This window comes from Nocardiopsis alborubida (genome assembly GCF_012396365.1).
In the GTDB taxonomy this organism is placed as follows: Bacteria; Actinomycetota; Actinomycetes; order Streptosporangiales; family Streptosporangiaceae; genus Nocardiopsis; species Nocardiopsis alborubida.
Genome location: NZ_JAAXPG010000004.1, coordinates 57,672 through 114,872, shown reverse-complemented (window position 1 = coordinate 114,872; position 57,201 = coordinate 57,672). Strand labels below are relative to the sequence as shown.

49 protein-coding genes and 1 tRNA gene (1 of these 50 cut by a window edge) are annotated in these 57,201 nt (G+C 71.8%); 25 read left to right on the top strand and 25 right to left on the bottom strand.

The annotated features are described in order from the left end of the window. Positions 1-103: 103 nt before the first annotated feature. On the bottom strand, positions 104-418 hold the full coding sequence (locus HGB44_RS05610) for an ArsR/SmtB family transcription factor (RefSeq protein ID WP_061080830.1): 315 nt from the start codon (positions 416-418) through the stop codon (positions 104-106). A 139-nt stretch (positions 419-557) separates the two neighbouring features. On the opposite strand from HGB44_RS05610, the gene HGB44_RS05605 reads away from it, so the two are divergent. The 4 genes from HGB44_RS05605 to HGB44_RS05590 all read left to right on the top strand — a co-directional run bounded on the left by HGB44_RS05605 (position 558) and on the right by HGB44_RS05590 (position 5,372). Further along, positions 558-1,487: an alpha/beta fold hydrolase gene (locus HGB44_RS05605; RefSeq protein WP_061080829.1), complete on the top strand. Its 930-nt coding sequence runs from the start codon at positions 558-560 to the stop codon at positions 1,485-1,487. 167 nt (positions 1,488-1,654) lie between these two features. After that, positions 1,655-3,664, top strand: coding sequence for an NADPH-dependent 2,4-dienoyl-CoA reductase (locus HGB44_RS05600; RefSeq protein WP_061080828.1), 2,010 nt, complete (start codon positions 1,655-1,657; stop codon positions 3,662-3,664). 110 nt (positions 3,665-3,774) lie between these two features. Then, on the top strand, positions 3,775-4,632 hold the full coding sequence (locus HGB44_RS05595; RefSeq protein ID WP_061080827.1) for a Rieske 2Fe-2S domain-containing protein: 858 nt from the start codon (positions 3,775-3,777) through the stop codon (positions 4,630-4,632). A 185-nt stretch (positions 4,633-4,817) separates the two neighbouring features. Continuing rightward, complete coding sequence (locus tag HGB44_RS05590) at positions 4,818-5,372, top strand: PadR family transcriptional regulator (protein ID WP_061080826.1); 555 nt, start codon at positions 4,818-4,820, stop codon at positions 5,370-5,372. Positions 5,373-5,435: 63 nt separating this feature from the next. Here the strand turns inward: HGB44_RS05590 and HGB44_RS05585 are convergent, their stop codons facing one another. Beyond that, positions 5,436-6,737: an ROK family transcriptional regulator gene (locus tag HGB44_RS05585; RefSeq protein ID WP_231972446.1), complete on the bottom strand. Its 1,302-nt coding sequence runs from the start codon at positions 6,735-6,737 to the stop codon at positions 5,436-5,438. 280 nt (positions 6,738-7,017) lie between these two features. After that, positions 7,018-9,201, bottom strand: coding sequence for an alpha-galactosidase (locus tag HGB44_RS05580; RefSeq protein ID WP_082768384.1), 2,184 nt, complete (start codon positions 9,199-9,201; stop codon positions 7,018-7,020). A gap of 175 nt (positions 9,202-9,376) precedes the next feature. Here HGB44_RS05580 and HGB44_RS05575 point away from each other — a divergent pair, with 175 nt between their 5' ends. Both HGB44_RS05575 and HGB44_RS05570 read left to right on the top strand, forming a co-directional pair. Continuing rightward, positions 9,377-11,851 carry a glycoside hydrolase family 2 protein gene (locus tag HGB44_RS05575; RefSeq protein ID WP_061080825.1) on the top strand — a complete coding sequence of 825 codons (2,475 nt, stop codon included), beginning with the start codon at positions 9,377-9,379 and terminating at the stop codon, positions 11,849-11,851. Next, positions 11,851-12,711, top strand: coding sequence for a LacI family DNA-binding transcriptional regulator (locus HGB44_RS05570; protein WP_061080824.1), 861 nt, complete (start codon positions 11,851-11,853; stop codon positions 12,709-12,711). Before HGB44_RS05575 ends, HGB44_RS05570 begins: the two co-directional genes overlap by 1 nt. Positions 12,712-12,990: 279 nt before the next feature. On the opposite strand, the gene HGB44_RS05565 is transcribed toward HGB44_RS05570, so the two are convergent. The 4 genes from HGB44_RS05565 to HGB44_RS05550 form a co-directional block, all read right to left on the bottom strand. Next, positions 12,991-13,075: transfer RNA gene (locus HGB44_RS05565), tRNA-Ser, on the bottom strand. A 10-nt stretch (positions 13,076-13,085) separates the two neighbouring features. After that, on the bottom strand, positions 13,086-13,568 hold the full coding sequence (locus tag HGB44_RS05560; RefSeq protein WP_061080823.1) for a nucleoside deaminase: 483 nt from the start codon (positions 13,566-13,568) through the stop codon (positions 13,086-13,088). Next, positions 13,565-14,053, bottom strand: coding sequence for a tRNA adenosine deaminase-associated protein (locus tag HGB44_RS05555; protein WP_061080822.1), 489 nt, complete (start codon positions 14,051-14,053; stop codon positions 13,565-13,567). Before HGB44_RS05555 ends, HGB44_RS05560 begins: the two co-directional genes overlap by 4 nt. 44 nt (positions 14,054-14,097) lie before the next feature. Then, positions 14,098-14,598, bottom strand: a complete 501-nt coding sequence (locus tag HGB44_RS05550; protein WP_061080821.1) for a tRNA adenosine deaminase-associated protein — start codon at positions 14,596-14,598, stop codon at positions 14,098-14,100. Positions 14,599-14,921: 323 nt separating this feature from the next. On the opposite strand from HGB44_RS05550, the gene upp reads away from it, so the two are divergent. The 6 genes from upp to HGB44_RS05520 all read left to right on the top strand — a co-directional run bounded on the left by upp (position 14,922) and on the right by HGB44_RS05520 (position 20,159). Continuing rightward, positions 14,922-15,575: a uracil phosphoribosyltransferase gene (gene upp / locus HGB44_RS05545; protein WP_061080819.1), complete on the top strand. Its 654-nt coding sequence runs from the start codon at positions 14,922-14,924 to the stop codon at positions 15,573-15,575. A gap of 409 nt (positions 15,576-15,984) precedes the next feature. Continuing rightward, on the top strand, positions 15,985-16,218 hold the full coding sequence (locus tag HGB44_RS05540) for a hypothetical protein (RefSeq protein WP_061080818.1): 234 nt from the start codon (positions 15,985-15,987) through the stop codon (positions 16,216-16,218). A gap of 308 nt (positions 16,219-16,526) precedes the next feature. Further along, a complete protein-coding gene (locus HGB44_RS05535; RefSeq protein WP_013155824.1) occupies positions 16,527-16,688 on the top strand; it encodes a hypothetical protein in 162 nt (53 codons plus the stop codon). A gap of 18 nt (positions 16,689-16,706) precedes the next feature. Further along, positions 16,707-17,216: a PH domain-containing protein gene (locus tag HGB44_RS05530; protein WP_061080817.1), complete on the top strand. Its 510-nt coding sequence runs from the start codon at positions 16,707-16,709 to the stop codon at positions 17,214-17,216. A 476-nt stretch (positions 17,217-17,692) separates the two neighbouring features. Further along, on the top strand, positions 17,693-17,923 hold the full coding sequence (locus HGB44_RS05525; protein ID WP_017562893.1) for a hypothetical protein: 231 nt from the start codon (positions 17,693-17,695) through the stop codon (positions 17,921-17,923). Positions 17,924-18,503: 580 nt separating this feature from the next. Next, on the top strand, positions 18,504-20,159 hold the full coding sequence (locus HGB44_RS05520; RefSeq protein ID WP_061080816.1) for a TlrC/CarA/OleB/SrmB family ABC-F type ribosomal protection protein: 1,656 nt from the start codon (positions 18,504-18,506) through the stop codon (positions 20,157-20,159). A 285-nt stretch (positions 20,160-20,444) separates the two neighbouring features. On the opposite strand, the gene dnaB is transcribed toward HGB44_RS05520, so the two are convergent. Then, positions 20,445-22,883, bottom strand: coding sequence for a replicative DNA helicase (gene dnaB / locus HGB44_RS05515; protein ID WP_061080815.1), 2,439 nt, complete (start codon positions 22,881-22,883; stop codon positions 20,445-20,447). A gap of 347 nt (positions 22,884-23,230) precedes the next feature. Here dnaB and HGB44_RS05510 point away from each other — a divergent pair, with 347 nt between their 5' ends. Then, positions 23,231-24,580, top strand: a complete 1,350-nt coding sequence (locus tag HGB44_RS05510; protein ID WP_061080843.1) for an MATE family efflux transporter — start codon at positions 23,231-23,233, stop codon at positions 24,578-24,580. 67 nt (positions 24,581-24,647) lie between these two features. Here the strand turns inward: HGB44_RS05510 and HGB44_RS05505 are convergent, their stop codons facing one another. From HGB44_RS05505 to HGB44_RS05480, 6 genes are all read right to left on the bottom strand, one after another. Continuing rightward, on the bottom strand, positions 24,648-25,481 hold the full coding sequence (locus HGB44_RS05505; protein ID WP_061080814.1) for a peptidoglycan recognition protein family protein: 834 nt from the start codon (positions 25,479-25,481) through the stop codon (positions 24,648-24,650). A 230-nt stretch (positions 25,482-25,711) separates the two neighbouring features. After that, positions 25,712-26,158 carry a 50S ribosomal protein L9 gene (rplI, locus tag HGB44_RS05500; RefSeq protein WP_013155831.1) on the bottom strand — a complete coding sequence of 149 codons (447 nt, stop codon included), beginning with the start codon at positions 26,156-26,158 and terminating at the stop codon, positions 25,712-25,714. Positions 26,159-26,185: 27 nt separating this feature from the next. Next, positions 26,186-26,422 carry a 30S ribosomal protein S18 gene (rpsR, locus tag HGB44_RS05495; protein WP_013155832.1) on the bottom strand — a complete coding sequence of 79 codons (237 nt, stop codon included), beginning with the start codon at positions 26,420-26,422 and terminating at the stop codon, positions 26,186-26,188. Between the two features lie 99 nt (positions 26,423-26,521). Continuing rightward, positions 26,522-27,115: a single-stranded DNA-binding protein gene (locus tag HGB44_RS05490; RefSeq protein WP_061080813.1), complete on the bottom strand. Its 594-nt coding sequence runs from the start codon at positions 27,113-27,115 to the stop codon at positions 26,522-26,524. Between the two features lie 130 nt (positions 27,116-27,245). Beyond that, positions 27,246-27,536, bottom strand: coding sequence for a 30S ribosomal protein S6 (gene rpsF, locus HGB44_RS05485; protein WP_013155834.1), 291 nt, complete (start codon positions 27,534-27,536; stop codon positions 27,246-27,248). 239 nt (positions 27,537-27,775) lie between these two features. Further along, entirely contained in the window at positions 27,776-30,595 is a 2,820-nt protein-coding gene (locus tag HGB44_RS05480; protein WP_168443961.1) for a transglycosylase domain-containing protein, read from the bottom strand. 954 nt (positions 30,596-31,549) lie between these two features. Between HGB44_RS05480 and HGB44_RS05475 the strand changes: the two genes are divergently transcribed. From HGB44_RS05475 to HGB44_RS05465, 3 genes are all read left to right on the top strand, one after another. Next, positions 31,550-32,638, top strand: coding sequence for an inositol-3-phosphate synthase (locus HGB44_RS05475; RefSeq protein WP_061080811.1), 1,089 nt, complete (start codon positions 31,550-31,552; stop codon positions 32,636-32,638). A 106-nt stretch (positions 32,639-32,744) separates the two neighbouring features. Then, the gene (locus HGB44_RS05470) at positions 32,745-34,040 is read left to right on the top strand and encodes an MFS transporter (protein ID WP_061080810.1); all 1,296 of its coding nucleotides are present in this window, start codon (positions 32,745-32,747) and stop codon (positions 34,038-34,040) included. A 95-nt stretch (positions 34,041-34,135) separates the two neighbouring features. Beyond that, entirely contained in the window at positions 34,136-34,861 is a 726-nt protein-coding gene (locus tag HGB44_RS05465) for a class I SAM-dependent methyltransferase (RefSeq protein ID WP_061080809.1), read from the top strand. A 3-nt stretch (positions 34,862-34,864) separates the two neighbouring features. Here the strand turns inward: HGB44_RS05465 and HGB44_RS05460 are convergent, their stop codons facing one another. Beyond that, positions 34,865-36,364, bottom strand: a complete 1,500-nt coding sequence (locus tag HGB44_RS05460; protein ID WP_061080808.1) for a CCA tRNA nucleotidyltransferase — start codon at positions 36,362-36,364, stop codon at positions 34,865-34,867. Between the two features lie 358 nt (positions 36,365-36,722). On the opposite strand from HGB44_RS05460, the gene HGB44_RS05455 reads away from it, so the two are divergent. The 6 genes from HGB44_RS05455 (at position 36,723) to HGB44_RS05430 (ending at position 46,748) form a co-directional block, all read left to right on the top strand. Further along, the gene (locus HGB44_RS05455; RefSeq protein ID WP_061080807.1) at positions 36,723-39,302 is read left to right on the top strand and encodes a DUF6049 family protein; all 2,580 of its coding nucleotides are present in this window, start codon (positions 36,723-36,725) and stop codon (positions 39,300-39,302) included. A gap of 177 nt (positions 39,303-39,479) precedes the next feature. Further along, positions 39,480-41,318, top strand: a complete 1,839-nt coding sequence (gene murJ / locus HGB44_RS05450) for a murein biosynthesis integral membrane protein MurJ (RefSeq protein ID WP_061080806.1) — start codon at positions 39,480-39,482, stop codon at positions 41,316-41,318. Between the two features lie 159 nt (positions 41,319-41,477). Continuing rightward, positions 41,478-43,262 (top strand): murein biosynthesis integral membrane protein MurJ, encoded by a 1,785-nt coding sequence (gene murJ / locus HGB44_RS05445; RefSeq protein WP_061080842.1) that lies wholly within the window; start codon positions 41,478-41,480, stop codon positions 43,260-43,262. Between the two features lie 279 nt (positions 43,263-43,541). Further along, the gene (locus tag HGB44_RS05440) at positions 43,542-45,182 is read left to right on the top strand and encodes a protein kinase family protein (RefSeq protein ID WP_061080805.1); all 1,641 of its coding nucleotides are present in this window, start codon (positions 43,542-43,544) and stop codon (positions 45,180-45,182) included. A 22-nt stretch (positions 45,183-45,204) separates the two neighbouring features. After that, positions 45,205-45,831: an RNA polymerase sigma factor SigM gene (gene sigM, locus HGB44_RS05435; RefSeq protein WP_061080804.1), complete on the top strand. Its 627-nt coding sequence runs from the start codon at positions 45,205-45,207 to the stop codon at positions 45,829-45,831. Next, positions 45,828-46,748 (top strand): hypothetical protein, encoded by a 921-nt coding sequence (locus HGB44_RS05430; RefSeq protein ID WP_231972445.1) that lies wholly within the window; start codon positions 45,828-45,830, stop codon positions 46,746-46,748. Before sigM ends, HGB44_RS05430 begins: the two co-directional genes overlap by 4 nt. 118 nt (positions 46,749-46,866) lie before the next feature. On the opposite strand, the gene HGB44_RS05425 is transcribed toward HGB44_RS05430, so the two are convergent. Then, positions 46,867-47,580, bottom strand: coding sequence for a response regulator (locus HGB44_RS05425; protein ID WP_061080802.1), 714 nt, complete (start codon positions 47,578-47,580; stop codon positions 46,867-46,869). After that, positions 47,577-48,725, bottom strand: a complete 1,149-nt coding sequence (locus tag HGB44_RS05420) for a sensor histidine kinase (RefSeq protein ID WP_061080801.1) — start codon at positions 48,723-48,725, stop codon at positions 47,577-47,579. Before HGB44_RS05420 ends, HGB44_RS05425 begins: the two co-directional genes overlap by 4 nt. Before the next feature lie 486 nt (positions 48,726-49,211). On the opposite strand from HGB44_RS05420, the gene trxB reads away from it, so the two are divergent. Then, positions 49,212-50,144 (top strand): thioredoxin-disulfide reductase, encoded by a 933-nt coding sequence (trxB, locus tag HGB44_RS05415; RefSeq protein WP_061080800.1) that lies wholly within the window; start codon positions 49,212-49,214, stop codon positions 50,142-50,144. A gap of 98 nt (positions 50,145-50,242) precedes the next feature. Continuing rightward, complete coding sequence (gene trxA / locus HGB44_RS05410; protein WP_061080799.1) at positions 50,243-50,566, top strand: thioredoxin; 324 nt, start codon at positions 50,243-50,245, stop codon at positions 50,564-50,566. 135 nt (positions 50,567-50,701) lie between these two features. On the opposite strand, the gene HGB44_RS05405 is transcribed toward trxA, so the two are convergent. The 8 genes from HGB44_RS05405 to rpmH form a co-directional block, all read right to left on the bottom strand. Further along, positions 50,702-51,637 carry a ParB/RepB/Spo0J family partition protein gene (locus HGB44_RS05405; protein ID WP_061080841.1) on the bottom strand — a complete coding sequence of 312 codons (936 nt, stop codon included), beginning with the start codon at positions 51,635-51,637 and terminating at the stop codon, positions 50,702-50,704. A 28-nt stretch (positions 51,638-51,665) separates the two neighbouring features. Next, positions 51,666-52,481, bottom strand: coding sequence for a ParA family protein (locus HGB44_RS05400; protein ID WP_061080798.1), 816 nt, complete (start codon positions 52,479-52,481; stop codon positions 51,666-51,668). Positions 52,482-52,615: 134 nt separating this feature from the next. Then, positions 52,616-53,326, bottom strand: a complete 711-nt coding sequence (gene rsmG / locus HGB44_RS05395) for a 16S rRNA (guanine(527)-N(7))-methyltransferase RsmG (protein ID WP_061080797.1) — start codon at positions 53,324-53,326, stop codon at positions 52,616-52,618. A gap of 326 nt (positions 53,327-53,652) precedes the next feature. After that, a complete protein-coding gene (locus HGB44_RS05390; RefSeq protein ID WP_061080796.1) occupies positions 53,653-54,141 on the bottom strand; it encodes a Jag family protein in 489 nt (162 codons plus the stop codon). A gap of 137 nt (positions 54,142-54,278) precedes the next feature. Then, positions 54,279-55,223, bottom strand: coding sequence for a membrane protein insertase YidC (yidC, locus tag HGB44_RS05385; RefSeq protein ID WP_061080795.1), 945 nt, complete (start codon positions 55,221-55,223; stop codon positions 54,279-54,281). 28 nt (positions 55,224-55,251) lie between these two features. After that, the gene (gene yidD, locus HGB44_RS05380) at positions 55,252-55,566 is read right to left on the bottom strand and encodes a membrane protein insertion efficiency factor YidD (RefSeq protein ID WP_061080794.1); all 315 of its coding nucleotides are present in this window, start codon (positions 55,564-55,566) and stop codon (positions 55,252-55,254) included. Beyond that, the gene (rnpA, locus tag HGB44_RS05375; RefSeq protein ID WP_082768380.1) at positions 55,563-56,036 is read right to left on the bottom strand and encodes a ribonuclease P protein component; all 474 of its coding nucleotides are present in this window, start codon (positions 56,034-56,036) and stop codon (positions 55,563-55,565) included. Before rnpA ends, yidD begins: the two co-directional genes overlap by 4 nt. Before the next feature lie 94 nt (positions 56,037-56,130). Continuing rightward, the gene (gene rpmH, locus HGB44_RS05370; RefSeq protein ID WP_013155858.1) at positions 56,131-56,274 is read right to left on the bottom strand and encodes a 50S ribosomal protein L34; all 144 of its coding nucleotides are present in this window, start codon (positions 56,272-56,274) and stop codon (positions 56,131-56,133) included. Between the two features lie 700 nt (positions 56,275-56,974). On the opposite strand from rpmH, the gene dnaA reads away from it, so the two are divergent. Further along, a protein-coding gene (gene dnaA / locus HGB44_RS05365; RefSeq protein ID WP_394354062.1) for a chromosomal replication initiator protein DnaA crosses the window boundary here: on the top strand, positions 56,975-57,201 show its 5' portion. 1,978 nt of this gene lie beyond the right edge of the window; 227 of the gene's 2,205 nt are visible here — the first part of the coding sequence; its start codon is at positions 56,975-56,977; its stop codon lies off the right edge, out of view.

The window sequence follows — 57,201 nt, the reverse complement described above, 5'->3', positions numbered from 1 at the left end:
CGGCCCGCCGCGCCGGCCGGGCCCGGTACCTGCTGGAGTCGACGGCGCACCCGGCGGCCCCGGGGCGACACGGACGGGGTCCGGCTCGCCCGACGCGCGCCGGTCAGGGCGCGGTCGAAACGCCGTCCGAGAGGACCAGGTCCAGCAGCCCCGGGAAGCGGGTGTCGAGCTCGGCGCGGCGCAGCGTGATGTAGAGCCTGCGCCCGGCGCGGCGCTGGCGGATGACCCCGCTCTCACGGAGGACCCTCCAGTGGTGGGTCATGCTCGACTTCGGGATGCCGGAGAGGACCTCCCCGCAGAACATCTCCTCGCCGCCGGCCAGCGCACGCACGACGTCCAGTCGGACCGGGTGTCCCAGGGCGGCCAGCACGTCGACGAGCTCGATCTCCGAGGTGTCGGGGTGGTGCAGTACGACCATGGCGCCACTGTACGCGGGTTTCGTATCGGCCAGGGAGCACAGGGCTTGACACCCACTGTTCGTTAGTACGATTATCTCGTATATTCGAACTTCAAGCGCCGCCGATACCGGACGGCGCCCGGATCAGGAGGAGCCCCCCATGTCCGCACCCCAGGCCGACCCGCTGGACGACGTCGAACTCGCGCGTTCGCTCGACGGCGGTTTCTCCAGCCGCCACGCCGACGTCAACGGAGTCCGCCTGCACTACGTCGAGGGCGGCTCCGGGACCCCGCTGCTGCTGCTGGGCGGCTGGCCGCAGACCTGGTGGCAGTGGCACCGGGTCATGCCCGCACTGGCGCGCCGCCACCGGGTGATCGCCGTGGACCTGCGCGGCATGGGCGGTTCCTCCAAGCCCGCCGGCGGCTACGACAAGAAGACGATGGCGCGCGACGTCCGCGAGCTCGTCCGGCACCTGGGCCTGGAGTCCGTGGACGTCGTCGGCCACGACATCGGCGCGATGGTCGCCTACGCGTACGCGGCCAACCACCCCGAGGCGACGCGGAGGATCTGCATGCTGGACGTCGCGCACCCGGACGACGGGTGGTCGGAGTTCCGGCTGCTTCCCGAGCCCGGCCAGCCGGTGAACACTCCGGTGGGGGACGGCGGAAACCCCCTCCTGTGGTGGTTCGCCTTCAACCAGGTCCTGGGACTGCCGGAGGAGCTGCTGGAGGGGCGCACCCGTGTACTCGTCGACTGGCTCGCCGAACACGTCACCAAGGACCCCGGATCCATCGACGAACGGTCCCGCGAGGTCTACGCCCGCGCCCTCTCCAGCGCCGACGCCGTCCGTGCGGGCAACGCCTGGTACCGGGCGTTCAACACCGACATCGCCGACGAGCGGACCTACGCGCCCGTGTCGGCGCCGATCCTCGTGCTCGGCGGCGAGCTGAGCAACCACGCCTCGCTCCGCGAGGTGATGCCCGCCAAGGGCACCGACGTGCGGGTGGTCAGGGTCGACGACAGCGGCCACTACGTCCCCGAGGAACAGCCCGGGGCGGTCATCGACGCACTGGAGTCCTTCCTCGCCTGACGCTCCGCCTCCGGCACGGCGCCCCCGCCGTGCGCGGGCCCTGCGGGGCACCCGCGCACGGCGGGCCGGGGTGGCCGAGGGCACTCGCGACCGATTTTGCAACTTGTTGCATAATAAGTGCGGGCTGACCGGACACCAGCCCGCGAGGCACCGCGCGAGGAGACGACATGGGCGACTACCCCCACCTGCTGGAACCGCTGGACCTGGGCTTCACCACCCTGGCCAACCGCGTGGTCATGGGCTCCATGCACCTGGGCCTGGAGGAGGCTCCGGGCGGCTTCGAGCGGATGGCCGCCTTCTACGCCGAGCGCGCCCGGGGCGGCGTCGGCCTCATCGTCACCGGCGGCATCGCCCCCAACCCCGAGGGCGCCACCTACAAGGGCGCCGCGAAGATGACCACCGAGGCGGAGGCCGAGGAGCACCGCGTGGTCACCGGGGCCGTGCACCGCGAGGGCGGGCGCATCGCCATGCAGATCCTGCACACCGGCCGCTACGCCTTCAACGAGGACGCGGTCGCGCCGAGCGCGATCCAGGCCCCCATCAGCGCCTTCACGCCCCGGGCGCTCACCGGTGACGAGGTCGAGCGCACCATCGAGGACTTCGCCCGCGCCGCCGAACTGGCCAGGCACGCCGGATACGACGGCGTGGAGATCATGGGATCCGAGGGGTACCTGATCAACCAGTTCATCGCCCAGGCCACCAACAGGCGCGAGGACGGCTGGGGCGGCTCCTTCGAGAACCGCATGCGCTTCCCCGTGGAGATCGTGCGGCGCGTGCGCGAGCGCGTCGGCGCCGACTTCATCGTGGTCTACCGGCTGTCCATGCTCGACCTGGTGCCCGGCGGTTCCACGTTCGACGAGGTGGTCCGGCTGGCGAAGGCCGTGGAGGGGGCCGGAGCGACCATCATCAACACCGGCATCGGCTGGCACGAGGCGCGCATCCCCACCATCGCCACGTCCGTGCCGCGCGGCGCCTACAGCTGGGTGACCCGCAGGCTCCGCGGCGAGGTGTCCGTGCCGCTCGTCGCGGTCAACCGCATCAACACCCCCGAGGTCGCCGAGGCGGTCCTGGCCGGGGGTGACGCCGACATGGTCTCCCTGGCACGCCCCTTCCTGGCCGACCCCGACTTCGTCGCCAAGGCCGCGGCGGGCACCCCCGAGCAGATCAACACCTGCATCGGCTGCAACCAGGCCTGCCTGGACCACACGTTCAGCCTGAGGACCAGCTCCTGCCTGGTGAACCCGCGCGCCTGCCACGAGACCGAACTCGTGCTCTCCCCCACCCGCCTGCGCAGGAGGGTGGCCGTCGTGGGCGCCGGACCCGCCGGGCTCGCCTTCTCCGTGTCCGCCGCCGAGCGCGGGCACGGGGTCACGCTGTTCGACGCGGCCGGGGAGATCGGCGGCCAGCTGAACCTGGCCCGCCGCGTGCCCGGCAAGCAGGAGTTCGACGAGACCCTGCGCTACTACCGCGTCCAGCTCGACAGGCACGGGGTGGACGTGCGGCTGGGCACCCGGGTGGGAGCCGCCGACCTGGAGGGCTACGACGAGGTGGTGCTCGCCACGGGCGTCACTCCGCGCGTGCCGGGGATCCCGGGCGTGGACCACCCCAAGGTGGTGGGCTACGCGGACGTCCTGCGCGGAGACGCCGAGGTCGGTGAGCGCGTGGCGGTCATCGGCGCGGGAGGCATCGGCTTCGACGTGGCCGCCTTCCTCACCGACGGCGGTGGCGTCGTCGACACCGGGGAGTTCCTGCGCAGGTGGGGCGTGGACACCGACCCCGCCTCCCGCGGCGGCCTCGGCGAACCCGAGCGCCCCGCGTCACCGCGCACCGTGCACCTGGTCCAGCGCAGGACCGGCAAGGTCGGCGCGGGCCTGGGGAAGACCACGGGGTGGATCCACCGGCTGGAGCTGCGCCACCGCGGCGTGGAGACGGTCGCGGGTGCCGAGTACGACCGGATCGACGACGAGGGCCTGCACCTGACCGTCGACGGGGAGAAGCGCGTGCTCGACGTGGACACCGTCGTGGTGTGCGCGGGTCAGGAGCCGCGCCGGGACCTCGCCGACGAGCTGACCGCCGCGGGCCGCGCGGTCCACCTGATCGGCGGCGCCGACGAGGCGGCCGAGCTCGACGCCAAGCGGGCGATCGACCAGGGCACCCGCCTGGCCGCCGCGCTGTGATCCCTGCCCCGGCCCTCCCACCCGGAAGGCCGGGGAAAGCCGGGTTCAAGGATCCGCGCGACTCCGTGCCCCGTGAGTGACACGCGCGTACCCCGGGTAGCCGCACCACCATGAGAATCGGTGAACGCATCCGCCGGATCGAACGCGAGGAGCAGCTCGACCCGGCGGTCTCCGGCATGAAGAGCCTGGCCGAACGGATCCCGTCCGGCACCGTCCGCGACATGCTGCACGGGGTGCAGCTCGGGCACCCCGTCCATCCGATCCTGGTGCAGCTTCCCATCGGCACGTGGATGGCGGCCGTCCTGCTGGACTCGCTGCCCGGAGACCACCGCCGCAGCGCGCACGCGCTGGTCAACGCCGGACTGGTCGCGACCCTGCCCGCGGTGGTGAGCGGCCTGGCGGACTGGTCGCAGCAGCACGAACGCCAGCAGCGCGTGGGCGTGGTGCACGCGGCGACCAACGGCGTCGGCGCGCTGCTGTTCGGCGCCTCCTCGCTGGCCCGGGCCCGCGGCCGCCAGGGCTGGGGGAGGTTCCTGGCCCTGGCCGGCGTGGGCGTGGTCGGCCTGAGCGGTTCCCTGGGCGGGCACATGGCCTACTACCGTTCGGCGGGCGCCAACAGCGCCGACCACCTGGTCGACCTGCTGCCCGGGGGCTGGCACGACCTCGGCCCGCTGGACGGGTTCGACGACGGCGGACTCGGCGGGGGCGACGCGGCGGGCGTCCCGGTCCTGGTGGCGCGGACGGGCGGCTCCGTGACCGCGATGCTGGGCACGTGCCCCCACATGGGCGCGCCCCTGGCCGAGGGCGAGCGGGTGGACGGGTGCGTGCGCTGTCCCTGGCACGGCAGCGAGTTCCGCCTGGACGACGGGACGGTGGTCCACGGACCCGCGACCGCCCCGCCGCAGGTCCTGGAGGCGTCGGTCGTGGAGGGCAGGGTGATGGTCCGCCTGCCCGAGTCCGCTCCGTGATGGGGCGCGGATCTTTTTTCTGAGCCTGCTACAGGGGGGTCTTCGGGCGTCCACGGGGTTCTGGAGGTGACGGAGGCGGGACTGCAAGCAGGACTGCGCCGTAGGCGTCGGTTGAGGGTGGTGGCGGGCGACGGGTGGGACGAAGCGAAGCGGAGGCCCCGAGGAACACTGCCTAGAATGCGCCCATGTCCCTGCCCCACGCCATCCTGACCGCCCTGTTGGAGAAGCCCTCGTCCGGCCTGGAGCTGGCCCGGCGCTTCGACCGCTCGATCGGGTACTTCTGGTCGGCCACCCACCAGCAGATCTACCGGGAGCTGGGCAAGCTGGAGCGGGCGGCGCTGATCCGGGCGCTGACGGCGGACGGGCCGACCCGCGGACGGCGCAAGGAGTACGAGGTGCTGCCCGCGGGACGGGAGGAGCTGGAGCGCTGGGTGGACGTGCGCGAGGACCCCAGGGCCTCCCGCGACCCGCTGCCGCTGCGGCTGCGCGCCGCCGGGGTGGTGGGCGTGCGCGGTCTGGTTCCGGAACTGCGCCGCCACCGCGACCTGCACCTGCTGCGGTTGGAGGAGTACCGCGGGTTCGAGCGGCGCGACTACCCGGACGGGCCCGCCACCGAACGGGAGCGGGTCCAGCGCCTGGTGCTGCTCGGCGGCATCGACGTGGAGGCCGGGTGGGTGTCGTGGCTGACCCGCGCCGTCGAGGAGCTGGAGGGCGCCGGGGAGGGCTCCCCGGACCCCTGACCGCGTCGGCCCGGTCGGCACCGGACTCCCGCGGGCGGATCCGCGGGGCGCCCCGCTGGTTCCTCAGTCCCAGTCCGCCCCGGACTCCGACAGGTTCTCGGGCAGACGCAGTCCGGGGCGCAGCGGAACCAGCTGGGCCTGGAGGACCATGGCCGCCGCGCCGATGGCGGGCGCGGTCGCGGCCGACGTGGACATGCGCACCTCGACCGGGTGGGCGGCGCGGGCGAAGAAGGCCCGGTCCAGCTCCTCCTGGATGACGGGCAGGTAGACCGACCCCGCCACGGCCAGGCTCGAACCGGTCAGCACCAGCAGGTCCAGGTCCATCAGGTTGGCCAGCGTGCGGACCGCCACGGCCAGGTGGCGGGCGGAGCGGTCCAGCAGGGCGCGGGCGGTGGGCTGCCCCCGGCGGGCCGCGCGGACCACGGCGGTGAACTCGGCCGCCACCGACGGCCGGACCCGGCCGCCCTCCCGCGTGAGGTCGGCGGTGCGGGCGAGGGCCTCGTCGGCCCGGGCGGCCGCCACGACGGCGGCCGGACCGGCGACCGCCTCGGCGCAACCGCGGCCGCCGCACCAGCACAGCGGCCCGTCCACGTCCAGGCACACGTGCCCGATCTCCCCGGCGTTGCCGCTGGCACCGTGGTAGGGGATGCCGTTGACCAGAACCCCGGCGCCGACTCCGGTGCCCATGTACACGGCGGCGAAGATGGACGACCCGCCGACCACGCCGGACCAGTACTCGCCGAGGGCGGCGGCGGTCGCGTCGTTGCCGGGGACCACGGGCAGGCCGACCGCGCCCTCCAGCTCCTCGGCCACGGGGTAGTCGGCCCAGTGCCGTAGGGAGGGGTGCCGGTGGAGCCCGCCGGTCGGGGCGACCAGCCCGACGCCGAGTACCCGCTCGCGGTCCACTCCCGCGCCCTCCACCAGGGCGTCCATCTGCCGGGACATCCTGGAGGTGGTCTCGGCGGGGTCCTCGTCCCGGTTCACCCCGGCGCGGGTCATCCGGGAGACCACGGCGCCGGTGAGGTCGATGAGGGCGTAGGTGATGCCGACGGGGTCGATGTGGACGCCCACGGCGTAGCGCGACTCCCGGTTGAGCCGGAGCAGGACGCGCGGCTTGCCGCCGGTGGACTCGGCGCGTCCGGTCTCCAGGACCAGGCCGTCGTCGATGAGTCTGCGGACGACGGTGGAGATGGTGGCACCGGTGAACCCGGTGGCCTCCACCAGCCCCACTCGGCTGATCGTGCCCGCGGCACGGATGACGTCGAGGACCGCCGCCCTGCTCGTCGTGTGCGGAATCGCCCGTGACGGCCCGCCCAATGCCACCTCCACCGCCTCGACGGCCGGTCTCCGGCCGCGCTCCCGCACTGTCTCCTCCCCGCCCCTTAAGGCGCCGCGCCCGGGCGCGGACCGCCCGGGGCCGCGATCACCGTGGACGGTCGCGCCGGTCGCGTCGCGCCCACACGCGGGGAGCGCCCCCTCCGAGTCCGGCGGGCAGGCGTGGGCCAAGTGTCGCGCTCACCGGCGGGGACGGCAACCCGGCCGCCCCCGTCGCGCCGAGGCCGCCACCCGCGGCGGAGCGCCACGGCCCCTCGGGCCGCACCGGCGCACCGCGCTCAGCCCCCCTCAGCACCGGCACGCGTCCGGGTCAGACCCGGGTCGCGCGCACCAGGACCAGCCGTTCCGGGAAGAGCACCGGCGCCTGGAGGCCCGCCCCCTCCAGCGCCCCGCCCCTGACGCGGACGCCCTCGGGGGTCCACCAGGGAAGCGGAACCCCCCACCGGTGTGCGTTGCCGTCGGGCACGTCCCCGGGCGCCTGCGGACGGACCCGGTAGACCGCCTCGGGGTGCAGGCCCGGCAGCCGGACGGGCCCGGTCGGGTACAGCTCCGAGGTACCCGTGGCGACGATCGCGTAGAGCGCCTCGGACCGGTCCCCGGCGACCACCCCGTGGACCCGGACCGCCGGGTCCGGGTGGTCGCCGTGCACGGCGGTCCCCGTGTGCAGCAGCCCGCGCAGCTCCTTGTACAGCTCCACCCACTCCCGCAGGCGCGCCAGGTCGGCGGGGTCGGCGCGGGTGAGGTCCCACTCGATCCCGAAGTGCCCGAACAGGGCGGTCCCGGCCCGGAAGTCGACGGTGTGGCGGCGGTCGGTGGTGTGCGCGGTGCCCGCCCCCACGTGGGTACCCATCAGCTCCAGCGGGACGAGCGCGTTGGTCCACCGCTGGATGTCCTGCCGCTCCAGGGCGTCGATGCAGTCGGAGACCCACACCCGGTCGGTGCGCTCCAGCACGCCCAGGTCCACCCGCCCGCCGCCGGACGAGCAGGACTCGATCTCCACCCCCGGGTGGCGGCGGCGCAGCTCGTCCATCAGCCGGTACACCGCCAGGGTCTGGCCGTGGACCCCGGCCCGCCCGGTCGGCCGGTGCCCGGCGTCGACCAGGTCCCGGTTGTGGTCCCACTTGAGGTAGGCGATCGGGTAGGCGGACAGCAGGTCGTCCAGGCGCTCCAGGACGTACGCGAACGCCTCCGGGCGGGCCAGGTCGAGCACCTGCTGGGAACGCGCCGGGCGGGGCAGCCGGTCGCCCGCTGCCATGATCCAGTCCGGGTGCGCGCGGGCCAGGTCGGAGTCCTCGTTGACCATCTCCGGCTCCACCCACAGCCCGAACTGCATGCCCAGCCCGGTGACGTGGTCGGTGAGCGGACCCAGTCCGTCCGGCCACACCTCGTCGGAGACGTACCAGTCGCCGAGGCCGCGCCGGTCGTCGCGGCGCGAGCCGAACCAGCCGTCGTCGAGCACGAACCGCTCGGCGCCCACGCGGGCGGCGGCGTCGGCCAGCCCGCGCAGCCGGTCGAGGTCGTGGTCGAAGTACACGGCCTCCCAGGTGTTGACGACCACCGGGCGCGGGGTGGAGGGGTGGTGCGGGCGCGAGCGCAGGTACCGGTGGAAGCGGGCGGAGGCCTCGTCCAGCCCGTGCCCGTGCGAACCGTACTGCCACGGGGTGGTGTAGGACTCCCCGCCGGCCAGCACGACCTCGCCGGAGAGCAGCAGTTCGCCCGAGCCCAGCAGGGACACCGCGTGGTAGGTGCGCTCGGCGAAGGTGCGGTGGTTGCCCGACCAGGCCGTGTGCACGGCCCACACCTCGCCGGAGCGGTTGCCGAAGCCGTGCGTCCCCGCGGCCAGCAGGTGGGCCGCGTCGTAGCCGGTGCGCCCGGTGCGGTTCTCGCGCACCCGCAGGCCCTGGGTGAAGGCGGTCCGCTGCGGGCTGCGCTCGCGCATGTGGCGGCCCCCGAAGTCGAGGAGCTCGACCGCCTCGGTCGGGACGGGGAGGACGAGGTTGACGGCGTCCACGGCGAAGGGGGCGGCGTCCCCGTTGGTGACGGTGGCGCGCTGGCGGACCAGGCCCGAGGGCGTGAGCTCGACCACGAGGTCCAGACCGAGCCCGGCCCGGGCGTCCTCGGCGCGGACGGTCAGGCGCCCGCCCGCCGGGGAGCCGTGCTCCACCGCGGACTCGCGCACGCGGAACGCGGTGGAGAAGTCCGCACCGCCCCGGTTGCCGACGAGCCCCGGGGTGCCGAGCCAGCCGGCGGACTGCTCGGGGAGCACGGCCACCTCCACCGGCCCGTCCACGGAGAACCCGATGGGCTGGGGACTCAGCGCCAGGCGCAGGTCGACCAGATCCTCGCGGGAGAGGTCACCCAGGTCGGAACCCCAGTGCAGGACCCGGGGCAGGGTCTGGCCGGTCAGGTCCAGCAGGAGGCTCACCCCGGCGGCGCGCAGGTGGGGGAGGTCGGAGCCGCCGGAGAGGGGGCGGTGCGATGCCACGGTCGCCACGTCCTTCGTGGTCGGAGAACAGGGTTGACTTACTTTGTTCGGAAAAGTAAGAATCCCCAAGGTGGCCGGTTCGCGCAAGAGGGGCCGGCACCCGACGACGACCGCGACGCCCCACGGTGCGTGCCCCTCGGACACGCACCGAGCGGTCCCGACCCCGAAGCCCCGAGAGGCACAGATGATCCGTCACACCCTTCACGACGGCTGGCGGCTGTCCGCCACGAGCGGGCCCGTCCCGGAGAACGTCGCGGGCCGCACCGTCCCCGCCCAGGTTCCGGGGAGCACCCACCTGGACCTGCTGGCCGCCGGGCTGATCCCCGAGCCCTACCTGGACACCAACGAGACCGAACTGGCCTGGATGCACCGCGCCGGCTGGCGCTACTCCCTCACCTTCGAGGCCGACGCGCCCGCCCCCGACGAGCGCGTCGACCTGGCCTTCGACGGCCTGGACACGGTGGCCACCGTGGAGCTCAACGGCACCGTGCTCGGCACCACCGCCAACATGCACCGCGGGTACCGCTTCGACGTGCGCGACGCGCTGCGCGCCGGGGCCAACGAGCTCGTGGTCTCCTTCCGGTCCGCCCTGGAGTACGCCGAGGAGGTCCGCGAGGAACTCGGCGAGCGGCCGCACACCAACACCCACCCGTACAACATGGTCCGCAAGATGGCCTGCTCCTTCGGCTGGGACTGGGGTCCCGACCTCCAGACCGCCGGGATCTGGAAGCCCGTGCGCCTGGAGCGGTGGCGGACCGCCCGCCTGTCCCAAGTACGTCCGCTGGTCACCGTCGGCGAGGACGGCACCGGCCGGGTGGAGGTGCACGCCGACGTCGAGTGGTCCGGCAGCGCCGCCGCCTCCGGCCTGGTCCTGGCCGCCGAGGTCGCCGGCGTGCGGGCCACCGCCACCGTGTCGCCCGGCGCGGACACCGGAGTCGTCGTGGTCGAGGTGCCCGACGCCCGCCTGTGGTGGCCGGTCGGCCACGGCGACCAGCCCCTGTACGACCTGTCCGTCACCCTGACCGCGGACGGGGAGGCCGAGCCGCTGGGCTCCGAGGACCGCCGCGTGGGGTTCCGCACCATCACCGTGGACACCGCGCCCGACGAGCACGGCACCCCCTTCACCGTCGTGGTCAACGGCAAGCCGATCTTCGTCAAGGGCGCCAACTGGATCCCCGACGACCACTTCCTCACCCGGATCACGCGCGAGCGTCTGGCCCGGCGTGTGGACCAGGCCGTCGGCGCGCACATGAACATGCTGCGCGTGTGGGGCGGCGGCGTCTACGAGAGCGAGGACTTCTACGACGTCTGCGACGAGCGCGGCGTCCTCGTGTGGCAGGACTTCCTCCTGGCCTGCGCCGCCTACGCCGAGGAGGAGCCGCTGTGGAGTGAGTTCGAGGCCGAGGCCCGGGAGAACGTCGCGCGCCTGACCTCGCACGCCTCGCTGGCCCTGTGGAACGGCGGCAACGAGAACCTCTGGGGCTTCATGGACTGGGGCTGGCAGGAGCGGCTCGGGGACCGGACCTGGGGTTACGGCTACTACACCGACCTCTTCCCCCGCGTCGTGGCCGAGCTCGACCCCACCCGGTTCTACGCCGACGGCAGCCCCTACACCCCGGGCTTCGCCCCGAAGGAGGTCCACCCCAACGACGAGGCGCACGGCACCCGCCACGAGTGGACCGTGTGGAACCAGACCGACTACCGGGCCTACCAGGACCACGTGCCCCGGTTCTGCTCCGAGTTCGGCTTCCAGGGACCGCCCACCTGGGCCACCCTCACCGACTGGGTGCACGACGAGCCGCTCACGCCCACCTCGCCCGCCTTCCTGCTGCACCAGAAGGCCGAGGACGGCAACGGCAAGCTCGCCCGGGGCCTGTCGGCCCACCTGCCCACGCCGAGGAACTTCGAGGACTGGCACTGGGCCACCCAGCTCAACCAGGCCCGCGCGGTGGCGTTCGGCATCGAGCACTACCGGTCCTGGTGGCCGCGCACCGCGGGCGCCCTGGTCTGGCAGATCAACGACTGCTGGCCGGTCACCTCCTGGGCCGCCGTGGACGGCGAGGAGCGCCCCAAGCCGCTCTGGTACGGACTGCGCCGCGCCTACGCGCCGCGCCTGCTCACCGTCCAGCCCCGGGACGGGCGGCTCGTGCTGGTGGCCGTCAACGACACCGACGAGGCCTGGTCGGAGCCGGTCAGCGCGGAACGCCAGACCTTCGGGGGCGAGGTGCTGCACACCGCTAGGATCGAGCTGGCCGTGCCGCCCCGGTCCGCGGCGGAGTTCGACCTGGCGCGGGAGCTGCTCGCGGCCGGGAACGCGAAGGAGGAGGTGCTCGTGGCCACGACCCGCGACGCCCGCCTCGTGCGGCCCTTCCGCGAGGACGTCCACCTGTCCTACGACGCCGACGCGCTGACCGCCGTCGCCGCGCCCGTGGAGGGCGGCTACCGGGTGGAGGTGCGCGCCTCCTCCTTCGCCAGGGACGTCTCCGTGCTGGCCGACCGGCTGGCCCCCGACGCCGAGGTGGACGACATGCTCGTGGACCTGCTGGCCGGGGAGACGCACAGCTTCCTGGTGCGCACGGACGCGGAGGTGGACCCGGCGGCGCTGACCGCCGCCCCCGTCCTGCGCTCGGCCAACTCCCTGCGCGCGCGGCGGGTGTGATGGACGGGTCCGGGACCGGAGGCGCGGTCGGGCTGGTCCTGGCCAGGCCGCGCCGCCTGCTGAGCACTGAGCCCTTCTTCATGGAGTTCATCGCCGGGATCGAGGAGCGGATGGCCGAGCGCGACATGTCGGTCCTGCTGCACCTGGTGAGCGACCGGGAGGCCGAGCTGGCCGCCTACCGCCGGTGGGCGGAGCGGCGGCTGGTGGACGCGGTCGTGGTGGTCAACCCGACCGAGGGGGACGAGCGCCCCGCCGTGCTGCGCGAGCTGGGCCTGCCCGCCGTGGTCGCGGGCAGCCCCGTCCCGGACCCCGCCACGCCCACCGTCCTGACCGACCACGTGTCCCCGGTCCGGACGGCGCTGGAGCGCCTGCTGGAGCTGGGCCACCGGCGCGTCGCCCGGGTGACCGGGCCGGTGGGGCTGCTGCACACACGTGCCCGCACGGAGGCCCTCGTGGAGGGCTGTCGGGCGGCCGGGGTGCCCGATCCGGTGGTCCTGGAGGGCGACTACTCCTACGAGGCCGGCGTCCGGCTCACCGGCGAACTGCTCAGGCGGGAGGACCCGCCGACGGCGGTCCTGTACGACAACGACGTGATGGCGGTGGCCGGACTGGACGCCGCCCGCGGCCTGGGCGTGCGGGTCCCCGAGGAGCTGAGCCTGGTGGCCTGGGACGACTCGACCATGTGCCGCCTGGCCGCGCCCGCGCTCACCACCATGAGCGTGGACGTGTACCGGTACGGGGTCGCGGTCGCGGAGTCGGCCCTGGAGTGCGCCGACGGAACGCCCGTCGCGGAGCGGTGGTCACCGGCGGCGCACCTCGTGCCCCGGGGCAGCACCGGCCCGGCTCCCGTCGGGGAGTAGGCGCCGACAGGCCGCCATGGCGGTCTGTCGGTCTGTCAGCTTGTCGGTCTGTCGACGGGGCGACCTGTCGACAGGCCGACATGTCGTTCCGGGTCCGCGCTCCCGCTGCCGGACCCCGCCCCGGCCGGCGGACTCCGCTCCGGCCTCCGGGGCAGGACCCCGGGAACGCGAAAGGCCGGTCTCTCCGACCGTGTGCACCATATGTGCACCGGCCCGGATCAACCGGCCCTCGCTACCTCTACCGGTCCCGCGCTCACCTGGGTGAACGTGGACCTCGTGCGGTGGAGGAGGGATTTGAACCCTCGAAGGGTTGCCCCTTACCCGCTTTCGAGGCGGGCGCCATCGGCCACTAGGCGACTCCACCGCGAGCCACTCTACCGGATACGGCGCCGTGCGAAAAACCGGCTCAGGAGATCGGAACACCTGTCCGTGAGCTCCCTCGGAACCAGGTCCGGCGGGACGACCTCCGGGCGGTGGTTGAGGCGGGGGTCGCGGACCGCGTCCCACACCGACCCGGCCGCACCCGCCTTGGCGTCCCGCGCACCGTAGACCAGCCGGTCCACGCGGGAGAGCACCGTCGCGCCCGCGCACATCGTGCAGGGTTCGAGGGTGACCACCAGGGTGCAGCCGCCCAGCCGCCACTCGCCGCGCGCGCGTGCGGCGGCCCGCAGCGCCAGCACCTCGGCGTGGGCGGTGGGGTCCCCGGTGGCCTCGCGCTCGTTGCGCCCGGCGCCCAGGACGGCGCCGTCCGCGTCCAGCACGACCGCGCCCACCGGCACGTCACCCGTCTCCAGAGCGGCCTCGCCCTCGGCGATCGCCGCGCGCAGCGCGGCGTCGAGGACGTCCCGTCCGATCACAGCCTCATGCCGTCGAGGATCTCGGCGAAGCCCGCGCGCTCGGCCACCACGGCGAGGACGTCGCTGGGCAGGACACCGCCGCCGACCGACAGGGAGCGCAGCTCCTCCTCGGTCAGGCCCAGGTCGGCGAGCAGGTCGCCGTCGCCGTCGGGCCGCGGGTCGGGCCGGGCCCCGGCGCTCTCGGAGGGCGGTGGAGCACCCAGCCCCCCGGCCTCGGAGAGCACCGAGGCCAGCGGGTGGTCGTGCACCACCCGCGCGTCGGAGAGGTACACGCGCGGCTCCCCGCCGTCGTCATCGGCTCGCACGATGGCGAACCACTCGTCGTCGGCCTCCACGAGCAGGATCGAGACCCCGCTCCCCCGGTCGGTCGCGAAGTCGAGCATCAGTTCGGTGACGTCGTCGATGACGTCCACGTCCCCGAGTTCGACCTCGGTTCCCCGCCACGTCCTCCCGTTGGGAGCGAAGACCGCTGCGAAGGTCGACACCGCGTGCTCTCCTGTCCGCCCGGATGCTCTTCTCCAGCAGGTCCTTACCCCATACCGTCCAGTACACGCTGGAAGGACTGGGCGAATCCCAGTCGTTCGGACACGCTGGCCAGCACCTCGTCGGGATACAGGTCCAGATCTCCCGCCAGGGCACCCAGCTCCATCTCGTCCAGGCCGAGGTCGGCCACGATGGACAGGTCGCCCGCGGGCAGCACCTGGTCGAGGTCGTCGTCGTCCGGCTGGTCGATGTCCAGGTAGTCCAGGACGTCCCGGGCCACCTGCCAGTCCACGGAGGCGGTCACGTCGGAGAGGAAGAGGGAGACCTCCTCACCGTAGACCCGCACGATGACGAAGAAGTCGTCGCCGACCGAGACCAGCCCGAGGGAGCCGCTGATGCTCGGCTGCTGGCGCAGGGCGTGGATCAGCCCCTTGAGGTCGTGCGTCAGGGTCACGGGGAGCAGGTCGACGTCCCAGTACTCCTCTTCCCTGTACGCGATGGCCGCGAAGTCGCCCGAGTCGTCGTCACCATGATCGAGCACTGTCATCGTCACCCCAACCCGGCCGGTGTATCGGTGCGGACGAAGGAAACCCGGATCGCCCGTGCGAGTGACATGGTAACGATCACTCCGGTGCCACCGTCCCCCTTGGTCCGCGTCATTCCGGACCACGCTCTCATGAGAACCGGATCCCCGCTGCCCCTCCACCGCACCCGCGCCCCCCGAACGGCCCCGGGCGCCCGGCCGCGCCGGTCCGGAGCGGGTGCCGCGCGGCCCGCGACGCCTCCGGTGCGGTGGATGCGCGCGGTTAGACTCGGGCAGGCCTCCTCCCCAGCCACCGTCTTGTTGTCCCAGCTCAACCGGAGAACGCTTTGGAAACCCTGGTCGTCGACCACCCCCTGGTCGCGCACAAACTCACCACCCTGCGCGACGTGGGGACCGACTCCCCGACCTTCCGGCGCCTGACCGACGAGTTGGTGACCCTGCTCGCCTACGAGGCGACCCGGGACGTCCGAGTGACGGACGTCACCATCCGGACCCCGCTCGTGGAGACCACCGGAACACAGCTGACGCGCCCCACCCCGCTCGTGGTGCCGATCCTGCGCGCGGGCCTGGGCATGCTCGACGGGATGACCCGCCTGCTGCCCACCGCCGAGGTCGGCTTCCTGGGGATGGCCCGCGACGAGGACACCCTCCAGCCCGCCACCTACGCCGACCGGCTGCCGCAGGACCTGTCCGGCCGCCAGTGCTACGTGCTGGACCCGATGCTGGCCACCGGCGGCACCCTCGCCGCCGCGCTCAGGCTCCTGGTGGAGCGGGGCGCCGACCACATCACCGCGATCTGCCTGCTCGCCGCCCCCGAGGGCCTGACCGCGGTGGAGCACAAGCTCACCGAGGACCTGGACCCCGACCACGGCGCGACCCTGCGCGTGGTGACGGCAGCGGTGGACGAGCGGCTGAACGAGCAGGGGTTCATCCTGCCGGGCCTGGGCGACGCGGGCGACCGCCTCTACGGCTGCGCCTGAGATCCGACGCCCCACCCGCCCCCAGCGCCCACCGGATCACGGTTGGGCGCTTTTTCGGTTCTTTTTGCGGCCGAAGGAATGAACGTCCGAAAATCGGGCATGCCTGCTGCCGACCGCCTCGTCCGCCCAGGTGGACACGGCGAGTCGGCGCAAGCACCGACACGGCTTTGCGTTAGCCGAATTCATTTCGAGACGGGAATGTAACAGAGAGGAGCGATGATGGTTCCCGCCCGCCCGTAAGCGGAGACCAGCCGGACCGAAACACCTCTCACCCCAACCCTCTCTCATCAGCCCGCTGACACCGCACGCCCGTGCCTCCTCCGGCGCGACGCTTCGTCCACCCTCCAGCGGCTACTGAAAGATCCCGGAAGAACACACAGAGCGACCCCCGTAGCCCCCAAGGAGTGAGATGAACGAGAACCCCTCCACCTCGACCGCCCGCGACTCTCGCTTCGAACCGGTGCGGAGCCGGTTGGCCGAGGAGTTCTCCAAGGTGCACCACACCTCCACCGTCACCCGGTGCGTGGACGCGGCGCGGCACGGCGCCGAGGACGTGACCGGCAAGGCCACCCCCGATCTGGTGGAACGGATCGCCCGACAGCACCTCCAGGTGCTCGCGCTGGCCTTCGCCGAGCAGGCCTAGAGGATCCGAGCAGGCCTGTCCGGGGTTTTCGGCCTGTCCGAACTCGGGTGACCTGCACTGGGGGCGATGAATTACCCCCTTATATCCAGCGATGTCCTTAATGTCATAGTCCTCGATGGACCTGAACCACATTCCGGCCCACCAATCACTGGGTTACCAACACCACCGGAACCGGACACAGCCCGCAAGCGAGGAAGGTCCGACATACCGCCACGCCGAGGGTGCGCCCCAGGCTTTACGGGCATGATGGTCGGTGCGACAATCACTGCTGGGTTGGTGGGTCAGGTGGATTCCAAGGGGAGTCAGTCGTGGCGAAGTTGAAAAAATGGGGCGGCTACGCGCTCATCGCTTTCGTGGCGTTCTATCTGTTCACACAGCCGGAAAGCGCCGCCGGGGTCATCGAGAGTGCTCTGGGCGGTCTGATGGGGGGCGCGGAGTCGATGTCCCGTTTCGTCAACGCGCTCCTGTAACCGGAACGGTCGGGTGGCATGCGGCTCGTAGCGTCGAGTAACAGCGCTCCTGCGTCGGTCAACCGCTATCTCCTGCCGCACGAGCAGGACGTGGTGACCATCCGTCGGCACCCCGCGGTGCTGATCGGTCCGGTCGGGGCGGTCCTCGGCGCGTTGATCCTCGCCGGGATCCTCAGCAACACCTCCATCGCCAACAGCGCAGCGACGCTGGCGATCATCTGGTGGGTGTGGCTGTTGGTGTTGGTGTGGTTCGTGTGGCGGGTCGCGGAGTGGTCGGTGGACTACTTCGTCATCACCTCCGCGCGGCTCCTGCTGACCACCGGCCTGATCATCCGGCAGGTGAACATGATGCCGCTGGGCAAGGTCACCGACATGAGGTTCGAGCGGACCCTGATGGGCCGCTTCCTCGGCTACGGGACCTTCGTGATGGAGTCGGCCGGTCAGGACCAGGCCCTGAGCCGGATCGACTTCATCCCCTACCCGGAACAGCTCTACCTGGAGGTCGTGGGGCTCATCTTCAAGGAGTGAGCGCCGCGCCTCGGGGCCGTAGGACCATGGAGCACCCGCCGGGACGGCGGGTGCTCCTGCCGTGTTCCGGGCGCCCTCCGGGCAGGTGGGGGCGGGCCCCGGTGAGCCGTGGCCGCCGTACACGGCCGGGCGCCCTCCCGGCAGACGGGGCGAGCACGGTGTCGGGACCGCGACAGGCAGGCCACCGCGCGGACCTACGGCGCGGCTCGGGCCGAGCACCCTCCTTCGCGCCTCGTTCACCTTTCGTTCACCTTGCCTTGGAGTGACATCCCCCTTTCCTCGGCGCAGGTCAGCAGATCGTCACGCACGGCACTCGGCGCATCACGCATAGAACTTCCCGACCTGGGCAGATCTACAACAGGCCCCACACGGAGGTCGAAGCCCCCGATGGACCAAGCCCCGAAGCCCGGCGAATTGACTCGAAGGTGAACGTAGGGTTAACTTGGGACATCTGAAACGGAAACGAGGAGGGTCCCATGGCGCGCAGGACGGACCGTGCACCCCACCCCACTCGGTTCTCGACGACCCGTCGGCGCATCCGCTTCTCGGCTGGGACCAACCGCCTCTCCGGTCTTGCGACCGAGCCGGTCAACGTCCCACAGCCCCGCGAGGACGCCGACGCGACGACGTCGGGACACCCGATCATGCACTGGGTGCTGGTCACCGACGAGAACGGTCGGAGCCGCCCCGAGGTCCGCTGGCTCTAGTCGGCGGATGCCGCGAAGGCCTCCCCCGCCCGGTTCCCCGGGCCGGGGAGGCCTTCGCCGTCGGTCCGGGATCGACCGGGCCCACGGGCACACGGGCACACCGAACACGAAGAGGGGCCGCCCTGCGGGGCGGCCCCTCTTCGTGTTCGGGGCCCTCCGCACAGCGCCTCCGCGCGGTGCCCTCCTGTCGCCACGCCCTTTTGTCGACAAATCGGCTTGACCATAAAGAGTGATGTGGATAGCCCTTACAGGCCTTCCATCATCCGACTCCCAGTGATGTCCGTCTCACAGGAACCCGCTTGACGCCTTTCGAAACGAGACGTATCGTCTCTCCCATGAGGCTGATCTTCCTGTAGTCCCGCGTCCGACGCCCGAGCCGCCACCGCCAGCGCCCAGTGCTGCGCGGCGGTGTCACACACGCTCCCCGGCGTCGCCGTACCGCGGTCGACCACGGAAGGCCTCACCGTTCCCCTCCTCGGACACGCGCCACCGTCGCGCCCTGTCCGAAACCCGGAACGCCAGCGCCCCACCGTCGATCCGCGGCTCCTTCCCCAGCCACACCGCAGATCAGGAGGCGCGCATGCTCACCGCCCGAGTACGAGCACAGTCCCAGCTCACCCTCAACGACATCACCCACCGCTACGGCGACCACACCGTGCTCGACCGTGTCACCCTCACCATCAGCCCCGGCGAGCGTGTCGGGATCCTCGGCGACAACGGCTCGGGCAAGAGCACGCTGCTGCGCCTGCTCGCCGGGGAGGAGGAACCCTCCAACGGCGAACTCACGGTCCGGGCTCCGGGAGGAGTGGGCTATCTGCCGCAGACCCTGGAGGCGGTGGGGGTCTCCACCGGCACCGTCGGCGACGCGATCGACTCCGCCCTGTCCGTCCTGCGCGGCATGGAGGCGCGCCTGCGCGCGGCGGAGAGCACGCTCGGCTCCGCCACCCCCGAGGAGCTGGACGCCTACGGCGACCTGCTCGCCCGGTTCGAGGCGCGCGGCGGCTACGACGCCGACGCGCGCGTCGACGCAGGACTGCACGGGCTCGGCCTTCCCGGCCTGGACCGGGGCCGCCCGCTGAGCACCCTCTCCGGAGGGGAGCGCTCGCGCCTGGCCCTGGCCGCGATGCTGGCGGCCTCGCCCGAGCTGCTCCTGCTGGACGAGCCCACCAACGACCTGGACGACCGCGCGGTCGCCTGGTTGGAGGACCGGCTCCGCCGCCACCGGGGCACGGTCGTGGCCGTCACCCACGACCGCGCTTTCCTGGCCAACGTGACCGACACCGTCCTGGAGGTCGACCACGACCTGCGCCGGATCAACCGGTACGGCAACGGCTACGACGGGTTCCTGGCCGCCAAGGCCTCGGCCAGGGCCCGGTGGATCCGCGAGTACGAGGCGTGGAGGGCCGACCTGGCCAGACAGCGCAGGCTGGCCGAGAACGGCGTCGCGGCACTGCAAGCCATCCCGCGCAAGATGGAGAAGGCCGCGTTCGGCCACGGGGCTTTCAAGATGCGGGGGGCCGCGCACGGTTCCATGGGCCGCGTCCGCAACGCCAAGGAGAGGTTGGAGAGACTGACCGACAACCCGGTGGCGCCTCCGCCGGTACCGCTGAGGATGACCGCCGGGTTCACCGGGTCCCCTGCCGGGGAGAGCGCTCCGACCGCGTCGCTGGAGGGGGTCCGGGTGGACCACCGCCTGGAGGTGCCCTGTCTGGACCTGGCCCCGGGCGAGCGCGTGCTGGTCACCGGGCCGAACGGGGCGGGCAAGACCACCCTGCTCCGGGTCCTGTCCGGGGACGCGGTCCCCGACGGGGGGCGGGTTTCGGTCCCCGGCCGGGTCGGTTACCTGCGCCAGGAGGACGGCTCCTTCGCAGCCGGACAGACCGTGCTCGGCGCCTACGCCGCGGGACGGCCGGGGTTCGCCGAGGACCACCGGGACGAGCTCGCCTCACTCGGGCTGTTCCGGCCTGGAGAGCTGGACCAGCCGGTGGCGTCCCTGTCGGTGGGCCAGCGCCGGAGGATCGAGGTCGCCCGGCTGACGTCGGGGGCCTACGACCTGCTGCTGCTGGACGAGCCGACCAACCACCTCTCCCCCGGTCTCGTGGAGGACCTGGAGGAGGCGCTGACGCGCTACGAGGGCACGCTGGTGGTCGTCACCCACGACCGCAGGACCCGGCAGCGCTTCACCGGTCGGCACCTGGAACTACGGGAGGGGATCGTGGTCAGCGACTCCGCGTGAAGTGGCCGTAGCGCTTTGTCGACAAATCGGCTTGGCCATAAACCGCTATTACGACTAACCGATATCCGGGGCCCGCTGCGCGGCGGGCCCCGAAGCAGCGGTCCAGGGTCCGTTTTCTGAACCGGTCCCAGCTTGTGGGGGGTTGGTTCGGGCGCCCACGGGGTTCTGGAGGGGCCGGAGACGGGTTCGCGAGGAACCGGCGAACCCGCCGTAGGCGCCGAAGGTTCCCGTGCTCCGGGCGCCCGAACACGGACCGAAGCGGAGCGGAGGTCCGAAAAACGCTGCCTATCCGGGCGCCATGTCGACGAACCGGCTGTAGTGGCCCTGGAAGGCCACGGTCACGTCCGCCGTGGGGCCGTTGCGGTGCTTGGCCACGATGATGTCCGCCTCGCCCGCGCGCGGCGACTCCTTGTCGTGCACGTCCTCGCGGTAGAGCAGGATGACCATGTCCGCGTCCTGCTCGATGCTGCCCGATTCGCGAAGATCAGACACCTGTGGGCGTTTGTCGGTGCGCTGTTCGGGACCTCGGTTGAGCTGGGAGAGCGCCACCACCGGGACCTCCAGCTCCTTGGCCAGGAGCTTGAGGGACCGGGACATCTCCGAGACCTCCTGCTGGCGGCTCTCCACCCGGCCGGGCGAGCTCATCAGCTGGAGGTAGTCGACGATGACCAGCTTGAGGTCGTGCTGCTGTTTGAGACGTCGGCACTTGGCCCGGATCTCCATCATCGACATGTTCGGGGAGTCGTCGATGAACAGGGGGGCGTTGGCCACCTCGCCCATGCGCCTGGCCAGGCGGGTCCAGTCCTCGTCGGTCATCAGCCCCGAGCGCATGGTGTGCAGGGGCACCCGGGCCTCCGCCGACAGCAGGCGCATGACGATCTCGTTGCGCCCCATCTCCAGGCTGAAGAAGACCGCGGTCATGTCGTGCTTGATGGACGCCGCGCGCGCGAAGTCCAGGGCCAGTGTCGAGTTGTGGGTGGGGACCATGGACCGGGTGGCCAGGAACAGGTGGTCCGGATGGTCCACCTGCACGCAGCGGACCGGAACGCTCTCCACGGGCCGCACCTCGGTGACGAACCGGGAGCCGATCCGCGTGCGACCGCGGTCGGCGCCGCGCTCCCGGTGCACACGCCTCTTGCGTTCGAGCCGGAAGACCTCGCTCGCGGAGCCGAAGGTGACCGTGTAGCGGGTGGAGGACTCCTCCGACCGGCCGCCGACCCGCCTGGTCGACATCCCGGTGCGGTGACCCAGGCTGTGCGCCAGCTCCCGGAAGCCGTTCGCCAGGCGCTGGCTGGTGACCGCGAACTGCACGGAGCCGTTGGCGTTCACCGTGCCGTCCGTGTCCAGCAGACCGGCGAGGAGGGCGCGCCGCTGGTCGGCCGAGGCGCGCAGGTACTCCTGGGGGATGTGCTTGTTCCCCAGGACCCCGAGGGTGCGCAACCGCGCCTGGACACTGCCGTGGCTGCCGACGCGCTCACGGGCCGCGGGCGCGGGGTCCTCCTCCGGCAGGAAGACACCGTAGGCCATGCCGGTGGAGCCGACAGGCTTGGTCACGAGTCCTTCGGCCTCGATGTTGAGCAGGACCTCGGGGTCCGTGCCGGTGATCCGGGCGGCTGAGGAGGCTCCGTCGCCGAGCCAGGCGCCGAGGAAGTAGGGCGGCAGGGGAAGGTCGCGTTCGGGCAGCTCGATCGCCGCCGCGTTGGCCACCGAGTGGTTCAGCCTGCGGTCGGCGGTCTCCGCGCGCAGGGTCCGGGCGATCTCCCTGGTGGTCCGTACCTCGGGCGGCACGCGGGGAGCGGTGCCCCCGGCCCCGGCCTCCCGGGCCGCGCGTCGCGAGGCCCGCGTGTGGGTCAGCCACTGGTGCTCGCCGTCGGCGACCACGGTGGTGCCGTCGTCGAACACGACCTCGAAGCAGGGACGCCCGGTCATGACCTCGGTGGCGGCGACCACCCGGGTGGGGGTCCCGTCGGCGGCGATCAGCTCGGCGCCGACCTCCACCTCTCCCATGGTGGTCCATCCGCCGGGTGTGGGGAGGGGGGTGTCCAGGGCCAGCGCCTTACCGACGGCGGGGCGGGCGGCGATGATGACCATCTGGCCGGGGTGGAGGCCGTTGGTGAGGGCGTCGAAGTCGGCGAAGCCCGTGGGCACGCCGGTCATGGTCCCGTCGTGGGCGCCGATCGCCTCGATCTCGTCCAGGGCGCCCGGCATGATGTCGGCCAGCGCGACGTAGTCCTCGCCGGTGCGCTTCTCCGCGACCTTGTAGATCTCGGCCTGGGCGTGGTCGACCAGGTCGTCCACCTCGCCGTCGCCGGCGTAGCCGATCTGGGCGATGCGGGTGCCCACCTCGACCAGGCGGCGCAGGACCGCGCGGTCGGAGACGATCTTGGCGTAGTAGCCCGCGTTGGCGGCGGTCGGGATGGCCTCGGTGAGGGTGTGCAGGTAGAGCGCGCCGCCGACCCGGGTGGCCTCGCCGCGCTTGGTCAGCTCGGCGTTGACCGAGATCGTGTCCACGGGCTCGCCGCGGGAGAAGAGGTCGACGATGCTCTCGTAGATGATCTGGTGCGCGGGGCGGTAGAAGTCCGCGGAGCGGATGATCTCCACGACCTGGGTGATGGCGTCCTTGGACAGCAGCATGCCGCCGAGCACGCTCTGCTCGGCCTGGATGTCGTGGGGCGGGGTGCGCTCGTATCCGCCTTCTTCAGGTGGCTGCTCAGCGACACTCACGAACGCTCCCCCGGGACGGCACTTCCGTCGACCCGGGAACGGGCCGACCCTTCCAGGATGCCCCATGGCGGACGCCGGAGGCGCCTCGGCCGGAGGTTGTGGACACGTCCCTTACCACCATGTCCGGTACCCCGCAGGACATCCCGAACCGAGGTTGTGCACATCACCTGTGGATAACTTTGCCGAGGCCTCCACATATAGCCTTTGACCTGCAAAGACACAGGATGCAGTCAGGGGGTGCAAGATGCCTCACAGGGCGTGTTTCCACAAGTTATCCACAGGCTTCGGCTGGGGTGTGGACAACTCCACACCCGCGTAGAACGCGTGTCCGATACTGTGTGCTGGTCATGCCACAACTGCTTTCGGCCGCCCCTTTCCGGCACCGCCACGACCGCGAGATCCTCGCCCTGGCGGTCCCGACGTTCTTCGCGCTCATCAGTGAGCCCCTGTTCCTGCTCACCGACTCGGCGATCGTCGGCACACTGGGCACCGAGGCGCTGGGCGGCCTCGGCGTGGCCGGGCAGGTGCTGCTCACGCTCGTGGCCGTCTGCGTCTTCCTCGCCTACGGCACCACCGCCGCGGTCTCGCGCAGGTTCGGCGCGGGCGACGTCCGCGGGGGCGTGCGGGACGGTGTGGACGGGTTGTGGCTCGCGGTCCTGCTGGGCCTCGCGGCCGTCGCGATCGGTTGGCCGCTCGGCCCGGTGCTGGTGGAGGCGCTGGGCGCCTCGCCCGACGTGGCGCCCCACGCCCTGACCTACCTGCGCGTCAGCCTGCTCAGCACGCCGTTCCTCCTCATCGTCATGGCGGGCACCGGCGTGCTGCGCGGCCTCCAGGACGCCCGGACCCCGCTGGTGGTGGCGGTCTGCTCCTACGTCGGCAACGCGGTGCTGTGCGCGGTGTTCGTGCTGGCCCTGGACTGGGGCGTCGCGGGTTCGGCCTGGTCGACGGTGCTCGCCCAGGGCGGGGGCGCGTTCTGGTACGTGGTGATGATCGCGCGCGCCGCCCGGCGCGAGGGCGTGTCGCTCATGCCCACGACGGCGGGCCTGCGCGCCTCGGCCTCGGCGGGGTTCGCCCTGTTCCTGCGCAGCGTGTCGATGCGCGTGGTGGCCCTGGTGACCACGGCGGTGGCGGCCCGGCTGGGCGACGCGTCGATCGCCGCGCACCAGGTGAGCCACAACATCTGGGCGCTGCTGGTGTTCGCCATGGACGCGATCGCCATCGCCGGGCAGTCCATCGTGGGCCGCTACCTGGGCGCGGGGGACGTCCAGGGCACACGGGACGCCACGCGACGCATGGTGGAGTGGGGCGTGGGGCTGGGCCTGGTCTTCACGGCGGTGGTGTTCCTGGTGCTGCCGTGGGCGTGGGTGCCGTTCACCTCCGACCCCGAGGTGCGCGTCCTGATCACGGCCTCGCTGGTGGTGGTCGCGCTGTTGCAGCCGCTGAGCGGGGTGACCATGGTGCTGGACGGCGTCCTGATGGGCGCCGGGGACCAGCGCTACCTGGCGTGGGCGTCCCTGTGGACGATGCTGGTCTTCCTGCCGTTCGCCCTGGTCCTGCCGGGACTGGCGGACGGCCCGGTGTGGGCTCTGGTGAGCCTGTGGATCGCCTTCGGGGTGTGGATCCTCGCGCGCGCGGTCACCCTCGGGTTCCGTACACAGAGCACGGCCTGGCTGGTCACCGGCGCGCACCGGCCCTGACCGCGGGTCCGCCACGGCGTGGCCGTGACGGACCCGGTACCCGCTGTCCCCCGGCGGACCGGCCGGGTCACGTGAACGTGTCGCGCTCACCGACGGCGGGTCCGTGACGGTAGGGCGCCACCTGCTCGTCCCGCGGCACGTCGGGGTAGGTGGGCATCTCGTCGGGCTCCGCTGCCGCGACCGTCGCCCCGCCCGGGTGGGCGAGATGCTTCCGCATCATGCGCCTGACGTCGGAGCGGAGCCGGGGAAGCGCCGAGTAGAGCTTGTCGCCTGGGCAGCCCGTCGTGTTGAAGTCGCGGTGGCCGACGATGGCCTCGTCGGGGTCCAGCCGGTAGGCCAGGCACAGCCAGGCGCAGGTGTCCGCCAAGGACGCCAGCAGGACCGCGGGCGGGGCCGCCGAGGTGTAGGTGCCCTCGTTCTCGATGCCGATCGCGTGCTCGTTGTGGTTGGCGGTGTGCGCGCCGAGCACGTGGTGCCCCGCGCTGACGGCACGGAGGCTCTGGTCGCGCCCCTCCATGATGTGCCCGCCGCGGCTGATGGTGAACTGCTGCCCCATGTCGCTCCACCCGTTGGTGTCCATGTGGTACCGCTGGATGGAGCGCGACAGCGACGCGGCGTGCGAGGTCGAGGTGTCGGACGAGTTCGCCGTGGCGGTGTGGTGCACGACGATGTGCGTGGGCCCGCGGCCCACGACCTCGATCTTGTTCTTCGGGGCGCGCGCCCCCCAGTCGGCGCGCGTGTACACCTTGGGTCGTGTGGCCGCGGAGGCCCGGTCCGCGACGGGGATACCCGTGATCCCGCCGAGGAGCACTCCCCCGGCGGCGAGGGCGGTTCCCCGCAGAACGGTCCTGCGGTCCACCCGTGTGTGTCGGCCCGGCTCGTCTCTTCTTTCCACGGTCATGGCTCTACGTCCTCTCCGTGCTGGGTGGTGCAACGTACGACACCAACACAGAGAACACGATAGATTACAAAGAGTAATCAAAGGGTTGTCTGTCGACCAGGCGTGTCAGGAGAACTCCGCGGGACCGCGGACCGTCTCCGATGGCGCCGGGCCCACGACGGGCCGGGGGCGCGGAAACAGCGGGGCCCCGCCTCCCGGAGGGAGACGGGGCCCGACGTGCACGGCGCCGGTCAGGAACCGACGACGTCCAGCTTGATCGTCGCGGAGACCTCGGGGTGCAGGCGGACCTGGACCTTGTGGCTTCCGACGGCCTTGATCGGGTTCTTGATCTCGATCCGGCGCTTGTCCAGCTCGGGACCACCGGTCGCCTTGACGGCGTCGGCGATGTCCGCGGGCGTGACCGAGCCGAACAGGCGGCCACCCTCGCCGGCGCGCTGCTTGAGGCGCACGGTGAGCGCGTTGACGCGGCCCGCGACCTGCTGGGCCTCGTCCAGCGTGCGGATGTCACGCGCGGAGCGCGCGCGCTGGATCAGGTCGATCTGCTTCTGACCGCCGCGCGTCCACCGGATGGCGAACCCGCGGGGCAGCAGGTAGTTGCGACCGTAGCCGTTCTTCACCTCGACGACATCGCCGGGGGCTCCGAGACCGTTGACCTCGTGGGTCAAAATCAGCTTCACGACAAAAACCTCCCTCGGATATCGCCGTTAGCGGGCGGTGCTGGTGTAGGGCAGCAGGGCCACCTCGCGCGCGTTCTTGATCGCGGTCGCGACGTCGCGCTGGTGCTGGGTGCAGTTACCCGTGACGCGGCGGGCGCGGATCTTGCCGCGCTCGGAGATGAACTTGCGGAGAAGCGTGGTGTCCTTGTAGTCGATGTAGGACTGCTTCTCCTGGCAGAAGAGGCAAACCTTCTTCTTGGGCTTGCGCGCTGCCGGCTTAGCCATCGTGGTGCTCCTTCGCAAGAGCCCCGGGGTCCTCCCGGGGATGGTCTGGTGTGGAAAGGGGTCTGGCGCCTCGGGGCGCCGGACGGGGTGCTGCCGCGGCTAGAACGGGGGCTCGTCGGAGAAGCCCCCGCTTCCGCCACCGAAACCGCCGCCACCGCCGCCGCCGTTGGTCGCCCACGGGTCGTCGGCCGGGGGACCGCTGCGGCCTCCGCCGCCCTGCGACCCGCCGAAGCCGCCGCCCTGGTTCCCGTAGCCGCCGCCCTGCTGGGGCTGGCCGCCACCGAAACCGCCGCCACCGCCACCGCCGAAGCCGCCGCCGCCACCCTGGCGCTGCGACTTGGTCACCTTGGCGGTGGCGCTGCGCAGGGCCGGGCCGACCTCGTCGACGTCGATCTCGAAGACGGTCCGCTTCTCACCCTCGCGGGTCTCGTACGAGCGCTGCTTCAGTCGGCCCTGCACGATGACGCGCATGCCGCGCTGAAGGCTCTCGGCCACGTTCTCCGCGTACTGCCGCCAGACGGTGCAGGTGAGGAACATGGACTCGCCGTCCTTCCACTCCCCCGACGCGCGGTCGAAGGTGCGGGGCGTCGAGGCCACACGGAAGTTGGCGACCGCGGCTCCACTGGGAGTGAAGCGCAGTTCAGGGTCGTCGACCAGGTTGCCGACGAGCGTGATCTGGGTTTCGCCTGCCATGGATGGGCTCCGGTTCGAGGTAGTCGGATCAGGCGGTTTCGCCTGTTCCCCCGATCATCCGCGCCACCACTGACATAACACTCAGGGCCGGGGACGGAAGTCGGGGCGGGGGGCGGCGGCGGGGTGCCGCCTAGTGGACCTCGGGGCGGAGCACCTTGGTGCGGAGCACGGCCTCGGCGATACCGAGCTGGCGGTCCAGCTCCTTGACCGTGGCGGGCTCGGCGGTGAGGTCGATCACCGCGTAGATGCCCTCGGCGTTCTTGTCGATGTCGTAGGCGAGACGGCGCTTGCCCCAGATGTCGACCTTCTCCACCGAGCCGCCGTCGTTGCGGACGACACCCAGGAAGTTCTCCAGCGACGGGGCGACGGTGCGCTCGTCGAGGTTGGGGTCGAGGATGATCATGAGTTCGTAACGACGCATAGGCGTACGTTCCTCCTCTGGACTGTCGCGGCCATGGAATCTCCATAGCAGGAGGGCAGGAGTCCGGGACGGGTTCCGCGCCGCGGGGGCGGGCGTCGCGCGGACTCTGAGCCATACGGGAACCAAGATTACCAGCAGCCGCGCACCTCCCGGTGCGGCCTGTGGACGGACCCCGGGCACACGCGAAGGGGGCCGGTGCGCTCCACGCGCACCGGCCCCCTCACCCATCCGGAACCGGGTCAGTCGTCCCGGCCGAGGATGATCATCCTGTTGGCGTCGCTCCCGGCCCCGTTCGCCCGGAAGGGCCAGCCGCCCTGGTCCCCGCCGTCCTGCTCCGGGTCCGTGGCGTCGCCGCTCGGCTCGGTCTCCTCACAGCCGGGACGGGGGAACATGCCGCATTCCTCCTGGTCCCCCGTGCCGGGGCTCTCCGGGCAGTCCCGGCCCATTCCGGGTTCGCAGGGCTCTTCGGTCTGCTGGCCCTGGCACTCCGGGGAGTCGGGCATGGCCGGGTCGCACTCCGGCGGGCTCTCGCTCGCGGATTCCTCGGGAGAGGGCTCGTCGGTGGGCTCGTCGCTCTCCTCCGCGCTCGGGGACGGCGTGGGCACGAAGCTCTGTTCCGTGCCGACGTAGGCGGGCGGCGGGAACTGCGCCGGTTCGACGCCCTCCATGGCGGTCGTCATGAACTCGCGCCACACGTTGGCCGAGGTGGTGCCACCGAAGATCTCGCCCGCGGTCTGGCCGTCGAACTCCAGGGCCTGGTTGGCGTCCGCACGGCTCAGCCCCACCGCGGCGACCAGCTGCGGCGTGTAGCCCACGAACCACGCGGAGACCGCGTCGCTGGAGGTACCGGTCTTGCCCGCGACGGGGCGCCCGTCGGGCAGCGCGGCGTTCTCGCCACCGCCGCCGGGCTCGACCACCTGGGTCATGGCGTAGGTGACGTCGGCCGCGACGTCCGAGGTGACCACCTGCTCGCCTTCCTCCAGCAGGTCGGCGTCGTTGGGCGGGACCACCGTGCCGTCGGCGGTGCGCAGCTCGGTGACCATGTGCGCCGGGCGGTGCACGCCGCCCGCGGCGAAGGTGGAGTAGCCCTCGGCCTGGTCCAGCGCGCTCACCTGGTGGGTGCCCAGCGCGATGAGCGGCCCCTGGGCCGAGGTCGTGGTCTGCTCCTCGGCCACACCGGCCTGGACCGCGAGCTGGTCCACCGCGGCCGGGGTCATCCGCACCGCCAGTTCCACGAACGGGGTGTTGACCGACTGGGCGGTGGACTGGATCAGGTTGACCGGTCCCCAACTCCTGTCGCCCGCGTTGATGACCGGGCTCTGCAACTCAGGGAACTCCTGGGGGGAGTCACCGTCGAACGTGCTGTTGAGGCTGATGCCGTTCTTGAGCGCGGTGGCGAGCACGTAGGGCTTGTAGGACGAACCCGCCTGCGTCCGGTGCACCAGCGAGTTGTTGACGTCCTCGACCACGTTGTCGCCCCCGTGGAAGGCGACGATCTGCCCCGTGGCGGGGTCGACCGCGGTCAGGCCCATCATCGTGTCCTCGGGGGTGTTCGGCAGGACGTCGAAGGAGCTGCGCGCGGCGTCCATGAGCGCGGGGTCCAGCGAGGTCTGCACGACGAAGCCCTGGGTGGCGATGTCCTGGGCGGTGATCCCCTGCTCGGAGTAGCGCTCCTCGATCTCCTGGACGACCGCCTGGCGAACGTAGTCGAACTTGGGGTCGTACTCCTGCTCCTCCTCGCCCTCCTCGGTGCCGTACGGGACGAGCTCGGGGATCTCCAGGGCCTCGGCCTCGGCCCGGGGCAGGCCGAGGTCGGGGTCGTCCTCGTGCATGAGCGCCAGCTGGTCCTGCACGTAGGGCCAGCGCTCCTCGGTGAGGTAGGTCCTGGTCCAGTCGCCCATCTCGCCCTGGAAGTTGCTGGGCATCTGGATGATGATGCCCAGGAAGGCGCCCTCGGCGTCGGTCAGCTCGTCCAGGTCCTTGCCGAAGTAGGACTGGGCGGCCATCTGGATGCCCATGGCGTTGCGGCCGAAGTAGATGGTGTTGAGGTAGGTCGAGAGGATCTTCTCCTTCTCCATCTGCTGGTTGAGCTTGATGGAGATGAAGATCTCGCGGATCTTGCGGATGTACTGGTTGTCGATCTCCAGGTCGCTGTAGTAGTTCCGGGCCATCTGCTGGGTGATGGTGGAACCGCCGCCCGCCTCGCCGCCCGAGAGGAGGGCGCGCCCGATACCGGAGATGCTGATGCCGGGGTCGGTGTAGAAGGTGCGCTGCTCGGCGGCGAGCACGCCGTTGATGACCGTCTGCGGGATGTCCTCGCTCTGGACCTCGACCCGCCTGACCTCGCCCGTGGTGACCGCGACCTCGGGTTCGGCGTCGCCCTCCGGGGCCCACATGATCTGGGTGGCGGACAGATCGGTGTCCGCCTTGGCCTCCAACTCGTTCACGTTGGGGGCGGTGGCGTAGAGGATCGCGAAGGTCGCCACGCCGCCGATGATCATCAGGCCGAAGACGGCCAGGGCCGGTTTCCACGCCTTGGACAGGAAGCGCTTGAACCAGGGGCGGTCGTCCGGCTCCTCGTCGCGGCCGCGGCGCCGACCGCCTCCCCGGCCTCCTCGGCCGCCGCCGCCGGCGGCGGCGCGGGAGCCGCGGCCCGGGGCGCGCCGCCCCTCGGAGCGGGCGGCGTTCTCGCGGTCGCGGCCGCGGTCGCGGGGGTCTCGGGGGTCGCGCGGTCCGGAGCCGGACGCCCTGCGGCGGCCGCGGGGGTCCTCGTCCGGGCGGCGGCGCTGTCCCTCCGGGCGGCGCGGGCGCTCGCCCTCGGAACGGCGGCGGCCCTCGGAACGGGCCTCCTGCTCAGGGGGGCGTCGGCGGCGCGGGCGCTCCGGCCCGGCGTCGTCTCCCCAGAAGCCGTCACCGGCGTCCGGGCGGCGGCCTCCGGAGGGTTCGTCCCGGGGCGGGCCGTCGGCCCTTCGCCGTCCGCCGCCGCCGCGCGAGCCGTCGGCCGGGCCGTCGGCCCGGCGACGGCCGCCATCGGCGTTCCGTCGTCGTTCGGTACTCACGTGGTCCTCGATTGCCTCTCACGGCCGGTCGGCCTGACGATTCCTTGGTGGAAACGGGGGGACGGTCCCCCTGGGGGATCGGTGATCCGCGACCTGCTTCTCGCGATGACTGGCGTGGACCGGACCGGCGTGGCCGTGTCCAACGCTGTGCCTGTCGTTCAAGGCTTCATAAAGGACGCTCGAAGACGGGCGGGGGTTTTCACACAGGTCGCGAAGACGTAAGCCGCTTCTTCCTCCTGGTCGTTGGCCTGCGGGAGCGACAGCCCTCGGTACTCGGTGCCTACGGAAACGCCGCCGCGGCAGGGGCTGGGTCCGGGGGCTCTACCGGCTACGCACGCAAATCACAGGTCACGTTAGAGCGATCGAACGGTATAGCACAACCCACGCGCGAGGTTATCGCGCGTCCTGGGACACCTGGTCATGTTTCGCCGGGAAACGCCCGTTGTGCCAGTTCAGAGCAGGCGAACCGAACGCCGACGAGCGGGCCGGGCGACAACCCGGCCGCGAGGTGTCCGGTGTCGGCGCTGGTAGGGATGGGTGTGTGAGATTTTCCCCGCAGGATTCCGGGGGTTCACGGACGGCGGCCGACGCGTGCACGCGAACGCGGACGCGTGTCACAGGTCCGGCATGCGGGCCCGCGGACGGGCGGGGATAGAGTCAGAACTGAACAAAACAGCCAGACATGCACGTTCCCCCTGCGTTTCTCGTCGCGGGACGCGAACCATGCCCGGGCCGTCCGCCGAGGACGGCGGAGGGGGCACGGGGGCTCCGCGCGCCGGACACCGCCCGCCGAGGGCGGTGCGGGACGGTGGGTGGGAACAGAAACGCCGTGTGCGCTGCTGACCACATACGGGAAACGAACGCGGGACGACGGGACCCGGAGCCGCCGTCGGCGCGGTCCCGTCGTCGTGCGCCGTGGAATCCATGTTCGCGAACAAGAAGGAGCAAGGACCAATGGGTTCGGTACGTGTAGCCGTCGTGGGCGTCGGCAACTGTGCGGCGTCGCTCGTCCAGGGCGTGCACTACTACAAGGACGCCAACCCCGAGTCCCGGGTACCAGGCCTGATGCACGTGCAGTTCGGCCCGTACCACGTGCGCGACATCGAGTTCGTCGCAGCCTTCGACGTGGACGCCAAGAAGGTCGGTCACGACCTGGCCGACGCCATCACGGCCAGCGAGAACAACACCGTCAAGATCTGCGACGTGCCGCCGACCGGCGTCACCGTCATGCGCGGACCGACCTACGACGGACTCGGCAAGTACTACCGCGAGATCATCCAGGAGTCCCCCGAGGACGCGGTGGACGTGGTCGCGGCGCTCAAGGCCAGCAAGGCCGACGTGCTCGTGTCCTACCTCCCGGTGGGTTCGGAGGAGGCCGGCAAGTTCTACGCCCAGTGCGCGATCGACGCCGGCGTCGCCTTCGTCAACGCCCTGCCGGTGTTCATCGCCTCCGACCCGGAGTGGGCCGAGAAGTTCACCAGAGCCGGTGTGCCGATCATCGGCGACGACATCAAGTCGCAGATCGGCGCGACCATCACCCACCGGGTGCTGTCCAAGCTGTTCGAGGACCGCGGTGTGATCGTGGACCGCACGTACCAGCTCAACTTCGGCGGCAACATGGACTTCAAGAACATGTTGGAGCGCGACCGCCTGGAGTCCAAGAAGATCTCCAAGACGCAGTCCGTCACCTCGCAGATCCCCCACGAGCTGAAGGCCGGCTCGGTGCACATCGGCCCCTCGGACCACGTGCCGTGGCTGGACGACCGCAAGTGGGCCTACATCCGCCTGGAGGGGCGCGCGTTCGGCGACGTGCCGCTGAACCTGGAGTACAAGCTGGAGGTCTGGGACTCCCCCAACTCCGCGGGCATCATCATCGACGCGGTCCGCGCCGCCAAGATCGCCAAGGACCGCGGCATCGGCGGCCCGATCCTGGGCCCGTCCTCCTACTTCATGAAGTCCCCGCCGGAGCAGTACAGCGACGCCGAGGCCCACGAGAAGGTCGAGCAGTTCATCGCCGACCAGCCCGGCGGCGCCGACGAGTAGAGCGTTCGGGCGGGCGGTCCCCTCGCCCGCCCGGGGCCGGTCCCTCCCCGGGACCGGTCCCTTCCCGGAGCCTCCCGGGCCCCGGGTACGGCCTACCCTTGGTGCCGTGTCCTTCTTCGGTGATCTGCGCGTGGTCCTGCGGGGGCCCCGGTTCCGCCGCCTGTTCGGCACCCGGCTGGTGGCGCAGTTCTCCGACGGGGTGTACCAGGCCGGGCTGGCGGGCTTCGTCTTCTTCACCCCCGAGCAGCACACCAGCGCCGGTGCCGTCGCCGCGGCCTTCGCCGTGCTGCTCCTGCCGTTCTCGGTGGTGGCCCCGTTCGCCGGGGTGCTGATCGACAGGTGGCCCCGGCGCCAGATCCTGCTGCTGTCCTCCCTGGCCAAGGCGGCTCTCGCGGTGGCGAGCGCGTTCCTGGTGTCGGAGGGCGGGAGCCCGGCCTTCCTCCTCGCCGCGCTCCTGGTGCTGAGCGTCAACCGCTTCTTCCTGTCCGGGCTGTCCGCCGGGCTGCCCTACGTGGTGGCCCGGGACAAGCTGATGATGGCCAACGCGGTCACGCCGACCAGCGGTACCGCGGCGAGCTTCCTGGGCGCGGGGGCGGGCGCCGCGATCGGGCTGTTCGGCGGCGAGGACGCCCTGGGCACCGGGCTCATCCTGTTCGTGGCCGCGCTCGGCTTCGCCGGGGCGGCGCTGGTCTCCCTCACCCTGGGCCACGACGAGCTGGGACCGCACCTGGAACGGGAGCCGGACGAGGTCGCGGCGGCCGTGCGCAACGTGGTGCGGGGCATGGTCTCGGGGGTGCGCCACCTCCGGGCGCGCCCGGAGGCCCGCGACGCGCTGCTCACGATCGGCGGCCACCGGGTGCTGTTCGGTGTCTCCACGCTGCTGACGCTGCTGCTGTACAACAACACCTTCACCGGCGGCGGCGTGGCCGGGCTGGCCGGTTTCTCGGTGGCGATGGGCCTGTCGGGGGCGGGGTTCCTCGTGGGCGCGGTGGCCACCCCGTGGGCGACCGCGCGGACGGCCCCGGGGACGTGGATCGCCCTGCAACTGGCGGCGGCGTCCGTGGTCCTGGTGGTGTTCGGGCTGCCCTTCTCGCCCGTGCTCTTCCCCGTGGCCGCGTTCGCGCTGGGCTTCGTCTCGCAGGGGGTCAAGGTCACCGTCGACACGTTGGTTCAGCGACATGTCGACGACGCGTTCCGGGGACGGGTGTTCTCCGTGTACGACGTGCTGTTCAACGCCACGTTCGTCCTGGGCGCGGCGCTGGCCGCCGCGCTGGTCCCGCCGTCGGGGATCAGCCCCGCGGTGGTCGCCGCGATGGCCGCGGCCTACCTGGCGATGGGAGCCGCCTGGGTCGTGCGCGGGCGCCGCGCCACCGCCGCCGAGGCGGAGCGCGAGACCGCTTAGCACCTTGTCGACCTGGTGACACATCGACACGTCACCATGTGGTCACCTGTTGTAGTGTCCACGGGGAGACTTGTCGACAGCGGGGATGGTTCTCCATGCACAGCGGTGACGCACTGGGCGACGCCTCCAGCGCCTTCGGGCCGCGGGGGGTGGTCAAGCGCGTCGGGGCGGTGTCCCGGCAGCTGCCCGTCCGCGGCGACCGCCTGCTCGACGTGGGCTGCGGCGACGGCGTCCACACGGTCGAACTGGCCGGGGGCTACGTGCGCGTGGACGCGATCGACCTCGAACCAGAGCGGCTCGACGCGTTCGCCGGGCGCATCGCGGGCACCGGGCTGGAGGACCGGATCGGCATCCACAAGATGTCCGCCGACGCGCTGGCCTTCGACGCCAACACCTTCGACCGCGTGACCGCGTTCGAGGTGGTCGAGCACGCCGATGACCTGGAGGGCGCCCTCAGCGAGGTCCGCCGCGTCCTCAAGCCGGGCGGCGCGCTCTCCCTGACCGCGCCCAACCGCTGGTTCCCCTTCGAGGCCCACGGCGTGCTCTGGGGCGGTCGGCGGCGCTCGGCGCTCACCGCGCCCTTCCTGCCCTGGATCGGCCCCCTGCACGCGCACATGTCGGACGCGCGCTCGTTCACCACCCAGCAGATGGGGCGCCTGCTGCGGGGCGCCGGGCTGCGCGTGCGCGCCATCGACTACCTGATGCCGCCGTTCGACCGGCGCACCACGGCGTTGCAGACCCTGTCCGACACCCTGGAGGGCACTCCGCTGCGCGTGTTCGGCATGGCCATGGCGGTCACGGCGGTCAAGCCGGGCCGCTGACCCTCACAGGTGCTCGGCCGCCCAGGCGCGCAGCTCCTCGGTCGCCGCCTCCCTGCCCATCGGGCCGTTCTCCAGGCGCAGTTCCAGCAGGAAGCGGTACGCGCGGCCGACCACGGGCCCCGGCTTGACACCCAGGATCTCCTGGATCTCGTTGCCGTCCAGGTCCGGGCGGATGCGGTCCAGCTCCTCCTGCTCGGCGAGCAGCTCGATGCGCCGCTCGATGTCGTCGTAGGAGCGCGCCAGCGCCGCCGCCTTGCGGCGGTTGCGGGTGGTGCAGTCGGCGCGGGTGAGGATGTGCAGCCGCTCCAGCTGCGCACCGGCGTCGCGGGCGTACCGGCGGACCGCGGAGTCGGTCCACTCACCCCTGCCGTAGCCGTGGAACCTCAGGTGCAGTTCGACCAGGGTGCTGACGTCGGACACCACGTCCTTGGGGAAGCGCAGCGCGGTGAGCCTCTTTCGGCTCATCGAGGCTCCCACCACCTCGTGGTGGTGGAAGGTCACCCGTCCCCCGGACTCGAAGGCGCGTGTCTTGGGCTTGCCGACGTCGTGCAGCAGAGCCGCCAGGCGCAGCACCAGGTCGGGCTCGTGGCCCCGCTTCGCCTCCAGCTCGATCGCCTGGTCCAGGACGGTGAGCGAGTGCTCGTAGACGTCCTTGTGCCGGTGGTGCTCGTCGATCTCCAGGCGCAGCCTGGGGATCTCCGGCATCACGTACTGGGCGATGCCCAGCTCCACCATGAGCTCGACGCCGCGGTGCGGGTCGGGGCTGAGCATGAGCTTGGTCAGCTCGTCGCGGACGCGCTCGGCGGAGACGATGGAGAGCCGGTCGGCCATGCCCCGGGCGGCCTCGGCCACCTCGGGCGCCAGGGTGAAGCCGAGCTGGGCGGCGAAGCGGACCGCGCGCATGATGCGCAGCGGGTCGTCGCTGAAGGAGTCCTCGGGCCTTCCGGGTGTGCGCAGCACCTTGTCCCGCAGGTCGGACAGGCCGCCGAACGGGTCGACGAACTCCAGGCCGGGCAGACGCACCGCCATGGCGTTGACGGTGAAGTCGCGGCGCAGCAGGTCGTTGTGGATGTCGGTGCCGTAGGCCACCTCGGGCTTGCGGGACTTGGGCGAGTAGGACTCGCTGCGGTAGGTGGTGATCTCCAGCTGGAGGCCCTTCTTGCGCAGGCCCACGGTGCCGAAGTCGATGCCGACGGTCCACACGGAGTCGGCCCAGCCGTCCACGAGTTCCAGGATGCGCTGGGGCACCGCGTCGGTGGTCAGGTCCACGTCGTTGGCGGGCCTGCCGAGGAGCGCGTCGCGCACCGGCCCGCCGACGAGGGCGAGCTGCTGGCCGTGCGCGGCGAAGCGGTCGCCGAGTTCCTCCGAGACGGTCGGGAAGGAGTCCGCCAACGCCGTGATCGCCGCACGCTGCGCACCGGTCAGCGCACCCGGACCCGGTGCGTCCCCGGCGTCCGGCTGCTGGGCGGCGTCGCTCTCCCGCGAAAACTCTGTGTTCGGCACACCACGAGACTAGGCGGCGCCCGAGGCAAACCGCGAATCGTCCCCACCTCCCGGAACCGGTCCGTACACGGATCGGCGGCCGCCCCGGCGGACCGCCGCCGTTCGGTGGGGAAGCCGGTTCCCCGCACACGCCGCGCGGCGGCGGCGACCCGACTCCACGCACGGGGAAGGCGGTATCTTCGGGGGGAGTGGTGGGACGCCCCGGTTGCCCCGCGTCCACCCGACCCGCGTACGCCGTGTGCGCCGTGCGGGTACTTCCGACCGTCCCCCCGCACCGCGTCACCGGCGGGACGGCCACCTGGACCCGAGTCAGGAAACCGGTCAAGCGTTGCGTCGATTTGCCTCCGCGACGGTGGTCATGGCCTTCACCACCGCGCTGCTTCCGATACCGGCCACGTCCGCGAACGCGGAGCCCGAAGGGGCGGCCGATCCGCTCGTCGTCGAGCGCGTCACACCGGACGCGGCCGACGAGGACAGCACCCTGCGGGTCACCGGCGAGGTGACCAACACCACCTCCGAGGCCCTGAGCGACGTCAGCGTGCGGCTCAGCTACTCGCGGCACCCCTTCAGCGACCGCGGCGAGCTGGACGAGTTCGCCACGGGCGAGGGCTGGCAGCCCGACGCGCCGGGACCCGACGAGGAGGTCACCGCGGAGCTGGCCCCCGAGGCCAGCGCCGAGTACTCCCTGAGCGCGCCGGTCGAGGACCTGGGCCTGGACTCCTACGGCGTGTACCCGCTGGTCGTCGAGGCCGTGGACGGGGACGGTCGGGTCATCGGCTCCCAGTACACCTTCCTTCCCTACACGGGCGGGGGGGACGACGTCCCCTCCGTCGACATCGCCTGGGTGTGGCCGCTGATGGCGCCGCCCCAGCGCGCGGACGAGAACACCTTCCTCGACGACGGCCTGCACTCGTCGGTCACCGCCGACGGCCGCCTGGGCCGCCTGCTGGCCGCGGGGGCGCAGGCGCCGGTGTCCTTCGAGGCCGGGGAGGAGGACCTGGTCGAGCTGCTGGGCCTGGACGAGGAGTCCGCGGAGCCCTCCGAGGGCACCGCCACCGCGGAGGAGACCGCGGAGGCCCTCCCCACGGAGGAGGCCACCGGCGAGGGCGCGGAGGAGGCGGAGGACGAGGACGGGTCCGCCGAGGAGACCACCGAGCGCACCGAGGGGGTGCCGGTCACCTGGGCCGTGGACCCCGGCACGCTCGACGACATCCTGCGCATGGCCTCCTCCGGGCACTCGGTCGTGGAGGACCCCCTCGCCGTGCCCGCCGGGTCCGACCCCGTGCGCAACGACGCGGAGGCCAACGAGGCGGCCCAGGTGTGGCTGCGCGAGGCCCGCCGCCTACTGGCCGCCGACAACGTCGTCGCCACCCCCTACGCCCGGGCCGATCTGGCCGCCCTGCTGCGGCACGACACGGGCTCAGACGCCGAGGCGGCCCTGAGGGTCGGCCAGGAGGCGGTCCTGCGCGCACTGGGGACGGAGGCCGACGAGACCTTCGCCCTGCCCCCGAACGGTCTGATGGACCGCGGCGTCTACCAGCTGCTCGCCTCGCACGGCGCGACCCGCTTCCTGCTGGACGAGAGCGCCCTGCCCGCCGCGTCCTGGCTGTCCGCGACCCCCACCGCGCAGGCCCCGCTGCCCGCGCCGGAGGAGGAGACCTCGGAGGAGCCGTTCGCGCTGGTCGCCGACGAGGGCATCACCGACGTGCTGTCCATGCCCACCGGGGAGCCGGGCCAGTCCGAGCTCGCCCTCCAGCGCTTCGCCGCCGAGACCGCGATGATCGCGGGCGAGAACGCCGGGGGCGACCGGGTGGTCGTCGCCTCGCCGGAGTCCGACTGGAACCCCGGAGCCGAGTTCGCCCAGGGCGTGCTGGCCGCCTCCGAGGACCTGCCGTGGCTGTCCCCGCAGAGGCTGGACGAGGTCGAACCGCCCGACGCCGGTGAGCACGAGCAGACCCGCCGGTCCCTGACCTACCCCGACAGCGCGCGCGGGGAGGAGCTCAGCTCCACCTACCTGGAGCTGGTCGAGGACGTGAGCCGGGACGTGCGCCTGTTCAACAGCGTCCTGGTCGGCGACAGCGACCCGTTCCGCCCGGCGCTGCTGCGCCTGGAGTCGGTGTACTGGCGTGAGGAGGAGGCCATGGCGGGCGCCGCACGCTCCCTGGTCGCCCAGGACGTGCAGGACCGCATGAACGACGTGCGGGTCATCCCCGGCGAGCCGGTCACCCTGGCCAGCCGGACCGGCACCACCGGCGTCCTGGTCGCCAACGACCTGGAGGAGGAGACCGTCTTCGTGAACCTGTCGGTCTTCTCCGAGAACTCCGACCGTCTGAGCGTCGGCGAGTACAACCACTCCTTCGAGCTGGAGCCGGGCACCAGGACCACGGTCTACATTCCGCTGTCGGCCCGGGTCAACGGCCGCACCGTCCTCAACGTGGGCCTGCAGAACTCCGAGGGCGAGCCGATCAGCAGCCAGGACGTCGAGATCCCGGTGAACGCCACCGGCCTGGGCACCCAGGCGCTGGCCATCAGCGGTATCGGCCTGCTGATCCTCGTCGCGGCCCTGGCCCCCCGCGCGCTGCGCAAGTGGGTCCGCAGCAAGGCCGCCGCCGGAACCGCCGAGGCCTCCGGGACCGCGGGAACCGCCGCCGGGACGGACCGGGACGGCGCGAACACAGCGGACCCCGCGGACGTCCCACGCTCGGAGGGAACGTCCTCCGAGGACGCGTCCGAGGGCGACCCCTCCCCGGTGGACCGGGACACCGCCTCCGACTCGGACGGGGGCCCCTCCCCGTCGGAGGACGCCTCCCCGCCCGAGGGAGCGGGCGGGGACGAGGACGCCGAACGGCCGGAGGACCCCTCCGGCCCCGAGGAGGCCGACTCCCCGGCCGCGGCGCAGGGCGGCGCGGAGCGGGGCCGCGAGGGCACGGGAACGTGACCCAGCGGTTCCGGAGAGGGTGACATGGCTCCCTACCGACAGGACGCCATGTCGACACACCCGCACGTCTCCATGTCGGCGCACGCGGTCCGCACCCGCGTGGCCGACCCGCGGACGCCGGACCACGGCGCCGCGGCCGGACATTCCCCAGTCGGACGAAAGGAAGCCTGATCCACGGTGGTCACCGACTCTTCGAACGGCGGCGGAAAACACCGCCGACGCCCCCAGCCGCAAACGCCGCTCCCGAGCGCGGTCCGCCCCGAGAGCGGCCCCGCTCCCACCTTCGAGGAGGGCGAGGTGCCGGGTCCCGTCAGCGACTCCGGACCCGCCCCCGGGGGCGGGTCCGGAGGGGACTCCGGCGGCGGCTCCGACCAGGGCGGGGACACCGGGTCGGGCGGCGGCGGCATGATGCGCTCCAGCGCCATCATGGCCGTGGGCACCCTGGCCTCCCGGATCACCGGCTTCGCCCGCACCATCGTGCTCGGCGCCGCGATCGGCACCCACCTGCTCGGTGACGCCTACCACACGGCGCACACGATCCCCTTCATCCTCAACGACCTGCTCATCGGCGGGCTGATGGCCAGCGTCATCATCCCGTTCCTGGTCAAGCGGCGTAAGCGTGACGCGGACGGCGGCAAGGCCACCGAGGACCGCCTGTTCACCACCACGCTGCTGGCGCTGCTGCTGCTCACCGCGGTCGCGATCGCGGCCGCCGAGCTCCTCATCTGGCTGTACGGCTCCCGGTTCACGCCGGTCCAGTTCGACGCCTCGGTCTACCTCGCGCGGTACCTGCTGGCGCAGATCTTCTTCGTGGGCATGAGCGGCCTGCTGAGCGCCATGCTCAACACCCGGGGCAGGTTCGGCGCGGCCGTGTGGGCCCCGGTGCTGAACAACCTCGTCATCATGAGCGTGGCGGGCGTGTTCCTGTGGGTGGCCGGTCCGGGCCGCACGCCCGAGACCGTCACCGACGGCCAGTTGACCCTGCTGGGCGCGGGCACCGCTGGCGGTATGGCGCTCCAGGCGGTGGTGCTGTTCGTGGCCCTGTCCCGCACCGGCTACCGCTGGCGCCCCCGCCTGGACCTGCGCGGCTCCGGGCTCGGCGAGGCCGTGCGCACCGCCGGGTGGATGATGCTCTACACCCTGCTCACCCAGGCCGGGCTGTGGATCACCACCAACATCGCCAACGCCGCGAACGTGGCGAGCATCAGGGAGGGCCTGGACGTCGGCGCGGGCATCAGCGCCTACAACCTGGCGTACCAGCTCTTCCAGCTGCCGTACGCGATCATCGCGGTCTCCCTCATCACCGTGCTGCTGCCCCGGATGAGCGCCCACGCCGACGACCACGACTGGGACGCCGTCCGCGCGGACTTCTCCCGCACCCTGCGCGTGTCCGCGTTCGTGCTGGTGCCGACCGCCTTCGCGGTGGCGATGTTCGCCGAGCCGCTGTCCGTCCTGGCCTTCGCGCGCGGGTCCATCTCGGTGGACGACGCGGAGAGCATCGGCCAGATCCTCGCGGTCATGTCGCTGGGCCTGGTGCCCTTCACCGTGTTCCAGCTCATGCTGCGCGTGTTCTTCGCCATGGGCGACACCCGCACCCCCGCCATGATCGGCATCGCCAACCTGGCCGTGCACAGCGCCCTGGCGCTGACGTCCTACCTGGTGCTTCCGCCGAACCTGGTGGTCGTGGGCGTGGCCGCGGGCTTCATGGTCTCGTTCCTGTCCGGTCTGACCATCGCCGGAATCGTGCTGAGCCGGCGCATCGGGGGGCTTGACGGCAAGCACGTCATTGGCACATTGTTGCGCCTGCACCTGGCCGTCGTCCCGAGTATCGCGGCCGGCCTCGGTGTGCTCTGGGCCTTCGACACCTACGTGGGCCCCGGTCTGGCCGCCTACGTCGGTGCCCCGGCCGCCGGATGCGTCCTGGGCGCGCTGCTCTTCCTGGGGTGCGCGCGGCTGCTGCGCGTCCCGGAGCTGACCGGGGCCGTGGAACTGGTTCGCGCCCGGCTGCGTCGTTGATGCCGTGACCCCCCTCCCCCGGCCCTGACCCGCCGAGGCCCCGAAGCCGCCCGAACGAGAGTGAAGGACAGCACGACGGTGTCCAGCGACCTGCCTCAGCGGACGTCCCCCGGGGACGCCGATCCTCCCGACGGGGCCAGACCCCGGCGGCGGCCCGCCATGGTGATGCCGGAGGACGTGCTCGACACCTACGAGCGCGAGGAGCCGGGCACCGAGCCCGAGACCGGACTGCGCACGCTCCGGGACCCGAGCGACATCGGCGACGTGGGTACCGCCGACCGCCTGGAGGACGGCGACGAGATCGGCGGTACCTCCCACACGGCGCCGGGCAACCTCGCCCGGTCGAGCGCGATCATGGCGCTGGGCACCATCGTCTCCCGTGTCACCGGGTTCGTGCGCACCATCATCCTGGCGGCGGCGATCGGCACCCAGCTGCTGGGCGACGCCTACCAGACGGCGGGCATGGTCCCGTACATGATCTACGACCTGCTCATCGGCGGGTTGCTGGCCAGCGTGTTCGTGCCGTTCCTGGTCAAGCGGCGCAAGCTGGACGCCGACGGGGGCAACGGCGTCGAGCAGCGCCTGGTCACCCTGATGCTGCTGGTGCTGTTCGCCCTCACCCTGGTGTCGGTGCTGGTCGCGGAGTGGTTCATCCGCATCTACGCGGGCGGCTTCTCCGGGGCCCAGTACGAGGTCTCGGTCGTCCTGGCCCGGTACCTGGTCACGCAGATCTTCTTCATCGGCGCGAGCGGGCTGGCCAGCGCGATGCTCAACGCGCGCAACAGGTTCGGCGCTCCCATGTGGGCGCCGGTGCTGAACAACCTGGTCATCATCGGCGTCTGCGTGTGGTTCCTGAACCTCGCCGGCCCGGGGCGCACCCCCGAGACCGTCACCGACGGCCAGCTGATGCTGCTGGGGCTGGGCACCGCCCTGGGGCAGGTGGTCCAGGCCGCCGTCCTGGTGTGGGCGCTGGCCGCGGCGGGCTTCCGATGGCGCCCGCGCCTGGACCTGCGGGGCTCGGGCCTGGGCGAGGCGGCCGGAGCCGCCTCGTGGATGATGCTCTACATCGTCGTCGCGCAGGTGGGGGCGCTGGTCTCCACCAACGTGGCCACCCGCGCGGGCGCCCTGGCCGCCGAGGCGGGTTTCGACTCCGGCGCGGGCATCGCGGCGTACAAGTTCGCGTCGATGCTCTTCCAGCTCCCGTACGCGGTCATCGCGGTCTCGGTGATCACCGCGCTGCTGCCCAGGATGAGCGAGCACGTCGCCGCGGGCCGCAAGGACCAGGTGCGCAGCGACTTCTCGCGCGGCTTCCGGCTGTCCTCGGTGCTGATCGCGCCGCTCTCGGTCGCGATGATCGTCTTCGCGATCCCGTTCTGCGTGCTGATCTACGCGCAGGGCAGCACGAGCGCGGAGGACGCGGCCGCGATCGGGCGCATCCTCATGGTCTTCTGCGTGATGCTGATCCCGTTCACGCTCTTCCAGCTCCAGATGCGCGTGTTCTACGCTCTGGGCGACACCCGGACCCCGGCCCTGGTGTCGATCCCCTCCGAGATCGCCCACGCGGCCACGGCGATCGGCCTGCTGTTCCTTGTGGAACCGCAGCACGTCGTGGTGTGGCTTCCCGTACCGTACGGCCTGTACTACATCGTCGGCTCCGTCGTCATGTGGTGCATGCTGCACCGGCGGCTCAACGGCCTGGACGGGCGCCGGACAGCGGCCACGCTGTTCCGGCTGCACCTGGCCGCCGTCCCGTCGGCGGCCTTCGGGGTGGCGATGATCTACCTCTTCCGGGACCTGCCGGGCGAGGTCTGGCCGGGTCTGGCGGCGATGGCGGCGGGAGGCGTCGTCGGAGCCGTGCTGTTCGTGGTGACCGCAAAGCTCCTCAAAGTGACAGAAGTCACATCCTTCCTCGATTTGCTCAAAACCCGGTTGCGACGCCGCTGATCACCAGGAATAGCTGAGATTGAGCGGACCCGCTCCGTTACGCACCGGAAGGTGGCCGAGTATCCGTTGTCCTCCGAAGATGCTGTTCACGCGTCCTAGCATGGACAGGCATCGCTTTACCGCTACCGCATTGTTCAACCGAACTGCCCGAAGGGAGGCTGGGGACAGCAGGCAGGGCCGACGGACCCCTCGCGCGCACCCCGTACCGCTCCGGTCCGCAGACGGCCAGGGAGCGCGGACGCACGCGAAACCACGGCACTGGCACCCGTCACTCCCATCATGAGCACCTTCCTCATCGAACCCGGTGCGAAGCTGGCCAACCGCTACCGCCTAGACCAAGTGGTGAGCGAGACCGGCGGCGCCACACGCTGGAAGGCCACCGACGAGACGCTCGCGCGTCCCGTGGCGGTGTGGACCTTCGCCGAGGGCTTCCCGCGCACCTCCGAGGTCGTGCGCGCCGCCCGGGCCACGAGCCGCATTCCCGACGCCCGCGTCACGCAGGTCTTCGACGCCGACGACTCCTCCCCCGTCCCCTACGTGGTCGAGGAGTGGGTCATCGGCTCCTCCCTGGCCGACCTCCTCGCGCAGGGCCCCATGGAGCCCGAGCGCGCCGCCGGACTGGTCGCCGAGGCCGCCGAGGCGATCGCCGCCGCGCACGCCGGAGGCCTGCACCACCTGTGCCTGACGCCGAGCAAGCTCATGTGGAGCAGCGGCGGCGCGGTCAAGGTGACCGGCATCGGTGTGGACGCCGCCCTGCTGGGCGCCGGCAACCCCGACCCCGCGGCCACCGACGCCCAGGGGCTGGGCAACCTGCTCTACGCGGCGCTCACCGGGCACTGGCCCGGCGGCCCGCAGAGCGGCCTGCCCGCCGCACCCGAGGGCCCCGCGGGCCCCTACCCTCCCCACCACATCCGACAGGGCGTCACCGAGCCCCTGGGCACCATCACCACGCGCGCCGCCCTGCCGCAGCTCGCGGGGCAGCTGGTGCCCGGACCGCCCATCGCCTCGCCGGCCGACTTCTGCGCGGCCATGGCCGAGGTGCCCAGGCTCATCCCCCTGCCCGTCACCCAGGCCGAGTCGGCCCCGCCCGTGCCCGGGACCTCCCGGCGCACCGGCGAGTTCGACAGCACCGGCCCGCGCCGAAGCCCACGGGGTACCCGCGGCGGGGCCGCGGGCGCACGGGACGACCAGGAGGCCCGCCACGGTTCCGTCGGACGGACGAGCTCCGCCTCGCGGGGCGGCGCCTCCGTCCGGGGCGGCTCCGAGGTGCGTGAACGGCAGGGTCCCTCCCGGATGGAGCAGCGGACCGCGCGCACGCAGCCCTCGCTCCGCAAGATCCTGGTCGGCGTGGCGGCCCTGGTGCTGTTCGCCGGTGTGGTCGTCGGCGCCTGGACGGTCGGGACGATGTTCAGCGCGGGCGGAGGCGAGGAGGCCCCGCCCGAGGGCGGCGGCGGCCAGGCCTCGGACGGCGGCGGGGAGGTGGAGCTGAGCCCGCTGGAGATCCAGGGGTCACGCGGCCTCAACCCGCACGGCAACACCGACGAGCACTCGGACAAGGCGGGCCGCGCCCACGACGGGGACACCGCCACCGAGTGGAACACCCAGGGCTACAGGGACCCGCTCAGCGACATCAAGCCCGGCGTCGGACTCCAGCTCGACCTCGGCGCCGTCCGCGAGGTCCACGAGGTCGACCTCAACCTCGGCGGCAGCGGCTACGAGTTCCAGATCCTGGCCGGCGAGACCGACTCGGACAGCGAGGACGGTTACGAGGTCGTCGGGGCGGGCGAGGGCGGATCCCAGGTCGTCACCCTCGACGAACCGGTCGAGGCACGCTACGTCGTGGTCTGGTTCACCGAGCTGGCCGGGTCCGGCGAGTGGAGGGGGACGGTCTACGAGGCCGAGGTACGGGGCGTCGAGTAGCGGGGTACGTGATCGGGTACTGATGGACGCGGTCCAGGAGCTTCCTGACCGGGAGCTGTTGACGAGGCACGCTCAGGGCGACGACCAGGCCTTCGCGGTCCTGGTGCGTCGGCACCGCGAGCGCCTTTGGGCTGTCGCCGTGCGCATGATGGGAGACCGCGAGGAGGCCTCCGACGCCCTCCAGGACGCGTTCCTGTCCGCGTTCCGCGCCGCCGACCGCTTCCGCGGCGAGGCGCAGGTGAGCACGTGGCTGCACCGGATCGTGGTGAACGCCTGCCACGACCGGTTGCGCCGCCGCAAGGTGCGACCGGCCACCCCGACCGAGGACGAGACCCTGGACGTCATGTCCAACGACCGGCTCGGCCGTACGGGAGGGGGCCCGGACCACGCCTCGCAGACCGAGACGCGCCTGGACGTCAACGCCGCGCTGGACCTGCTCCCGCTGGACCAGCGCATGGCGCTGACCCTCGTGGACATGCTCGGCTACCGGGTGGAGGAGGCCGCGCAGATCCTCGACGTGGCGTCGGGGACGGTCAAGAGCAGGTGTGCGCGAGGTCGCGCCAGACTTCTCCCGTCGCTGGCCCATCTGAGGAACCCTCGACAGGCCGGAGACGTCACAACTGGGAGAGGAGGTGCCAACCCATCGTGACGTCCCATCCAGACGTGGAGGCACTCGCCTTCTTCGCCGAGGAGCTCCTGGAGCCCGACGAGGAACGCACCGTCGCAGTCCACATAGACACCTGCGCGACCTGCGCGGCGACCCTGGGGGAGCTCACCGGGGTGGCCGAGGCGCTGGCCGCCGCACCGGTTCCCGCCCTGCCCCGGGACGTGGCCGACCTCCTCGACCAGCGCGTCGCGGAGGCGGTGCGCGAGCGCGCGGCGGGCGCTCCCGCCGGCGCGGGCGCCGCGCCGGGCCCCGAACCGTCGTCGGCCGGGAGCGACCCGGTGTCCGGCGGCGCCACGGTGACCCCTATCACACGCCGCCCCCGGGCCGGGCGGAGGTTCAGCGCGCCCCGGCTGATGATGCTGGCCGCCGCCGCGGCGATCGTCGTGGGAGGCGGCGGCGCGGCCCTGTTCAACGGCGTGCTCACGCCGGGAGGCCAGGACGGGGAGAGCGGCGTCGCGGCCCCGCTGGCGGAGAACGGCTCGGAGAACGCCCCGGACACGGCGCAGTCCTACATGCCGCAGGTGGTGCGGAGCGAGACCGTCTACACCGAGGCGTCCCTGCCCGAGCAGGCCGCCCGGACGCTCGACCTGTCCCCCGTGGGCGGACCGCCCGGAGCCGGGGGCGACGGCGGGGCCGACGGAAGCGCGGAGACCGGTCCCCTGGCCGTCGAGGCGGCGCCCCCCGGCGTGCAGGAGTGCGTGGTGCTCCTCGGCGAGGAGTTCGGCGGGCACTTCACCCTGGTCGACGACGCCCACTACGGCGACGGGGACTCCCCCGCGTGGGTGCTGTTCTCCCCTCGGGGAGAGCGGTTCGAGGTGTACGTGGTCGACCCGGCCTGCGGGCGGGGCGGCGGCTCCGGGCCGAAGGTCCTCGACCAGGAGACCGTGGCGGCTCCCTGAGCGCTCCGGGGCCGCCCGTGCTCCGCGTCGCCTTGACGCCTTGTCTCCTTGGCGGCGTGTCGACATGTCGCCGAAGCGGGACGGGAGCGGGGTCCGCCCGCCGCCCACGGGTGCGCGCTCACCGGCCGGGGCGGACCAGGCCCGTCTCGTAGGCGGCCACCACCAGGCCGACCCGGTCGCGGACCCCGAGCTTGGCCAGGACGCGGCCCACGTGGGTGCGCGCGGTCGCCGGGCTCAGGTGCAGCTCGGCGCCGATCTCCTGGTTCGACATGCCTCGGCCGACCAGCGCGAGCACGTCGCGCTCCCGGTCGGTGAGCACGTCCAGCCGGGAGGCGCTCCCGGGATCGGCCGCGGTGGCGGCGAGGCGCTCGATCACCCTCCGGGTGACGCCCGGGGAGAGCAGCGCGTCCCCCGCCGCCACCGTGCGGACCGCGTCCCGCAGCTGCCGCGGACCGGCGTCCTTGAGCAGGAAGCCGGAGGCGCCCAGCCTCAGCGCCGTGAACACGTTGTCGTCCTCGCCGAACGTGGTGAGCACGACCACCCGGACCCCGCCGACCGTCGACGTGTCGACATGTGCCCCTGTGGACCTGTCGATCCCGGGCGCCGGGCCGCCGCGGCGGCGCTCCAGCTCGCGGAGTACCGCCAGGCCGTCCATCGCGGGCATCTGGAGGTCGAGCAGGACCACGTCGGGACGGTGGCGGCCGATGTCCACGAGCGCCTCGCGGCCGTTCTCGGACTCGGCCACCACCTCGATCCCCTCGTCGCGCTCCAGCAGCGCGCGCACCCCGGTGCGCACGAGGGGCTGGTCGTCCACGAGCAGGACCCGGATCACCGGTCGCCCCCGATCGGCAGCAGCGCGCGCACCCCGAACCCTCCGGAGGGGCGGGGCGCCGCCTCCACCGTCCCGCCGACCAGGCGCACCCGTTCGCGCATCCCCGCCAGCCCGCTGCCCTCCGTGGACCGGGCCGGTGCGGCCGTCCCCTCGTCGGTCACCGTCACGTCGAGCATCCCGTCCCTCCTGGAGAATGCCACCCTCGCCCGAGGGGCACGCGAGTGGCGCAGCGTGTTCGTCAGCGCCTCCTGGACGATCCGGTAGGCGGTCGCCTCCACCATCCCCGGCACCTCACCGGGAGCGGGCACTCCGGTCACCTCCACGTCCACCCCGGCCGCGCGCACCGTCGCCACCAGTTCGTCCAGGTGCGCGAGGGAGGAGACCCGGTCGTCTCCCGGGTCGGCCTCGCGCAGCGCGCGCACGGTGGCGCGCAACTCGCTCAGGCCCGCCCGCGACGCCCGCGCCACGTGGTCCAGCTCGGCGCGCGCGAGGGACACGTCCGCCGGGTCGTCCCCCAGGGCCTCCGCGGCCACCGCCGCGTGCAGGGACACCACGGAGAGGTGGTGCCCCACGGCGTCGTGCAGGTCGCGGGCGATGCGGGTGCGTTCGAGCGCCAGGCGCTCGGCCGCCTCGGACTCGCGCGCCCGCCTGTCGAGGACCTCGATCCGCACGCGCTGGTGCTCGGCCCGGCGCCGCTGCCACCGCGCGTGGCCCAGGGCCGTGGCAGCGCCCATGACCGCCACCGTGGTGGGCAGCTCATACCCCAGGAGGTAGGCGGGGTCCTGCCCCTCCTGCAACCGGACGAGGGTGGAGACCAGGACCAGTGCGGAGGCCAGGCCCACCGACCACAGGGTGCGGCCCGCCTCCGCCGCCGAGTACAGCGCGGCGGCCACCGGGACGGCCAGACCGATGACGGGCAGCTGGAGCACGTAGTTGGCGACGACCAGGACCGAGGTGGCCGCCAGGACCGCGACCGGCCAGCGGCGCCGGACCAGCATGAGTGCGCCGAGCACGGCGGCCACCCCGTACCCCGGCGACAGGTTTCCCGTGTCGCTGACGTCGGAGGCGACCGCGATCGCCACCACGGCGAAGACGGCGAACCCGAAGAGCGCGTCGACCACGACGCCCCGGCGGTCACTGGGCATGCGGCGATTCTACGGACCCGGCCCCGGACCGGCGCGGGACCGCAGGACCGCGCCGCTACGCGTCCGGGCGTAGGCCGCCGGGGACGCGGCGCGTAGCCGACCGGCTTCGTCGCCGCCTTGGCCCTGAACGCCCCGTGGGGGCTCGTGGCGGGTGTGATCACCCTGGGAGTGCGCTGGGCCCTGGACGGCGGCCAACGGGGATCCTGGGGGCTTTCCGGACCCTACCCGGGGTCGCGCCGCGGAGACCGTCGCCCACGGCCGCCCACCGCTCCGCGGCGGCCGGGGATCCCCACCGCCGCGTGGGCGGCCTCCTCCACCGGGGCCCCGGGAGGTGCGCGGCGGGCTCCGTCCGACATACCCCACCCCCGTAACCTGGGGCGATGTCCCGAAGGGAATGCCCTGCGCCTACCATCGGTTGTGCTAACCATCTTCCCCTGAGGTCACACGGCGTGGCCAGGGCAGCGACTGTGTGAAGGGCCAACGAGCGTGAGTGACGTCCGCAATGTCATCATCATCGGTTCCGGACCGGCGGGGTACACCGCCGCCGTGTACGCCGCCCGTGCCGAACTGCGACCCCTGGTGTTCGAGGGTTCCATCACCGCCGGCGGCGCGCTGATGAACACCACCGAGGTCGAGAACTTCCCCGGCTTCCCCGACGGTGTCATGGGCCCCGACCTCATGGACCACATGCGCAAGCAGGCGGAGCGGTTCGGCGCCGAACTGGTGCCGGAGGACGTCACCGCCGTCGACCTGACCAAGCCGGTCAAGGAGGTCGTCGCGGGCGGTGAGACCTTCCTCGCCCACACGGTCATCCTCGCCACCGGCTCCGGCTACCGCGAGCTGGGCGTCCCCGGTGAGAAGGAGCTGTCCGGGCGCGGCACCTCCTGGTGCGCCACCTGCGACGGCTTCTTCTTCCGCGACCAGGACATCGCGGTGGTCGGCGGTGGCGACACCGCCATGGAGGAGGCCCTGTTCCTCACCCGGTTCGCGAGGTCGGTGACCGTCATCCACCGCCGCGACCAGCTGCGCGCCAGCCGCATCATGGCCGAGCGCGCGCACGCCAACGACAAGATCACCTTCCTCTGGAACTCGGCGGTCACCGAGGTCCTGGGCGAGGAGCGCGTCTCCGGTGTCAAGGTGCTCGACACCCAGACCGGCGAGACCAGCACCCTGGACGTGACCGGGCTGTTCGTCGCGATCGGCCACGACCCGCGTGTGGAGCTGTTCGACAAGCAGGTCGAGCTCGACGAGGAGGGCTACGTCAAGGTGGACTTCCCGTCCACGCGGACGAACCTGGAGGGTGTCTTCGCCGCGGGCGACGTCGTCGACCACCAGTACCGCCAGGCGATCACCGCCGCGGGGACCGGCTGCTCCGCCTCCCTGGACGCCGAGCGCTACCTCGCCGCGCGCGGCAACTAGAGGCGGCCCCGGCCGCCGGCCGGGGCGGGCCCCGGCCCGCGACCACCGGCTCCCTCCCTCCGCCCCCCTGCCCCGGATCCTTCGAACCAAGGAGAACCATGTCCGCTGTCAAGCACGTCACCGACGCCACCTTCAAGGAGGAGGTCCTCTCCAGCGACAAGCCCGTCCTGGTGGACTTCTGGGCCGACTGGTGCGGCCCGTGCAAGCAGATGGCCCCGGTCCTGGACAAGCTGGCCGAGGAGTACGGCGACAAGATCGAGGTCGTCAAGATCAACACCGACAAGAACCCTGAGACACCGCGCTCGTACAACGTGCTGTCCCTGCCGACGATGAACCTCTACAAGGACGGCGAGGTCGTCAAGCAGATCATCGGCGCCAAGCCCAAGCGCCTCCTGGAGAAGGAGCTCGCGGAGTTCCTGTAACCCGGAACCCGCACCGCGGGCCCTCCCGCGGCCGGCACGGAGAAGGACCCCCGAGATCCCTGGGATCCGGGGGTCCTTCGCTGTACCGGGACCCTCCTCGGCGGTGTTTCACGTGAAACATCGCCGAGGAGGGGGTCAGCCCATCTGGCTGATGATGCGCTCCAGGTCCTCGTGCGTCGCGAACTCCACGACGATCCTGCCCTTGCGCCTGCCCATGTTGACCTTCACCGTGGTGTCCAGGCGGTCGGAGAGGCGGGACGCCCACTCCTCGACCTGGGGAGGGTTGGCGGTCCGGATGGGGGCGCGTCGGACCTTCTCCTCCTCGGGCTCCTCCCGCAGGGCGACCATCTCCTCCAGGGAGCGGACCGAGATGCCCTCCTCCACCACCCGGGCGGCCAACCGGTCCTGGAGGTCGGGGTCCTCGACCTTCAGCAGCGTCCGCGCGTGCCCGGCGCTGAGCACGCCCGCGGCCACACGCGTCTGCACCTTCGGCGGGAGGGTCAGCAGCCGCAGGGTGTTGGTGATGTGCGAGCGGGACCGGCCGATCCGCTGGGCCAGCTCCCCGTGGGTGGCGCCGAAGTCGTCCAGCAGCTGCTTGTAGGCGGCCGCCTCCTCCAGGGGGGTGAGCTCCTGCCGGTGCAGGTTCTCCAGGAGCGCGTCGCGGAGCAGCTCGTCGTCGTCGGTGCTCCGGACGATGGCTGGGACGCGGGTGAGCCCCGCCTCCTTGCTGGCACGCATCCGGCGCTCGCCCATGATGAGCTCGTACCGGGGGCCGCCCTCACCCTCCAGCTTGCGCACGACGATGGGCTGGAGCAGACCTACCTCGCTGATCGAGTCCCGAAGCTCCTCCAGAGCCTGGTCGTCGAAGTACTTCCGCGGCTGTCGGGGGTTGGGGATGATCGAGCTGAGCTCGACCTCCTCCAGGTACGTCCCGTCGGGCAGGGCTTCCACCCGTGGCTCGACGGGCTGGGTCTCCTCCTCGGGGGCGGGGGCGGGGGCGGCAGGGGCCGCCGGCCCCTGCGGGATGAGTGCCCCCAGTCCCTTGCCCAGTCCGCGCCGCTGCTGGCTCACCGGCACCTCCACACTCCTCTTCCGCTTGTCAGACCTTGGCCCTGTGGGCGATCTCCCGGGCGGCTTCCAGGTAGGCCACCGCGCCGCTGGAAGCCGGGTCGTAGGTCATCACCGACTGGCCGTAACTGGGTGCCTCGGACACCCGGACGCTCCGGGGGATCAGCGTCTCCAGGACGGTGTCCTTGAAGTGCGAGCGCACCTCGTCGGCCACCTGCTGGGAGAGCCGGGTCCGGCCGTCGTACATCGTCAGCAGGATGGTGCTGACCGCCAGTCCCGGGTTCAGGTGGGACTGGACGAGCTCCACGTTGCGCAGCAACTGGCCCAGACCCTCCAGGGCGTAGTACTCGCACTGGATCGGGATCATGACCTCGTCGCACGCCACCATCGCGTTGACCGTCAGCAGGCCGAGCGAGGGCGGGCAGTCGATGAGGATGTAGTCCAGGTCCGAGGTGTCGTAGGCGGCGAAGGCCCGCTTGAGCCGGGCCTCGCGCGCGACGAGCGAGACCAGTTCGATCTCGGCGCCCGCCAGGTCGATGGTCGCGGGGGCGCACCACAGGTTGGGGATGCCCGGGACCGGCTGGGCGAGCTTGCGGATCTCCTCGTCCTCCACCAGGCAGTGGTAGATGGACCGGGTCTGGTTGTCGCGCTCCATGCTGAGGGCGGTGGACGCGTTGCCCTGCGGGTCGAGGTCGACCACGAGGACGCGCTGTCCGTGCATCGCCAGGGCGGCCGCGATGTTGACCGTCGTGGTGGTCTTGCCGACGCCGCCCTTCTGGTTGGCCACACTGATCACCCGGCATTCCTTGGGCCGGGGCCAGATGTCGTCGGGCCCGCGAACCGCCATGGCCTCATGGGCCGCACGGGCGAGCGGAGTGCCGGGAACCCCGGACGGCGTTTCACGTGAAACATCGAGCAGGTCTCCGTAGGAGGATGTTTCACGTGAAACACCGGGGTTGTCGGATGGGTTCACGAAGGAGTTCACCTCTTCCGTCCGCGCTTCTTCTTGCCGCCGCGCGCCTTCGACACGGGCGGACCACCGGTCACCGTGACGCGAACGACCGTGGTAGCGGGATCGACTTTACCCCGCCCCACCCTGATCACATCGCTAACGCTGGGCCGCAGTTTCGAAACGTCTTCCTCCGCGGCGGCCAGTTCGGCCTCCGCCTGCTCCCCCTTGAGCGCCAGCAGGCTGCCGCCCTCGCGCAGGAGGGGCAGGGACCAACCGGCGAGTCGGCTCAGGGGGGCGACCGCTCGGGCGGTGACGAAGTCGGTGTGGATCTTGCCGTGCGCCTCCTCGGCACGGCCGCGCCGCACCTCCACGTTGGGCAGATCCAGGAGTTCCACGGCCTCGTTGAGGAAGACCGTCCGGCGCAGCAGCGGCTCCAGCAGCACCATGCGGATGTCGGGGCGCAGCAGGCCGAGCACCAGGCCGGGCAGACCGGCTCCCGAACCGACGTCCACCACCTCCGCCCCCTCGGGAATCAACTCCTCCACGACCGCGCAGTTGATGAGGTGCCGCTCCCACAGGCGGGGGACCTCACGCGGCCCGATCAGCCCCCGGCGCACTCCGTCGTCGGCGAGCAGTTCGGCGTAGCGCCGCGCCGTCGGCAGGGAGGTGCCGAAGACCGCCTCCGCCTCCGCGGGGGGAGCGGGGAGCGCGGCGCCGGACTCCTCAGTGCCCGAGGTCATCGGTCACCACCTGTGAACTCGTCCATCATCACTTCCATGTCGGTTCGCCACGGCGTCCGCGCACACGGCGGACCGGTGGGCGAAGGGGGCGCGCAGCGGCGCGGAGAAAAAGGGATCCACCCTGAATCCTACGCGCGGGAGGACACCGCGGTTTCACGTGAAACATCCGGGCCCCGGCTTCCGCCTTCCCCTCTGCGGTCCGGCCACACATGGCGAGAAGTCGACAGAGCCACATGCCGACACAGGAACAGGAGGAGACGGACACAGGAAGAGGGGGTGACGATGTTTCACGTGAAACATCGCCACCCCCTCCGGGGCGTCCGCGCTCAGGAGGCGGGCCGCACCACCACGTAGCGGTTGGGCTCCTCGCCCTCCGACTCGCTGTGCAGACCGGCGGCGGCCACCGCGTCGTGCACGACCTTGCGCTCGAACGGGGTCATCGGCTCCAGCGGCTGGGTCTCGCCGGTCTCCTTGGCCTTGTTGGCGGCGTCCGTCCCGACCTGGAAGAGCACCTTGCGGCGGTCCTCGCGGTACCCGCCGATGTCCAGCATCAGGCGGCTGCGCTCACCGGTGGCCCGGTGCACCGCCAGCCGGGTGAGCTCCTGGAGGGCCTCCAGGACCTCGCCCCGCTCCCCGATCAGCTCGTCGAGGGTGGCTCCGACGACGGAGACCATCGCGCGGTCGCCCTCGACGTCCATGTCGATGTCGCCGTCGAAGTCCGCGATGTCGAGGAGTCCCTCGATGTAGTCCGCCGCGATGTCGCCCTCGTTCTCCAGGGCCTCGACATCGATTCCGGCCTCAGGCGCCTCAGCCACCGCTACGCCACCGCTCTCTTCCTCGCTACTTGCCACAGCGATCCCGTCTCCTCATCCCTCACGCCCTGGCCGCCGTACGCCTCAGGGGCAGTGTCGCCTGCGCACTCGAACGCCTTCTCGGCCGGGAGTCGCAGAACCTAGCGCGGACCACCACCGGCCCGCTTGGAACGCGACTGCTTCTTCGGCTGCTTGCGTTCGATCTTAGGCTGTTCCTTCGGCTCAGGAGCGGATTCCGCCGCCTTCTTTCGGCTGAGCATGCCCTTGGCGGAACCGGTGGCGGACGCACCGCTCTTGGCCTTGGCCTCGTCCTGGCCGGGGAGCGGCTGCTTGCGGTAGAGGAAGTGCTGCTGCCCCATGGTCCAGACGTTGGAGGTGACCCAGTAGACCAGCACACCCACGGGCATCATGAGACCGAAGAGCCCGAACAGGGGCGCCATGTACATCATGATCTTCTGGGTCTGCATCATGGGGTTGTCGGGCATCTGGGAGACGCTGCGCTTCATGCTCTGGCGCATGGTGAGGAACGTCGTCGTACCCATGATCACGCAGGCGATGGCGATGATGACCTTGGCCATGATCGGGTCGGTCGCACCGAGCGCGAGGATCTCCTCGGGGGAGCTGTTGAACTGCGCGGCGACGGGCGCCTCGAAGATGAGCGCCGCACGCGCGCTCTCCACCAGCTCCGGGGTGAAGTTGTACTGGGCGTTGCCCTCGGCGACGCTGCGCAGCACGCTGAAGAGCGCGAAGAAGACCGGCATCTGCAGGAGGAGCGGCAGGCAACCCATGATCGGGTTGGTACCGCTCTCCTGGTAGAGCTTCATGGACTCCCGCTGCAAGCGCTCCTTGTCGTGCTTGTAGCGCTCGCGGAGCTTCAGGATCTTGGGCTGGATGTCCTGCATCTTGCGCTGCGTGTTCATCTGCTTGACGAACAGCGGCACCAGCAGGAGCCGCATGAGCACGGTGAGCAGGACGATCGACAGGCCCCAGGCCCAGCCGCTGTCCGTGTCGAGGCCGATGAAGGTCAGGCCCTCGTGGATCCTGACCAGGATCCAACCGACGATGTTGTAAAGCCAGTCCAGCACCGGCCAACTCCTATGTGATTCGCTTCAGCTACTGGTCCCCGGGAGGGGTTCCGGTGTGGCCGGCTCCGCCCGCAGACTCCTCGGACTCCCCGCTCCGACGCCCCCTGGGCGGCGGAACCGGATCAAGCCCTCCCGGGTTGAAGGGGTGGCAACGGGCGATACGCCGGGTTCCCAGCCACAACCCGTACAGGGCTCCGTGCACGCGCAGCGCCTCGACGGCGTACGCGCTGCACGAGGGGTAGAAACGGCAGACCGGGGGGAAGAGCGGGCTGATGAAGCGCTGGTAACCCCGGATGGGCAGGATCAACACGCGCGCGAACACCGTCGGTCTGTGCTCGGTCATCGGCCCCACCGCTCTCCGCCCTCGTCCGGGCGTCGGTTCCCTGCTGTCTCACGCACCGCGGGATCCGCCTCCGGGGACCGGGGTCGGCCACGGCCGGACCGGCGGCGCGACGACGTCCCGCGGGGGCGCATCGCCGCGGCGATCGCGCTGTCGAGTTGGGCGGCCAGGTCCTCGTGCCGCGCGGTGGCGGCGGCGGGTCGGGCGCGCACTACAAGCAGGCTACCGTTTGGCAGAACAGCCAACCGAGACCGCATCAGGTGACGCAGTCTGCGCTGCACACGCTTGCGCACCACCGCTCCCCCGACCGCCTTGCTGACCACGAATCCGACCCGCGGGGGGGCGGCGTCCGCGACACCGGAGGGCGGAGGGAGGTAGACGGCGCCCAGGCAGTCCCTGGACGCGCGCCGACCCGAACGCATGACGGAGCCGAACTCGGCGCTGTGGCGCATCCGGTTCCTCGGCGAGAGCATCGGCTTCCTTCGTGCTTCGGTACTTCTCCCACGACAAAGGGACCGGCCGGCGAGAAGGCCGGACGGTCCCGAAGGGCTTGGTGCTGGGCGTGGCCTAGTGGCTCACGGTCAGCGCCGCGCGCCCCTTACGACGGCGCGAGGCGATGATGGCGCGACCGGCGCGCGTACGCATGCGCAGCCGGAAGCCGTGGACCTTCGCGCGACGCCGGTTGTTCGGCTGGTACGTACGCTTGCTCACTACTGGCTCCAGGGGCGTGTCAGGATAAGTACTACGACAGACCCCCAGGATATGCGGGGCCTACGGGTGCGTGAGCCGCGGCCGCGTCTCCGTGCTGGCACGGGCGCAGGCAGATCATCGGCATAAGCATAAAGAAGATACGACCTGGTCCGGCCGGGGTCAAATCGGGCCTGTGGACGGCGGGGCCGCACGTCCCCGCGGGCCCCCTCCCGCGCCCCTCCCGAGGGCCCTCCCCTCTCCCCCGGCCCGCGCCTGTGCGGGCGGTGGCCGGCCCGGGGTGCGCGGGCGCTCCCGCGGGCAACCGGCTCCTCCCGTGCGCTCCCCTCCGCGCGCCCGGGCGGCGGGTCCGCGTCCGGCCTGCTCCCGCCCCTCCGCGCGGGCGCTCCTCAGCCCACCTCTCGACCCGCCCCTGCGGGCCTCCTGTGGACAACTCGTTGTCCACAGGCGTGTGAGACTTCCACACCCCCCGACTCCTGTGGATAACCTCAGCCTGTGGATAACTTGCCCCTCACATCGGACAGCCCTTCCCCTCCACCAGAAACAACCTTCTTACACAGCTTCTGAGCTGCACATTGTGGATAACCCTGCGCTGTGCGCAGAGATCTGCCATCCTGTGGACAAGCCTGTGGAAAACCTGTGGACAACGCCCTGAAGCTGTGGATACCGGGGATGCGGCCATAGCCGGGCCGCTCTGTGGACAGTGAAGTTATCCACAGGCACATACCCGCCCAAAGCAGCCGATATCGCCCCCGGGTCCGACCCGGCACCGCCGCGGGAGGAGGACAATGGGAAGTCGCTCCCTGCGACCCCAGGTCCCCGCGAGCGCCCACCCGACCGACGCGCCACGGGCTTCGCCGTGGCCACCACGTCCCCTTCTGCCCCCCACTCCGCACCGCACAGACCCGTACCGAAGGGACAGCACCCATG

What these genes read in the sequence shown, in the direction of transcription:
- HGB44_RS05610 (WP_061080830.1), bottom strand. Translation starts at nt 418, where the DNA reads ATGGTCGTACTGCACCACCCCGACACCTCGGAGATCGAGCTCGTCGAC.
- HGB44_RS05605 (WP_061080829.1), top strand. Translation starts at nt 558, where the DNA reads ATGTCCGCACCCCAGGCCGACCCGCTGGACGACGTCGAACTCGCGCGT.
- HGB44_RS05600 (WP_061080828.1), top strand. Translation starts at nt 1,655, where the DNA reads ATGGGCGACTACCCCCACCTGCTGGAACCGCTGGACCTGGGCTTCACC.
- HGB44_RS05595 (WP_061080827.1), top strand. Translation starts at nt 3,775, where the DNA reads ATGAGAATCGGTGAACGCATCCGCCGGATCGAACGCGAGGAGCAGCTC.
- HGB44_RS05590 (WP_061080826.1), top strand. Translation starts at nt 4,818, where the DNA reads ATGTCCCTGCCCCACGCCATCCTGACCGCCCTGTTGGAGAAGCCCTCG.
- HGB44_RS05575 (WP_061080825.1), top strand. Translation starts at nt 9,377, where the DNA reads ATGATCCGTCACACCCTTCACGACGGCTGGCGGCTGTCCGCCACGAGC.
- HGB44_RS05570 (WP_061080824.1), top strand. Translation starts at nt 11,851, where the DNA reads ATGGACGGGTCCGGGACCGGAGGCGCGGTCGGGCTGGTCCTGGCCAGG.
- HGB44_RS05550 (WP_061080821.1), bottom strand. Translation starts at nt 14,598, where the DNA reads ATGACAGTGCTCGATCATGGTGACGACGACTCGGGCGACTTCGCGGCC.
- HGB44_RS05540 (WP_061080818.1), top strand. Translation starts at nt 15,985, where the DNA reads ATGAACGAGAACCCCTCCACCTCGACCGCCCGCGACTCTCGCTTCGAA.
- HGB44_RS05530 (WP_061080817.1), top strand. Translation starts at nt 16,707, where the DNA reads ATGCGGCTCGTAGCGTCGAGTAACAGCGCTCCTGCGTCGGTCAACCGC.
- HGB44_RS05525 (WP_017562893.1), top strand. Translation starts at nt 17,693, where the DNA reads ATGGCGCGCAGGACGGACCGTGCACCCCACCCCACTCGGTTCTCGACG.
- HGB44_RS05520 (WP_061080816.1), top strand. Translation starts at nt 18,504, where the DNA reads ATGCTCACCGCCCGAGTACGAGCACAGTCCCAGCTCACCCTCAACGAC.
- HGB44_RS05510 (WP_061080843.1), top strand. Translation starts at nt 23,231, where the DNA reads ATGCCACAACTGCTTTCGGCCGCCCCTTTCCGGCACCGCCACGACCGC.
- HGB44_RS05505 (WP_061080814.1), bottom strand. Translation starts at nt 25,481, where the DNA reads ATGACCGTGGAAAGAAGAGACGAGCCGGGCCGACACACACGGGTGGAC.
- rpsR (WP_013155832.1), bottom strand. Translation starts at nt 26,422, where the DNA reads ATGGCTAAGCCGGCAGCGCGCAAGCCCAAGAAGAAGGTTTGCCTCTTC.
- HGB44_RS05490 (WP_061080813.1), bottom strand. Translation starts at nt 27,115, where the DNA reads ATGGCAGGCGAAACCCAGATCACGCTCGTCGGCAACCTGGTCGACGAC.
- rpsF (WP_013155834.1), bottom strand. Translation starts at nt 27,536, where the DNA reads ATGCGTCGTTACGAACTCATGATCATCCTCGACCCCAACCTCGACGAG.
- HGB44_RS05475 (WP_061080811.1), top strand. Translation starts at nt 31,550, where the DNA reads ATGGGTTCGGTACGTGTAGCCGTCGTGGGCGTCGGCAACTGTGCGGCG.
- HGB44_RS05465 (WP_061080809.1), top strand. Translation starts at nt 34,136, where the DNA reads ATGCACAGCGGTGACGCACTGGGCGACGCCTCCAGCGCCTTCGGGCCG.
- HGB44_RS05455 (WP_061080807.1), top strand. Translation starts at nt 36,723, where the DNA reads ATGGCCTTCACCACCGCGCTGCTTCCGATACCGGCCACGTCCGCGAAC.
- murJ (WP_061080842.1), top strand. Translation starts at nt 41,478, where the DNA reads ATGGTGATGCCGGAGGACGTGCTCGACACCTACGAGCGCGAGGAGCCG.
- HGB44_RS05440 (WP_061080805.1), top strand. Translation starts at nt 43,542, where the DNA reads ATGAGCACCTTCCTCATCGAACCCGGTGCGAAGCTGGCCAACCGCTAC.
- sigM (WP_061080804.1), top strand. Translation starts at nt 45,205, where the DNA reads ATGGACGCGGTCCAGGAGCTTCCTGACCGGGAGCTGTTGACGAGGCAC.
- HGB44_RS05420 (WP_061080801.1), bottom strand. Translation starts at nt 48,725, where the DNA reads ATGCCCAGTGACCGCCGGGGCGTCGTGGTCGACGCGCTCTTCGGGTTC.
- trxA (WP_061080799.1), top strand. Translation starts at nt 50,243, where the DNA reads ATGTCCGCTGTCAAGCACGTCACCGACGCCACCTTCAAGGAGGAGGTC.
- HGB44_RS05400 (WP_061080798.1), bottom strand. Translation starts at nt 52,481, where the DNA reads ATGGCGGTTCGCGGGCCCGACGACATCTGGCCCCGGCCCAAGGAATGC.
- rsmG (WP_061080797.1), bottom strand. Translation starts at nt 53,326, where the DNA reads ATGACCTCGGGCACTGAGGAGTCCGGCGCCGCGCTCCCCGCTCCCCCC.
- yidD (WP_061080794.1), bottom strand. Translation starts at nt 55,566, where the DNA reads ATGACCGAGCACAGACCGACGGTGTTCGCGCGCGTGTTGATCCTGCCC.
- rnpA (WP_082768380.1), bottom strand. Translation starts at nt 56,036, where the DNA reads ATGCTCTCGCCGAGGAACCGGATGCGCCACAGCGCCGAGTTCGGCTCC.